General features: G+C 56.3%; 59 protein-coding genes and 4 pseudogenes (2 of these 63 running past the window's edge). 30 read left to right on the top strand and 33 right to left on the bottom strand.

Translation table 11 applies throughout. From position 1 onward, the window contains the following. The 4 genes in view from zur to ACYZTL_RS15205 are tightly spaced (at most 37 nt apart) and all read left to right on the top strand, a layout consistent with a single transcriptional unit that may run on beyond the window. A protein-coding gene (gene zur, locus ACYZTL_RS15220; RefSeq protein WP_461952480.1) for a zinc uptake transcriptional repressor Zur crosses the window boundary here: on the top strand, nt 1-158 show its end. Its footprint begins 325 nt before the window's first position; the window shows 158 of its 483 coding nt (coding positions 326-483); its start codon lies off the left edge, out of view; it ends in the stop codon at nt 156-158. Continuing rightward, a complete protein-coding gene (znuC, locus tag ACYZTL_RS15215; protein WP_461952479.1) occupies nt 158-943 on the top strand; it encodes a zinc ABC transporter ATP-binding protein ZnuC in 786 nt (261 codons plus the stop codon). The genes zur and znuC overlap by 1 nt, the downstream gene beginning before the upstream one ends. Next, nucleotides 936-1,724, top strand: a complete 789-nt coding sequence (gene znuB, locus ACYZTL_RS15210) for a zinc ABC transporter permease subunit ZnuB (protein WP_461952478.1) — start codon at nt 936-938, stop codon at nt 1,722-1,724. The genes znuC and znuB overlap by 8 nt, the downstream gene beginning before the upstream one ends. A 37-nt stretch (nt 1,725-1,761) precedes the next feature. Beyond that, nucleotides 1,762-2,478: a PA5502 family lipoprotein gene (locus ACYZTL_RS15205; protein WP_461952477.1), complete on the top strand. Its 717-nt coding sequence runs from the start codon at nt 1,762-1,764 to the stop codon at nt 2,476-2,478. Nucleotides 2,479-2,612: 134 nt separating this feature from the next. Here the strand turns inward: ACYZTL_RS15205 and katE are convergent. Further along, nucleotides 2,613-4,778 (bottom strand): annotated as a pseudogene (gene katE, locus ACYZTL_RS15200) (catalase HPII); the annotation flags it as partial. A 235-nt stretch (nt 4,779-5,013) separates the two neighbouring features. On the opposite strand from katE, the gene ACYZTL_RS15195 reads away from it, so the two are divergent. The 6 genes and pseudogenes from ACYZTL_RS15195 to ACYZTL_RS15170 all read left to right on the top strand — a co-directional run. Continuing rightward, nucleotides 5,014-6,021, top strand: a complete 1,008-nt coding sequence (locus tag ACYZTL_RS15195) for a methionine ABC transporter ATP-binding protein (RefSeq protein ID WP_461952476.1) — start codon at nt 5,014-5,016, stop codon at nt 6,019-6,021. Beyond that, nucleotides 6,021-6,695, top strand: coding sequence for a methionine ABC transporter permease (locus ACYZTL_RS15190; RefSeq protein WP_008027679.1), 675 nt, complete (start codon nt 6,021-6,023; stop codon nt 6,693-6,695). Before ACYZTL_RS15195 ends, ACYZTL_RS15190 begins: the two co-directional genes overlap by 1 nt. A gap of 77 nt (nt 6,696-6,772) precedes the next feature. After that, on the top strand, nt 6,773-7,543 hold the full coding sequence (locus ACYZTL_RS15185) for a MetQ/NlpA family ABC transporter substrate-binding protein (protein ID WP_461952475.1): 771 nt from the start codon (nt 6,773-6,775) through the stop codon (nt 7,541-7,543). 242 nt (nt 7,544-7,785) lie between these two features. Continuing rightward, on the top strand, nt 7,786-8,457 hold the full coding sequence (locus ACYZTL_RS15180; protein ID WP_461952474.1) for an RHS repeat-associated core domain-containing protein: 672 nt from the start codon (nt 7,786-7,788) through the stop codon (nt 8,455-8,457). Then, nucleotides 8,364-8,849 (top strand): hypothetical protein, encoded by a 486-nt coding sequence (locus ACYZTL_RS15175; protein WP_461954392.1) that lies wholly within the window; start codon nt 8,364-8,366, stop codon nt 8,847-8,849. Before ACYZTL_RS15180 ends, ACYZTL_RS15175 begins: the two co-directional genes overlap by 94 nt. A gap of 23 nt (nt 8,850-8,872) precedes the next feature. Continuing rightward, nucleotides 8,873-8,968 (top strand): annotated as a pseudogene (locus ACYZTL_RS15170) (MetQ/NlpA family ABC transporter substrate-binding protein); the annotation flags it as partial. Nucleotides 8,969-9,054: 86 nt separating this feature from the next. Here ACYZTL_RS15170 and ACYZTL_RS15165 read toward each other — a convergent pair. From ACYZTL_RS15165 to ACYZTL_RS15145, 5 genes are read right to left on the bottom strand one after another with little or no spacing between them, the layout of a single operon-like run. Next, nucleotides 9,055-9,690: an SCO family protein gene (locus ACYZTL_RS15165; protein ID WP_461952473.1), complete on the bottom strand. Its 636-nt coding sequence runs from the start codon at nt 9,688-9,690 to the stop codon at nt 9,055-9,057. Next, nucleotides 9,687-10,586, bottom strand: a complete 900-nt coding sequence (gene cyoE, locus ACYZTL_RS15160) for a heme o synthase (protein ID WP_461952472.1) — start codon at nt 10,584-10,586, stop codon at nt 9,687-9,689. Before cyoE ends, ACYZTL_RS15165 begins: the two co-directional genes overlap by 4 nt. Next, nucleotides 10,574-11,647, bottom strand: a complete 1,074-nt coding sequence (locus ACYZTL_RS15155) for a COX15/CtaA family protein (RefSeq protein ID WP_461952471.1) — start codon at nt 11,645-11,647, stop codon at nt 10,574-10,576. Before ACYZTL_RS15155 ends, cyoE begins: the two co-directional genes overlap by 13 nt. A gap of 10 nt (nt 11,648-11,657) precedes the next feature. Continuing rightward, complete coding sequence (locus ACYZTL_RS15150; protein WP_461952470.1) at nt 11,658-12,251, bottom strand: hypothetical protein; 594 nt, start codon at nt 12,249-12,251, stop codon at nt 11,658-11,660. Beyond that, nucleotides 12,217-12,957 (bottom strand): SURF1 family protein, encoded by a 741-nt coding sequence (locus tag ACYZTL_RS15145; protein WP_461952469.1) that lies wholly within the window; start codon nt 12,955-12,957, stop codon nt 12,217-12,219. Before ACYZTL_RS15145 ends, ACYZTL_RS15150 begins: the two co-directional genes overlap by 35 nt. Before the next feature lie 70 nt (nt 12,958-13,027). Here ACYZTL_RS15145 and ACYZTL_RS15140 point away from each other — a divergent pair, with 70 nt between their 5' ends. Next, the gene (locus ACYZTL_RS15140) at nt 13,028-13,231 is read left to right on the top strand and encodes a twin transmembrane helix small protein (protein WP_461952468.1); all 204 of its coding nucleotides are present in this window, start codon (nt 13,028-13,030) and stop codon (nt 13,229-13,231) included. 3 nt (nt 13,232-13,234) lie between these two features. On the opposite strand, the gene ACYZTL_RS15135 is transcribed toward ACYZTL_RS15140, so the two are convergent. The 4 genes from ACYZTL_RS15135 to coxB all read right to left on the bottom strand — a co-directional run bounded on the left by ACYZTL_RS15135 (nt 13,235) and on the right by coxB (nt 17,667). Further along, nucleotides 13,235-14,122 carry a cytochrome c oxidase subunit 3 gene (locus ACYZTL_RS15135; RefSeq protein WP_461952467.1) on the bottom strand — a complete coding sequence of 296 codons (888 nt, stop codon included), beginning with the start codon at nt 14,120-14,122 and terminating at the stop codon, nt 13,235-13,237. A gap of 25 nt (nt 14,123-14,147) precedes the next feature. Then, nucleotides 14,148-14,699, bottom strand: a complete 552-nt coding sequence (locus ACYZTL_RS15130; RefSeq protein ID WP_461952466.1) for a cytochrome c oxidase assembly protein — start codon at nt 14,697-14,699, stop codon at nt 14,148-14,150. A gap of 165 nt (nt 14,700-14,864) precedes the next feature. Beyond that, nucleotides 14,865-16,457 carry a cytochrome c oxidase subunit I gene (gene ctaD / locus ACYZTL_RS15125; protein WP_461952465.1) on the bottom strand — a complete coding sequence of 531 codons (1,593 nt, stop codon included), beginning with the start codon at nt 16,455-16,457 and terminating at the stop codon, nt 14,865-14,867. Between the two features lie 82 nt (nt 16,458-16,539). Further along, nucleotides 16,540-17,667 carry a cytochrome c oxidase subunit II gene (gene coxB, locus ACYZTL_RS15120; protein ID WP_461952464.1) on the bottom strand — a complete coding sequence of 376 codons (1,128 nt, stop codon included), beginning with the start codon at nt 17,665-17,667 and terminating at the stop codon, nt 16,540-16,542. 371 nt (nt 17,668-18,038) lie between these two features. Between coxB and ACYZTL_RS15115 the strand changes: the two genes are divergently transcribed. Next, nucleotides 18,039-18,689 (top strand): hypothetical protein, encoded by a 651-nt coding sequence (locus ACYZTL_RS15115; protein WP_461952463.1) that lies wholly within the window; start codon nt 18,039-18,041, stop codon nt 18,687-18,689. A gap of 58 nt (nt 18,690-18,747) precedes the next feature. Here the strand turns inward: ACYZTL_RS15115 and ACYZTL_RS15110 are convergent, their stop codons facing one another. From ACYZTL_RS15110 to ACYZTL_RS15100, 3 genes and pseudogenes are all read right to left on the bottom strand, one after another. Continuing rightward, entirely contained in the window at nt 18,748-20,274 is a 1,527-nt protein-coding gene (locus tag ACYZTL_RS15110) for a SulP family inorganic anion transporter (protein WP_461952462.1), read from the bottom strand. A gap of 90 nt (nt 20,275-20,364) precedes the next feature. Continuing rightward, the gene (locus ACYZTL_RS15105) at nt 20,365-21,096 is read right to left on the bottom strand and encodes a carbonic anhydrase (protein ID WP_461952461.1); all 732 of its coding nucleotides are present in this window, start codon (nt 21,094-21,096) and stop codon (nt 20,365-20,367) included. A gap of 244 nt (nt 21,097-21,340) precedes the next feature. Beyond that, a pseudogene (locus ACYZTL_RS15100) lies at nt 21,341-22,177 on the bottom strand (PA0069 family radical SAM protein); the annotation flags it as partial. Between the two features lie 39 nt (nt 22,178-22,216). Between ACYZTL_RS15100 and ACYZTL_RS15095 the strand changes: the two are divergent. The 3 genes from ACYZTL_RS15095 to ACYZTL_RS15085 all read left to right on the top strand — a co-directional run bounded on the left by ACYZTL_RS15095 (nt 22,217) and on the right by ACYZTL_RS15085 (nt 27,966). Beyond that, the gene (locus ACYZTL_RS15095) at nt 22,217-23,998 is read left to right on the top strand and encodes a recombinase family protein (protein WP_461952460.1); all 1,782 of its coding nucleotides are present in this window, start codon (nt 22,217-22,219) and stop codon (nt 23,996-23,998) included. Between the two features lie 1,864 nt (nt 23,999-25,862). Further along, nucleotides 25,863-27,122 carry a primase-helicase family protein gene (locus ACYZTL_RS15090; RefSeq protein WP_461952459.1) on the top strand — a complete coding sequence of 420 codons (1,260 nt, stop codon included), beginning with the start codon at nt 25,863-25,865 and terminating at the stop codon, nt 27,120-27,122. A gap of 322 nt (nt 27,123-27,444) precedes the next feature. Beyond that, complete coding sequence (locus ACYZTL_RS15085) at nt 27,445-27,966, top strand: hypothetical protein (RefSeq protein ID WP_461952458.1); 522 nt, start codon at nt 27,445-27,447, stop codon at nt 27,964-27,966. Nucleotides 27,967-28,730: 764 nt separating this feature from the next. Here the strand turns inward: ACYZTL_RS15085 and ACYZTL_RS15080 are convergent. Then, nucleotides 28,731-29,690 carry a hypothetical protein gene (locus ACYZTL_RS15080; RefSeq protein ID WP_461952457.1) on the bottom strand — a complete coding sequence of 320 codons (960 nt, stop codon included), beginning with the start codon at nt 29,688-29,690 and terminating at the stop codon, nt 28,731-28,733. 22 nt (nt 29,691-29,712) lie between these two features. After that, the gene (locus ACYZTL_RS15075; RefSeq protein WP_097139791.1) at nt 29,713-29,916 is read right to left on the bottom strand and encodes a hypothetical protein; all 204 of its coding nucleotides are present in this window, start codon (nt 29,914-29,916) and stop codon (nt 29,713-29,715) included. Between the two features lie 103 nt (nt 29,917-30,019). Here ACYZTL_RS15075 and ACYZTL_RS15070 point away from each other — a divergent pair, with 103 nt between their 5' ends. The 3 genes from ACYZTL_RS15070 to ACYZTL_RS15060 all read left to right on the top strand — a co-directional run bounded on the left by ACYZTL_RS15070 (nt 30,020) and on the right by ACYZTL_RS15060 (nt 31,340). Next, the gene (locus ACYZTL_RS15070; RefSeq protein WP_461952456.1) at nt 30,020-30,238 is read left to right on the top strand and encodes a helix-turn-helix domain-containing protein; all 219 of its coding nucleotides are present in this window, start codon (nt 30,020-30,022) and stop codon (nt 30,236-30,238) included. Nucleotides 30,239-30,310: 72 nt separating this feature from the next. Beyond that, on the top strand, nt 30,311-30,556 hold the full coding sequence (locus ACYZTL_RS15065; protein ID WP_461952455.1) for a hypothetical protein: 246 nt from the start codon (nt 30,311-30,313) through the stop codon (nt 30,554-30,556). A 76-nt stretch (nt 30,557-30,632) separates the two neighbouring features. Beyond that, nucleotides 30,633-31,340, top strand: a complete 708-nt coding sequence (locus ACYZTL_RS15060) for a recombinase family protein (protein WP_461952454.1) — start codon at nt 30,633-30,635, stop codon at nt 31,338-31,340. A gap of 328 nt (nt 31,341-31,668) precedes the next feature. Here the strand turns inward: ACYZTL_RS15060 and ACYZTL_RS15055 are convergent, their stop codons facing one another. Both ACYZTL_RS15055 and ACYZTL_RS15050 read right to left on the bottom strand, forming a co-directional pair. Next, on the bottom strand, nt 31,669-31,953 hold the full coding sequence (locus ACYZTL_RS15055; RefSeq protein WP_461952453.1) for a DUF2513 domain-containing protein: 285 nt from the start codon (nt 31,951-31,953) through the stop codon (nt 31,669-31,671). A 185-nt stretch (nt 31,954-32,138) separates the two neighbouring features. Beyond that, nucleotides 32,139-32,387 (bottom strand): annotated as a pseudogene (locus tag ACYZTL_RS15050) (PA0069 family radical SAM protein); the annotation flags it as partial. A 231-nt stretch (nt 32,388-32,618) separates the two neighbouring features. Here ACYZTL_RS15050 and ACYZTL_RS15045 point away from each other — a divergent pair. Continuing rightward, entirely contained in the window at nt 32,619-32,921 is a 303-nt protein-coding gene (locus tag ACYZTL_RS15045; RefSeq protein WP_461952452.1) for a hypothetical protein, read from the top strand. 192 nt (nt 32,922-33,113) lie between these two features. Next, nucleotides 33,114-33,755, top strand: a complete 642-nt coding sequence (locus ACYZTL_RS15040) for a phosphatase domain-containing protein (protein WP_461952451.1) — start codon at nt 33,114-33,116, stop codon at nt 33,753-33,755. 45 nt (nt 33,756-33,800) lie between these two features. Here the strand turns inward: ACYZTL_RS15040 and ACYZTL_RS15035 are convergent, their stop codons facing one another. Further along, the gene (locus ACYZTL_RS15035) at nt 33,801-34,088 is read right to left on the bottom strand and encodes a YheV family putative zinc ribbon protein (protein ID WP_461952450.1); all 288 of its coding nucleotides are present in this window, start codon (nt 34,086-34,088) and stop codon (nt 33,801-33,803) included. Then, the gene (prlC, locus tag ACYZTL_RS15030) at nt 34,085-36,163 is read right to left on the bottom strand and encodes an oligopeptidase A (protein ID WP_461952449.1); all 2,079 of its coding nucleotides are present in this window, start codon (nt 36,161-36,163) and stop codon (nt 34,085-34,087) included. The genes ACYZTL_RS15035 and prlC overlap by 4 nt, the downstream gene beginning before the upstream one ends. Before the next feature lie 62 nt (nt 36,164-36,225). Between prlC and ACYZTL_RS15025 the strand changes: the two genes are divergently transcribed. Further along, on the top strand, nt 36,226-36,771 hold the full coding sequence (locus ACYZTL_RS15025; protein WP_461952448.1) for a gamma carbonic anhydrase family protein: 546 nt from the start codon (nt 36,226-36,228) through the stop codon (nt 36,769-36,771). 44 nt (nt 36,772-36,815) lie between these two features. Continuing rightward, the gene (locus ACYZTL_RS15020) at nt 36,816-37,466 is read left to right on the top strand and encodes an HAD family hydrolase (RefSeq protein ID WP_461952447.1); all 651 of its coding nucleotides are present in this window, start codon (nt 36,816-36,818) and stop codon (nt 37,464-37,466) included. Between the two features lie 117 nt (nt 37,467-37,583). Here the strand turns inward: ACYZTL_RS15020 and ACYZTL_RS15015 are convergent, their stop codons facing one another. Continuing rightward, a complete protein-coding gene (locus tag ACYZTL_RS15015; protein WP_461952446.1) occupies nt 37,584-38,660 on the bottom strand; it encodes an aminopeptidase in 1,077 nt (358 codons plus the stop codon). A gap of 60 nt (nt 38,661-38,720) precedes the next feature. Here ACYZTL_RS15015 and ACYZTL_RS15010 point away from each other — a divergent pair, with 60 nt between their 5' ends. Further along, on the top strand, nt 38,721-39,143 hold the full coding sequence (locus ACYZTL_RS15010; RefSeq protein WP_461952445.1) for a PA0061/PA0062 family lipoprotein: 423 nt from the start codon (nt 38,721-38,723) through the stop codon (nt 39,141-39,143). Between the two features lie 41 nt (nt 39,144-39,184). Continuing rightward, the gene (locus ACYZTL_RS15005) at nt 39,185-39,604 is read left to right on the top strand and encodes a PA0061/PA0062 family lipoprotein (protein ID WP_461954314.1); all 420 of its coding nucleotides are present in this window, start codon (nt 39,185-39,187) and stop codon (nt 39,602-39,604) included. 6 nt (nt 39,605-39,610) lie between these two features. On the opposite strand, the gene ACYZTL_RS15000 is transcribed toward ACYZTL_RS15005, so the two are convergent. Together ACYZTL_RS15000 and ACYZTL_RS14995 are read right to left on the bottom strand one after the other, a co-directional pair. After that, nucleotides 39,611-39,844: a DUF1161 domain-containing protein gene (locus ACYZTL_RS15000; RefSeq protein ID WP_461952444.1), complete on the bottom strand. Its 234-nt coding sequence runs from the start codon at nt 39,842-39,844 to the stop codon at nt 39,611-39,613. A 188-nt stretch (nt 39,845-40,032) separates the two neighbouring features. Continuing rightward, nucleotides 40,033-40,464: an OsmC family protein gene (locus tag ACYZTL_RS14995; RefSeq protein WP_008152515.1), complete on the bottom strand. Its 432-nt coding sequence runs from the start codon at nt 40,462-40,464 to the stop codon at nt 40,033-40,035. 243 nt (nt 40,465-40,707) lie between these two features. Between ACYZTL_RS14995 and ACYZTL_RS14990 the strand changes: the two genes are divergently transcribed. Continuing rightward, the gene (locus tag ACYZTL_RS14990) at nt 40,708-41,709 is read left to right on the top strand and encodes an LLM class flavin-dependent oxidoreductase (protein ID WP_461952443.1); all 1,002 of its coding nucleotides are present in this window, start codon (nt 40,708-40,710) and stop codon (nt 41,707-41,709) included. Between the two features lie 171 nt (nt 41,710-41,880). Here the strand turns inward: ACYZTL_RS14990 and ACYZTL_RS14985 are convergent, their stop codons facing one another. Then, on the bottom strand, nt 41,881-42,102 hold the full coding sequence (locus tag ACYZTL_RS14985) for a DUF1161 domain-containing protein (RefSeq protein ID WP_461952442.1): 222 nt from the start codon (nt 42,100-42,102) through the stop codon (nt 41,881-41,883). A gap of 122 nt (nt 42,103-42,224) precedes the next feature. Beyond that, nucleotides 42,225-42,440, bottom strand: coding sequence for a dodecin (locus tag ACYZTL_RS14980; RefSeq protein WP_461952441.1), 216 nt, complete (start codon nt 42,438-42,440; stop codon nt 42,225-42,227). 158 nt (nt 42,441-42,598) lie between these two features. On the opposite strand from ACYZTL_RS14980, the gene ACYZTL_RS14975 reads away from it, so the two are divergent. Next, nucleotides 42,599-42,925 carry an ElaB/YgaM/YqjD family protein gene (locus tag ACYZTL_RS14975; protein ID WP_461952440.1) on the top strand — a complete coding sequence of 109 codons (327 nt, stop codon included), beginning with the start codon at nt 42,599-42,601 and terminating at the stop codon, nt 42,923-42,925. Here ACYZTL_RS14975 and ACYZTL_RS14970 read toward each other — a convergent pair. Further along, nucleotides 42,922-43,815 carry a LysR family transcriptional regulator gene (locus ACYZTL_RS14970; RefSeq protein ID WP_461952439.1) on the bottom strand — a complete coding sequence of 298 codons (894 nt, stop codon included), beginning with the start codon at nt 43,813-43,815 and terminating at the stop codon, nt 42,922-42,924. The two genes, ACYZTL_RS14975 and ACYZTL_RS14970, sit on opposite strands and share 4 nt — an antisense overlap. Before the next feature lie 112 nt (nt 43,816-43,927). Between ACYZTL_RS14970 and trpB the strand changes: the two genes are divergently transcribed. From trpB to ACYZTL_RS14950, 4 genes are all read left to right on the top strand, one after another. After that, nucleotides 43,928-45,163 carry a tryptophan synthase subunit beta gene (trpB, locus tag ACYZTL_RS14965; protein WP_461952438.1) on the top strand — a complete coding sequence of 412 codons (1,236 nt, stop codon included), beginning with the start codon at nt 43,928-43,930 and terminating at the stop codon, nt 45,161-45,163. Then, nucleotides 45,163-45,975, top strand: a complete 813-nt coding sequence (trpA, locus tag ACYZTL_RS14960; protein WP_461952437.1) for a tryptophan synthase subunit alpha — start codon at nt 45,163-45,165, stop codon at nt 45,973-45,975. Before trpB ends, trpA begins: the two co-directional genes overlap by 1 nt. 234 nt (nt 45,976-46,209) lie before the next feature. After that, a complete protein-coding gene (locus ACYZTL_RS14955; protein ID WP_461951414.1) occupies nt 46,210-46,506 on the top strand; it encodes a transposase in 297 nt (98 codons plus the stop codon). 35 nt (nt 46,507-46,541) lie between these two features. Next, nucleotides 46,542-47,336, top strand: coding sequence for an IS3 family transposase (locus ACYZTL_RS14950; protein WP_461950135.1), 795 nt, complete (start codon nt 46,542-46,544; stop codon nt 47,334-47,336). Nucleotides 47,337-47,399: 63 nt separating this feature from the next. Here ACYZTL_RS14950 and ACYZTL_RS14945 read toward each other — a convergent pair whose 3' ends face one another. The 8 genes from ACYZTL_RS14945 to ACYZTL_RS14910 form a co-directional block, all read right to left on the bottom strand. Further along, complete coding sequence (locus ACYZTL_RS14945) at nt 47,400-49,361, bottom strand: DUF7844 domain-containing protein (RefSeq protein ID WP_461952436.1); 1,962 nt, start codon at nt 49,359-49,361, stop codon at nt 47,400-47,402. Beyond that, the gene (locus ACYZTL_RS14940; protein ID WP_461952435.1) at nt 49,358-49,678 is read right to left on the bottom strand and encodes a DUF2388 domain-containing protein; all 321 of its coding nucleotides are present in this window, start codon (nt 49,676-49,678) and stop codon (nt 49,358-49,360) included. Before ACYZTL_RS14940 ends, ACYZTL_RS14945 begins: the two co-directional genes overlap by 4 nt. A gap of 27 nt (nt 49,679-49,705) precedes the next feature. Next, nucleotides 49,706-50,014 (bottom strand): DUF2388 domain-containing protein, encoded by a 309-nt coding sequence (locus ACYZTL_RS14935; protein WP_461952434.1) that lies wholly within the window; start codon nt 50,012-50,014, stop codon nt 49,706-49,708. A gap of 105 nt (nt 50,015-50,119) precedes the next feature. Then, nucleotides 50,120-50,437 (bottom strand): DUF2388 domain-containing protein, encoded by a 318-nt coding sequence (locus ACYZTL_RS14930; RefSeq protein ID WP_461952433.1) that lies wholly within the window; start codon nt 50,435-50,437, stop codon nt 50,120-50,122. A gap of 144 nt (nt 50,438-50,581) precedes the next feature. Then, nucleotides 50,582-50,791 carry a DUF1127 domain-containing protein gene (locus ACYZTL_RS14925; RefSeq protein WP_461952432.1) on the bottom strand — a complete coding sequence of 70 codons (210 nt, stop codon included), beginning with the start codon at nt 50,789-50,791 and terminating at the stop codon, nt 50,582-50,584. 258 nt (nt 50,792-51,049) lie between these two features. After that, a complete protein-coding gene (locus tag ACYZTL_RS14920; protein ID WP_007902752.1) occupies nt 51,050-51,265 on the bottom strand; it encodes a DUF1127 domain-containing protein in 216 nt (71 codons plus the stop codon). A gap of 319 nt (nt 51,266-51,584) precedes the next feature. Continuing rightward, nucleotides 51,585-53,078 (bottom strand): acetyl-CoA hydrolase/transferase family protein, encoded by a 1,494-nt coding sequence (locus tag ACYZTL_RS14915; RefSeq protein WP_461952431.1) that lies wholly within the window; start codon nt 53,076-53,078, stop codon nt 51,585-51,587. A 180-nt stretch (nt 53,079-53,258) separates the two neighbouring features. After that, nucleotides 53,259-54,366, bottom strand: the 3' portion of a protein-coding gene (locus ACYZTL_RS14910) for an NAD(P)(+) transhydrogenase (Re/Si-specific) subunit beta (RefSeq protein WP_461952430.1). It continues 326 nt past the right edge of the window; only the last 1,108 of its 1,434 coding nucleotides appear in the window; its start codon lies off the right edge, out of view — the gene reads right to left on this strand; the stop codon is at nt 53,259-53,261.

The following is a 54,366-nucleotide window of genomic DNA, read 5'->3' as shown; positions in this document are numbered from 1 at the left end:
GCCAGTTCCTGATCTGCCGCGAATGCCATGCCGCCATCGAACTTGAACAGAAATCCATCAGCGACGCGATTATTGCCAGCGCCAGGGACGTCGGGTTCGTCGTCGAAAGCCAGACCGTCGAAGTGGTCGGTGTCTGTTCGGGTTGCCAGGGGGCTTGATGAGCAACGCGCTGATCCGCCTCGAGCAGGTTGCCGTCACCTTTGCCGGGCAAAACGTGCTGGATAACATCGAACTGAGCGTCGAGCCGGGGCAGATCGTCACCCTGATCGGTCCCAACGGTGCCGGCAAAACCACCCTCGTGCGGGCGGTGCTCGGCTTGTTGAAGCCGGACAGCGGCAGCGTGTGGCGCAAGCCGAAACTGCGGGTCGGTTACATGCCGCAAAAACTTCACGTCGATCCGACGCTCCCGCTGTCGGTGCTGCGCTTCTTGCGGCTGGTGCCGGGCGTGGACCGCGCTCGGGCGTTGGCGGCCCTCAAGGAAGTCGGCGCCGAACAGGTGATCGACAGCCCGGTGCAAAGTGTTTCCGGCGGTGAAATGCAGCGGGTGCTGCTGGCCCGGGCGCTGTTGCGCGAGCCTGAATTGCTGGTGCTTGATGAACCGGTGCAAGGCGTCGATGTGGCGGGTCAGGCCGAGTTGTACAGCCTGATCACCCGTCTGCGTGACCGTCACGGCTGCGGCGTGTTGATGGTTTCCCATGATTTGCATCTGGTCATGAGCACCACCGATCAAGTGGTCTGCCTCAACCGCCACGTCTGCTGTTCCGGCCATCCCGAGCAGGTCAGCGGCGATCCGGCTTTCGTCGAGTTGTTCGGAAAGAACGCACAAAGCCTGGCGATTTATCACCACCATCACGACCACGCCCATGATCTGCATGGCTCGGTGGTCACCACGGCCCCGTCGGCCCAACCTCACGTTCATGGAGATAGCTGCAAGCATGGCTGATTTTCTGCTCTACGCCCTGCTTGCAGGCCTGGCCCTGGCGCTGGTCGCAGGTCCGTTGGGATCTTTCGTGGTCTGGCGGCGCATGGCGTATTTCGGCGACACCCTGTCCCACGCCGCCTTGCTCGGCGTGGCCTTGGGCTTCCTGCTGGATGTCAGCCCGACAGTGGCCGTCACCGTAGGCTGTTTGTTATTGGCGGTGTTGCTGGTGACCTTGCAACAGCGTCAGCCGCTGGCATCCGACACGCTTTTGGGAATTCTCGCGCCGAGCACGCTCTCTTTGGGCCTTGTCGTACTAAGCTTCATGCACGAAGTGCGGATCGACCTGATGGCCTATCTGTTTGGCGACTTGCTGGCGATCAGTCCGACCGATCTGGCCTGGATTCTCGGTGGCAGCGCGGCTGTCATGACCTTGCTGGTGACGTTGTGGCGGCCATTGCTGGCGATCACGGTGCATGAAGAGCTGGCCAGAGTGGAAGGTTTGCCGGTGCCGGCGCTGCGCCTGACCCTGATGTTGCTGATCGCCGTAGTGATCGCTGTGGCAATGAAAATTGTCGGTGTGTTGCTGATTACGTCGCTGCTGATCATCCCCGCGGCTGCGGCACAACGTCACGCCCGGTCACCGGAACAGATGGCACTGGGCGCGAGCCTGCTGGGTATGCTCGCGGTGTGTGGCGGTTTGGCTTTGTCCTGGTTCAAGGACACCCCGGCGGGCCCGTCGATTGTGGTGACGGCCGCCGCGCTGTTTCTGCTGAGTTTTGTCCTGCCCCGTCGAGGGGTGTAGACTTGCTCGTTTTTTGCGCAAATAGAGAGTCGCAGGAATGAAGCTGTTAGCCTCCCGTTATCTGCTCCTTGTCGCATTTTCGCTGCTACTGGGCGCATGTCAAAGCACGCCACCGGCGGCCACCGAGGCCACTGATGCGCGGGCCACGGCCATCGCACAGCTCGAGCAAAGCCTCGCCAGCAGTGAGCTGGCCACTGCCGAAGATCAACTGACTGCCTTGCAGGCCGAGTCGCCAAACGACCCATCCCTTGTGCAGTACCAACGGCAACTCGCCGAAGCCTATCTGCAACGCAGCCAGATCGTGCTGCAAAAAGGCGATGTGAATGCCGCCGCCACCGCTCTGAGCCGTGCGCGGTCGTTGATGCCCAAGGCTCCGGCGCTGACGGGCGGGGTCAACAACGCCATCGTTAATGCACGCAAGGCTGAGTTGGATAAGGCAGAAGCCGCGCTGTTGGCTGCTGAGGCTAAACCGCAGGCGAAAGTGATTGATCCTAGCGCCGAAAGCACCACGATTGCGCTGAACCTCACCGATATGACGAAGCTTCGTCGCCAATTGGATGCGATCGCCGCTGATGTGGTGAATTATCAATGTGACGTGAGCATTCAGGCGCCGCGCACCCAGGATTACCCTTGGTTGGCTACGTTGCTGACCAATCGGGTGAAGAAGCTGGATTCGGGGTTTGATCTGCACCTGCAGAAGCAGATTCTGCGTAACGTTCCAGCGCAGATAGTCTTGAGCCCGCGTAAACCCTAAAAGCTTCGCGAGCAAGCCCGCTCCCACAGGGTCCAGTGTCGTTCACATAGCTAGCGAACGACACAAATCCTGTGGGAGCGGGCTTGGTCCGGGCGGCGATCCGACGAAGGCGTCCTATCTAGCAATACAGCACTTTAAGCCGGCACCGCCTTGGCCTTCGGCTCCCGATCCCAAACCCGATGCTGCCCGATCGCCGCAAAGAACGGTTTGATCAACTTGCCATCCGCACCCACGATCAACCCCGCATCAACTTCCAGCTTCAACATATCCAGCAATTGCTTCGCCTCGCCTTGCAGCGCGATCGCTTTCAAGTGTTTGTACGCTTCCAGCACGTAATGCAGCGCCACGCCATCACCGCTCAACGCCTTGATTGACGCCGCACCACCGGGCACGAACACCGCGTCGAACGCAATGGACGGCAACCCTTCCATCGACGCATCCACCGGCAGCGATTTGCCATCGGCCGTTGTCACCGGGGCGGACGTCGGGCCAAGCAGTTTGGCGTGCGCGCCTTCTGCCTTCAGCGCTTTCTTCATCGCATCGATTGCAGCGCCATCGACACCGTTGGCCGCCAGAATCGCGACTTTTCGGGTTTTGATATCACCCGGCAACAAATTGGCCTGACTCAGGGCCGGGGAGCGGTCGAGGGAGATTTTCGGCACGTCGACCGTCCCTGCTTTCGGTACTGGCAAGCCAAGGTTCTGTGCCACACGTTTGGCCAGTTCCAGGTCGATGTTGGCGAGGATCTCATTCACTTCGCGCGCACGGATGAACGCCCGCTCAACCTTGCCCAGCTCAAAGCTATAGGCCGCGATGATGTGTTCCTGCTCGTGTTTGCTCATGCTGTGAAAGAACAGCCGCGCTTGAGAAAAGTGATCGCTGAACGACTCGCTGCGCTGACGGATCTTGTTGGCGTCGATACGTTCCGGGTAACTCTCGAAGCCGCCATCCTGCGCCGATGGCGGCGTTTCTTTCGGCCAGCCACCGTCGATGGAGTTCGGCTCGTAGGAGGCGCGACCCTTGTCGATGATGGTGCGGTGCAACGCATCCCGCTGGCCGTTATGGAACGGTGCAACCGGACGGTTGATCGGGATCTCATGAAAATTCGGCCCGCCGAGTCGGCTAATTTGCGTATCGGTGTAGGAAAACAACCGACCTTGCAGCAACGGATCGTTGGAAAAATCGATCCCCGGCACGATATGCCCAGGGCAGAAAGCGACCTGCTCGGTTTCGGCGAAGAAGTTGTCCGGGTTGCGGTTGAGCACCATCTTGCCCAGTGGCGTGATGGGCACGATTTCCTCGGGAATGATTTTGGTCGGGTCGAGAATGTCGAAATCGAAGGAATGTTCGTTTTCTTCTTCGACCACCTGTACGCCCAGCTCCCATTCTGGGTAATCGCCCATCTCGATGGATTCCCAGAGATCGCGACGGTGGTAGTCGGTGTCTTTACCGGCGAGTTTCTGGGCCTCATCCCAGACCAGCGAGCAAGTCCCGGCAGCAGGGCGCCAGTGGAATTTGACGAAGCGTGATTTGCCCTCGGCGTTGATCAGCCGGAAGGTATGCACGCCGAAGCCCTGCATGCTGCGCAGGCTTTTCGGGATCGCCCGGTCGGACATCGCCCACATCACCATGTGCGCCGATTCCGGCACCAGCGAGACAAAGTCCCAAAAGGTGTCGTGCGCCGAGCCGCCCGTAGGGATCTCGTTATGTGGCTCGGGTTTTACCGCGTGCACGAAGTCAGGAAACTTGATCGCATCCTGTATGAAAAACACCGGCATGTTGTTGCCCACCAGGTCGAAGTTGCCTTCGTCGGTGAAGAACTTCACGGCGAAACCTCGTACGTCGCGCACGGTATCGCCCGACCCACGCGGGCCTTGCACCGTGGAAAATCGTACGAAGACCGGGGTTTTCTTACCCGGGTCCTGTAAGAAACCGGCCTTGGTCAATACGGAATGGTTTTCATAGGTCTGGAAAAAACCATGAGCGCCAGTGCCCCGGGCATGGACGATGCGCTCCGGGATGCGCTCATGGTCAAAGTGCGTGATCTTTTCACGCATGATGAAGTCTTCCAGCAACGACGGCCCGCGGGCGCCGACTTTCAACGTGTTCTGATTATCCGAAACCTTCACGCCCTGATTAGTGCGCAGGGCTTGCTCGGTGGCGTCGGAGCGGAATTTTTCCAGGCTGTCGAGCTTGGCATTGGTGTTGCCGCGGTCCAGGGTGTCGGTCCCGGCCAGTGCGCTTTTGGGGGAGGCAGGCTTCTTGGTACTCATCAGTCGTAAACTCCTCGTTGCGTTCTCGTCCTGACCGGACTTGTGAGCAAGGTTCCAGGCACGGCACCTGGCGGTTTTCGAGTTGCTTACTTAGTGACTGGCGGGGATTTCAGCCGTTCCTTTTTTATGACCTTTGATCGCGTTATTGCCAAATGGAAGGTTGAATGCGGAATAAATGCTAATAACCTCTATACGGACAGGCTAAAATGCGCGCCCGGCTAACCGCTGATCCTTTTCTAACGCGCCCCACAAGGTTCGCTACGTGATCGAGTTTCAAAACGTCCACAAAACCTACCGCGTCGCCGGTAAGGATATCCCCGCCCTGCACCCGACCAGTCTGACGATTGAGAACGGTCAGGTTTTCGGCCTGATCGGTCATTCCGGTGCGGGAAAAAGTACCCTGCTGCGTCTGATCAATCGCCTGGAGAACTCCAGTGGCGGCAAGATCATCGTCGACGGTGAAGAAGTCACGGCGCTCGACGCCAACAGCCTGCGACGTTTCCGTCAGCAGGTCGGGATGATTTTCCAGCACTTCAACCTGCTGGCGTCCAAGACCGTTGCCGACAACGTCGCGTTGCCGCTGACCCTCGCTGGCGAACTGTCCCGCAGCGAGATCGATCAGCGTGTGGCCGAGTTGCTGGCGCGGGTTGGCTTGTCCGACCACGCCAGGAAGTACCCGGCGCAGTTGTCCGGTGGCCAAAAGCAGCGTGTGGGTATTGCCCGCGCCCTGGCGACCAAGCCGAAAATCCTGCTGTGCGATGAAGCCACCAGTGCTCTGGACCCGCAGACCACGGCGTCGGTCCTGCAATTGCTGGCCGAGATCAACCGCGAGCTGAAGCTGACCATTGTCCTGATCACCCACGAGATGGATGTGATCCGTCGCGTCTGCGATCAGGTTGCCGTGATGGACGCTGGCGTGATCGTCGAGCAAGGTTCGGTGGCCGAGGTGTTCCTGCATCCCAAGCACCCGACCACCAAGCGCTTTGTGCAGGAAGACGAGCAGATCGACGAGAGCGAACAGCGCGACGATTTCGCTCACGTGCCGGGCCGTATCGTGCGTCTGACCTTCCAGGGCGAAGCGACCTACGCGCCTTTGCTGGGAACCGTCGCTCGGGAAACGGGCGTGGACTACAGCATCCTGGCCGGTCGTATCGATCGCATCAAAGACATCCCCTACGGGCAATTGACCCTGGCGGTCACCGGCGGCGACATGGAGGCGGCGTTTGCCCGCTTCACCGCGGCTGATGTCCACATGGAGGTGCTGCGTTGATGGAAGCTCTGACTACGTTCTTCGCCAATATCGACTGGTTCGAAATCTGGCTGGCCACTGGCGACACCCTGCTGATGCTCGGCGGTTCGCTGTTGTTCACCGTGCTGCTGGGCCTGCCGCTGGGCGTGCTGTTGTTCCTCTGCAGCCCGCGTCAGTTGCTCGAAGCCAAGGGCGTTTACGCCATGTTGTCGCTGGTGGTGAACATTCTGCGTTCGCTGCCCTTCATCATTTTGCTGATCGTGATGATTCCGTTCACCGTGTTGATCACCGGCACTTCGCTGGGTGTCGCCGGTGCAATTCCACCGCTGGTGGTGGGCGCTACGCCGTTCTTCGCGCGACTGGTTGAAACCGCCTTGCGTGAAGTGGATCGCGGCATCATCGAAGCGACCCAGGCCATGGGCGCGACGACGCGTCAGATCATCACCAATGCCTTGCTGCCGGAAGCCCGCCCGGGCATCTTCGCGGCGATTACGGTGACAGCGATTACACTGGTGTCCTACACGGCGATGGCCGGTGTGGTGGGCGCGGGTGGTCTGGGCGATTTGGCGATCCGTTTCGGTTACCAGCGTTTCCAGACCGATGTAATGGTCGTCACGGTGGTATTGCTGCTGGTACTGGTTCAAGTGTTGCAAACCGTTGGCGATAAGCTGGTCGTACACTTCTCGCGTAAATAAGCTTTTGTCATTTAATGCATGAGCCGGCCATTCGCTGGCAGGCGCCGTCAACAGGCGCCGCACAAGGAGTTAGCTGAATGAAAAAATTACTCGTCGCGTTCGCTGCCGTTGCAGCCTTGTCCGCCCACGCCGACACCCTGACTGTCGCGGCGACCCCGGTCCCGCACGCAGAAATCCTCGAATTCGTGAAACCGGCCTTGGCCAAAGAAGGCGTGGACCTGAAAGTCAAAGTCTTCACCGACTACATCCAGCCGAACGTGCAAGTGGCCGAAAAACGCCTGGACGCCAACTTCTTCCAGCACCAGCCATACCTCGATGAGTTCAACAAGGCCAAGGGCACCAGCCTGGTTTCCGTCGCCGGTGTGCACCTGGAACCGCTGGGGGCTTACTCCAGCAAATACAAAGCGCTGACCGAACTGCCAGGCGGCGCCACCGTGGTGATCCCGAACGACGCTACCAACGGCGGCCGCGCGCTGTTGCTGCTGGCGAAGGCTGGCCTGATCAAGTTGAAGGATTCGAACAACATCCTGTCGACCGTCAAGGACATCACCGAGAACACCAAGGACCTGAAAATCCGCGAACTGGAAGCCGCGACCATCCCGCGCGTGCTGACCCAGGTCGACCTGGCGCTGATCAACACCAACTACGCGCTGGAAGCCAAGCTTGATCCGGCCAAGGATGCTCTGGTCATCGAAGGCAGCGACTCGCCTTACGTGAACATCCTCGTTGCCCGCCCGGACGACAAGGACAGCGAAGACATGAAGAAACTGGTTGCCGCGCTGCACAGCCCGGAAGTGAAAGCCTTCATTCTTAAGAAGTACAAAGGCGCGGTGGTGCCGGCGTTCTGATTTGAAGCTGTAACGAAAAATGGGGCGCATTGAATGCGCCCCATTTTTTATGCCTGAAACACCGACCCTGTAGGAGCACGGCTTGCCGGCGATGGCGATCATCTTGCTGACGCCATCGCCAGCAAGCTGTGCTCCTACAAGTTCTTTGTGCACCTCCAGACTATCAGTTCTGCTAGTAGACGTTCTTGCGCCGTTCACCGACGCTTGGTCACCGGAACCAAAAAACCTTCGGAGTACAGCTCATGCTTGCCAATGCTCAGGACGTAATATGCCGTTATCACTACGATCCGCTGGACCGACTGGTCAGTACGACCCCTAGAAGCGATGCCGAACTTCAGCGCTTTTACTGTAAAAGTCGCTTGGTGACGGAAATTCAAGGCTTGGTGACGCGTTCATTTTTTCAACAAGATGATCAACTTCTCGCTCAACAAAATCGACAGGGTGATTCAGTTGAGGCTTCGCTGTTGGCGACAGATCAAATGCGCTCGGTATTGCAGGCAGTCAAAGCCCATGGGGCCAGTTCTATTGCCTATTCGCCTTACGGACATCGTTCTATAAAAAGCAGTTTGTTAAGTGTGTTTGGCTTCAATGGAGAGCGGGCGGACCCGATCACGGTACATTATTTATTGGGTAACGGTTATCGAGCGTTTAATCCGGTGCTGATGCGATTTAACAGTCCGGATAATTTTTGTCCGTTTGGTAAGGGCGGACTTAATGCATATGCGTATTGTTTGGGTGATCCGGTTAATAGATGTGATGAAAGTGGGCATATTTCTTTATGGAAAAGTTTTAAATCACTCGTAATTACTAAAAAAAACCAGTGTTTTCTTTTTCTCCTCCTCCAACACCAACAGTTTCACGAAAATATAAGTTATACGATCTTCAACTTGATAAAGATGTATCCCCTGGCGTAATCATCAATCAATATAAAGAAGCCAGTAGTAAAGGTTACACCCTTAAAGTGCCGATAGCGAAAATATCTGATGCCAAGCGCTTGGACTCAGTTCCTTACCCAAGTAAGCTTAGTAGATATAAGCGTAAGACATTAGGTGGCAATGAAATTAGTTTTGTTTATACTCAACACGAAGAGCTTTTCGTGGGAAGTTCTGGGCACCTTTCTTTAAGCGCGGCAGTAGGCAGTCCCAGAGTGATTAGTGCTGGCGAAATCACTCGAGCTGGAGTGAGAGATTTTACTATCACGAATAGTTCGGGGCATTTTAAACCGGAATATGATTCTCTTGCTCCCGTAAAAAAACATCTGGAAAAGCTTGGCGCTAATGTTTTATCAATCCGCCATGTTAGTTAGTTTGTTGTCCAGAAGATCACATCGACGCAACGAAGAAACCGGTTGCTGCCCTGCACAGCCCGGAAGTGAAGGAATTCATCATCGAGAAGTACAAAGGCGAGGTAGTGCAGGCGTTCTGATCTGAAGCTGTAACGAAAAATGGGGCGCATTCAAATGCGCCCCATTTTTTTATGCCCGCTCCCACATTGGTTTTGTGTCGTTCAAACTATTTGCGATTGAGCATCACCGGCAACTGCGCCACCAACTTTGCGTTGTTCAACGGCGCCCGAATGAACCCGCGCTGCGTCCCGTCCGGCCCGATCACCGCCAGGTTGCCGCTGTGATCAACCGTGTAATTCGGCTTGTTGGTGTCCGCCGGAATGAACGGAATGCTCACCGCGTTGGCCAGCTTCTGAATGTCTTCCACCGACGACGCAGTCAGCCCTTGGAACTGCGGATCGAAGTAGCCCAGGTATTGCTTGAGCTGCTTGGGTGTATCGCGGTTCGGATCGATGCTCACCAGGATGATCTGCAATTTATCCACAGCCTCCGGCGGCAGTTCGCTCTTGATCTGGCGCAGTTGGGCGAGGGTGGTCGGGCAGATGTCCGGGCAGAAGGTGTAGCCGAAGAACAGCAGACTCCACTTGTCTTTGAGCTCATTGACCGCCACCGGTTTGCCGTCCTGATCGGTCATCGTCACGTTTGGCAGATTGCGGCTTTGTGGCAACAGAATGATGCCGGCGTCGATCAACGCGGTCGGGTCGCCCTGGCCTTTGCCGGACAGCACTTTGTTGATGGTCAGGCCCAGAACCAGCGCGATCAGGGCGACGAGGATGAAGACGGTTTTCTGAGTTCGAGTCATAGGTTCAACAGTAGGTAGTGGTCTACGAGCAGCGCGATAAACAGCAGGAACAAGTAGTAAATAGAGTACTTGAACGTGTCGATCGCCGCGTGCGGCCGAGTGCCACGGTACAGCACCACGGCCCATTGCAGAAACTTCGCGCCCAGTCCCAGCGCACAAATCAGGTAGAGCACACCGCTCATGTGGATGACGTAAGGCATCAGGCTGACGGCCAGCAGCGCGAAGGTATAAAGCAGGATATGAATTTTGGTGTAGTGCTCGCCGTGGGTCACCGGCAGCATCGGAATGTCGGCCTTGGCGTATTCCTCTTTGCGATGGATCGCCAGGGCCCAGAAATGCGGCGGGGTCCAGGCGAAGATAATCAGCACCAGCAGCAGTGGCTCGGCACTGACATGACCGGTGGCGGCGGTCCAGCCGAGCAGCGGCGGGGCGGCACCGGCCAGGCCGCCGATGACGATGTTCTGCGGCGTCGCGCGTTTCAGGAAACCGGTGTAGACCACGGCGTAACCGAGCAGGGAAGCCAGTGTCAGCCACGCCGTCAGTGGATTGGTGAACGCCAGCAACAACGCCTGACCCAACACCGCCAGCACCAATGCGAACGTCAGCGCCGCCGTCGGTGAAACCCGGCCTTCGGCCAGGGGACGTTTATGGGTGCGCGCCATGACTGCATCGATCCGCCGGTCCACCACATGGTTGACCGCCGCCGCACCGCCGGCACACAAGGCGATCCCCAGATTACCGAACACCAGCACCGTCCACGGCACCCCGGCGCGGGTCGCGAGGAACATGCCGACCAGCGAGGTGATGAGCATCAGCACCACCACTTTCGGCTTGGTCAGCTCCAGATAGTCACGCCAGATCGCCTGACTGTGACGTGCGCCGATCAGAGTCGCCATGGCATCTCTCCTTTTATTGTTATGGGCCCGGCTGAGTGTTTGCGTGGGCTGAAGCGCCAGCGTGTCTGTTGCTTGATCCGAACCAGACTGGTTCGCGCGTGGTAATTGACCAGCACCATCGTCAGCAGCAGCGCCGCGCCGCCGGCGTTATGCGCGACGGCCACTGGCAGCGGCAGGTGAAACAGCACGTTGCTGATACCGAGGGTGATTTGTGCGGCGAGGGCGATCAGCACCAGACCGGCGAGTCGCGTCATTCCAACGACTTTCAGTTGCCACGCCAGACCGAGCAGCACCAGTGTCACTAGCAATGCGCCGATACGGTGAGTCAGGTGAATCGCGGTACGGGCATCGCTGTCGAGTTGCCCGCCCAGGTAATTGGGGCCGATGTGTTGCGTCAGGTGAAATCCGTTGGCGAAGTCCGCCGGGGGTAGCCATTGCCCATGACAGGTCGGGAAGTCGATGCAGGCCACCGCTGCGTAGTTGGAACTGACCCAGCCACCGAGGGCGATTTGCAGGATCACCAGCAGCAACCCGGCCGTCGCCCAGTACTGCAAACGCCGGGGCACAGTCAGCGCCGGCAGCACGCCGGACAGGCGCAAGGTCAGCAGAAACAACAGGCTCAGCGTGGCAAAACCACCGAGCAAATGCCCGGTCACCACTTGCGGCCAGAGCTTGAGCGTCACCGTCCACATACCGAACGCCGCTTGGGCAATCACCACCGCCAGCAGAAACAACGGCAACTTCACCGGTTGCCCCGGATGCCGACGATGCACCCAGGCGCGCCCGGCCAGCACCGAAATCAACAAACCCAGCGTGCCGGCGAAGTAGCGGTGGACCATTTCGTTCCAGCCCTTGTGCGCTTCGACGGGCGCATCGGGAAAATGCAGTTCGGCATGGGCCAGTTGGGTTTCGCTTTTCGGCACGCTGATAAAACCGTAGCAGCCCGGCCAGTCCGGGCAGCCGAGGCCGGCATGGGTCAGGCGAGTGTAGGCGCCGAGCAACACCACAATTAGTGCCAGCAGGGTGGCAAACAGCGCGAGGCGAAATCCAGGTTTGGCCATGACGATGCCCTTATCCGATGTTCGACAGTTTCAGCAGGTGGCGCAGGTCGTTGAGCAAGTCCTTGCCCTTCACTGTCGGGTCGTAGCGCAGCACCAGATTGCCGTGCGGGTCGATGATCCACAGCTGCGGCACAGCCTTGTCGCCGGCTGTTTTATGGAAGTCGGTCAGGTTCAGTGGATAGCGCTGCAATTGAGGATACTCGCGCAGAAGTTTGGCGTCGTAATCACTGCTCAGCGGTTGTGCCGCGGCGAGGGCGTGACTGGCGCGACCGGCATCGCGGCCGAGGCCGATCTGGACTTGCCGCGCCAAGTAGACCAATTGTTGGCAGTCGACCGAGCACTCCTTGGGCGCCGTGACCAGCAATTGCCAGCGATCCTCCTGCGCCTGCACGCCGAGGTCGGCGCGGGTCTGGCCGTTGCCGATCAGCTCGCCGTGATAGCTGCGACCTTCCGGCACCCAGAACTGCAATTTGTACATGCCGGTGGCGAGGATCATCGGTCCGATCACCCCAAGCAGGATCAGCAGCAACTGCAAGCGGCCCTTGCGCCGGTTCGCCGGTGTTTTCGCCTCAGACATGCCGGGTGGATTCATGGCCGCTCCCATGGTGTTTCTCCTTTGCGTTGTGCCAGCCGAGGTAGAGATAGAGGCCGAACAGGGCGATCGACATGGCGAACCACTGCACGGCATAGGCGATGTTTTTTTCCGGCCCCATGGCCACCACCGGCCAATCGGCCTGGTAGGAGGCGGGGCCGGTTTCTGCGCGTAATTCGTAGGCAAAACCTTCACGGTCCAGCGCGGTCCAGAGCTTCGAAGGCACGACGGCAGTCACTAACCGAGGCCAGGTTGTAGTGCTCGGATCGGCCTGTAATTGAAAGGTCGCGCCAGGCGAAACATAGACCCAGGCATCAAGGCTCAATGCCTGAGTCGGCGTGGTGAGTTGCGGCGGGGTGCGCCGGTCCGGCCACGGCAGCCAGCCGCGATTGACCAGCAGCCATAGTCCGGTGGCCTGATCCTGAAACGGTTGCAGCAGCTCGACACCAACCTTGCCGTCGCGCTGACGGTTGTCCAGCAACAGGCTGTGCGCCGCATCGAACTGGCCGTGCAGGCGAACCCGGCGAAAGGCCGGATCCTCGGTGTGTTGCAGTTCGGTGCTGGCCATCGGTGCGGCGGCACGGCGCTCGGCGTAGGTGTGCAGCAGCGCGCTTTTCTCCGCGCCCCGGCTCAGTTGCCAGAAGCCGAGCGACACCAGCAACGGCAGCAGGATGGCGACCACCAGCGTCGGCACGATGCCCGGCCGAAAGCGCTTCATGGCGTCGCCAGAAAGTCGTTGGCCGCGATAGCTATACTCAAGTGCATCGCCTTTCCCCCGGAGTTCCACCATGCTCAAAGCAGCTATCGTCCTGATGCTGATTGCCACGGTTGTCAGCCTGTTCAGCGGCCTGTTTTTTTTGGTCAAGGACGACAGCAGCTCGAACCGCCTCGTCATTGCCTTGAGTGTTCGTGTTGCACTGGCAGCCATTACCCTCGGGTTGATCACCTGGGGTCTTTTCAGCGGCCAGCTGGTGTCGAACGTGCCCTGGTAAGCCTCAGAGCACGTAGACGAAAACGAAAAGCCCGATCCACACCACATCCACGAAGTGCCAATACCAACTCGCCGCCTCGAATCCGAATTGGTGCTCGTTATCGAAGTGCCCGCGCAGGATCCGCATCAGCATCACGAACAGAATGATGGTGCCCATGGTGACGTGGGCGCCGTGGAACCCGGTGAGCATGAAAAACGTCGCGCCGTAGATGCCGGAACCCAGGGTCAGGCCCAGTTCCTTGTAGGCATGGATGTACTCTTCGGCCTGGAAGCCAAGGAACGCGCAACCCAGCAATACGGTGATCGCCAGCCAGACTTTCAGCGCGCCGCGATGGCCCTTTTTCAAGGCGTGGTGGGCGATGGTCACGGTCACGCTGGAACTTACCAGCAACACGGTGTTGAGCAGCGGCAGGCCCCACGGGCTGATGACTTCCTTGGGTGGCGGGAACAGTTTCGAGTCAGGGTTGTTCAGCAATGGCCAGACGAATTCGAAGTTCGGCCAGAGCATGTGAGCGAGGCCTTTAGTGCCTTCGCCACCGAGCGCCGGACCGGAGACTTGCCGCACATAAAACAGCGCACCGAAGAACGCGATGAAGAACATCACTTCCGAGAAAATGAACCAGCTCATACCCCAGCGGAACGAGCGATCCATCTGTGCGCTGTACAAGCCCCCGCGACTTTCCTTGATCACCGTGCCGAACCAGCCGAACAGCATGTACGCCAGCAGCAGGCCGCCGACAAAAAAGATCAGCGGGCCATGGGATTCCGGCCGCGCCGCTTTCAGATCGTTGAACCAGGTGGCCAGGCCGAACACGGTGACGAACATCCCGACCGTGGCGATGATCGGCCATTTGCTCTGGGCCGGTACGTAATAGTGCTCATGAGTTGCCATTTATTGTTCTCCTTATCGGGCACGCTCAGCCGCCAGTATTTACAGCCACCGGTGGATGTCGGGCGGTGATATCGAACAGCGTGTAGGACAGCGTCAGGTGCTTCACATCCTTGGGTATGTCACGGTCAACGATGAAACGTACCGGCATCTCGATCCGTTGACCGGGCTGCAGCACTTGCTGGGTAAAGCAGAAGCATTCGGTCTTGTGGAAATACGCTGCCGCGTTGCTCGGCGCGATGCTCGGCACCGCTTGCGCGCTCATCGGCTTATCAGTCGGGTTATGGGCGATGAAAATCATCTCGTTCACCGCTCCCGGGTTGGCCGTCAGCTCGTCGCTCTTGGGGTAGAAATCCCAGGACATGTCGGCGGAGTTGGTCGACAGAAACTGCACCCGCACCTGCCGTGACGTGTCGACGGTTTGCTCGCCTTCATACTGCCCGGCGGTCTTGCCGTTGATGCCGAACGCCTTGCACATCACGTCGTAGATCGGCACCAGGGCAAACCCGAAGACGAACATCGCCACCACCACCAGCAACAGGCGGGTGACCAGTTTCTTCATCGAAATCGAGTCAGCCATGATTTCCAACTCCTACGCATGAACCTGTGGGAGCGAGCATGTGTGGCGAGGGAGCTTGCTCCCGCTCGGCTGCGAAGCAGACGCAAAGCTTTTGGGGCCGCTTCGCGACCCAGCGGGAGCAAGCTCCCTCGCCACACATGCTCGCTCCCACAAAGGTCCGCGTGTTCATTTCACTTCCGGCGGCGTGGTGAAGGTGTGATACGGCGCCGGTGACGGGATGCTCCACTCCAGGCCTTCCGCCCCATCCCACGGTTTGGCCGGTGCTTTCGGGCCGCCGCGAATGGTCTTGATCACGATGAACAGGAAGAAGATCTGCGTGGCGCCGAACATGAACGCGCCGATCGACGACACCATGTTGAAGTCGGCAAATTGCAGGTTGTAATCCGGAATCCGCCGCGGCATACCCGCCAGCCCCACGAAGTGCATCGGGAAGAACGCCATGTTCATGCCGATGAACGACAGCCAGAAGTGCAGCTTGCCGAGGGTTTCGTCGTACATGTGGCCGGTCCATTTCGGCAGCCAGTAGTAAGCCGAGGCGAAGATCCCGAAGATCGCCCCCGGCACCAGCACGTAGTGGAAATGCGCGACCACGAAGTAGGTGTCCTGGTACTGGAAGTCCGCCGGGGCGATGGCCAGCATCAACCCGGAGAAGCCGCCGATGGAGAACAGGATCACGAACGCCACCGCAAACAGCATCGGTGTCTCAAAGGTCAGCGAGCCTTGCCACATGGTGCTGGCCCAGTTGAACACTTTCACCCCGGTCGGCACCGCAATCAGCAACGTCGCGTACATGAAGAACAACTCGCCCACCAGCGGAATGCCGACCACGAACATGTGGTGCGCCCAAACGATGAACGACAGGAACGCGATACTCGCTGTGGCATAGACCATCGAGGTGTAGCCAAACAGCGGCTTGCGCGAAAAGGCCGGAATGATCGAGCTGACGGCGCCGAAGGCCGGCAGGATCATGATGTACACCTCGGGGTGCCCGAAGAACCAGAACACATGCTGGAACAACACCGGATCACCGCCACCGGCGGCACTGAAGAAGCTGGTGCCGAAGTGGATGTCCATCAGCATCATCGTCACGCAACCGGCCAGCACTGGCATCACCGCAATCAGCAGGAACGCGGTGATCAGCCAGGTCCAGACGAACAGCGGCATTTTCATCAACGTCATGCCAGGGGCGCGCAGATTGAGGATGGTGGCGATCACGTTGATCGCGCCCATGATCGAACTGATCCCCATCAGGTGGATGGCAAAGATGAAGAAGGTCACGCTTTCCGGTGCGTAGGTCGTCGACAGCGGGGCGTAGAACGTCCAGCCGAAGTTCGGTCCGCCACTGGGGGAGAACAGGGTCGACACCAGCAAAATGAACGCCGCCGGCAGCAGCCAGAAGCTGAAGTTGTTCATCCGTGGCAGGGCCATGTCCGGCGCGCCGATCATCAGCGGGATCATCCAGTTGGCGAGGCCGACGAAAGCTGGCATCACCGCACCGAACACCATCACTAGACCGTGCATGGTGGTCATCTGGTTGAAGAATTCCGGCTGGACGATCTGCAGCCCCGGTTGGAACAGTTCGGCGCGAATCACCATCGCGAACGTACCGCCCAAGAGGAACATGGAGAACGCAAACCACAGGTACAGCGTGCCGATATCCTTGTGGTTGGTGGTCAGCACCCAGCGCATCAGGCCTTTGGCAGGGCCGTGGGCGTGTTCGGTGTGGGTATGAACAGGGTCATCGATGACAGCAGTCATGTCCGGTCTCCTGCAAACAGATGGGCTGGGCGGGCCGGGGCGTATTGCCCCGACCGGTTCCTGGTGCACGCAATAGACCGGGTCATTTGCTTTCCGCCTGTTTCAGCTCCAGCACTTCTTTAGGAGTGACCATGTCGCCCTTGTTGTTGCCCCAGGCGTTACGTTCGTAGGTCACGACCGCTGCGATATCGACTTCCGAGAGTTGTTTGCCGAACGCCGCCATCGAGGTGCCGGGCTTGCCGTGGAAGACAATGCTCAGGTGATCCTTGATCGGGCCGGTGGCGATTTTCGAGCCCTTGAGCGCCGGGAACATCGGCGGCAGGCCCTGGCCTTCGGCCTGGTGACAGGCCACGCAAGTGGTGTGATAGACCTTGTCGCCGCGCTCCTTGAGCTCGTCGAGGGTCCATTCCTTGCTGGTCAGCTCCTTGAGTTGCGCGGCTTCAGCCTTGCGCTCGCCCAGCCATTTTTCGTAATCGGCCTTTTCCTTGACCTCGACCACGATCGGCATGAAGCCGTGGTCCTTGCCGCACAATTCGGCGCACTGGCCACGGTAGAGGCCGGGCTTGTCGACGCGGGTCCAGGCTTCATTGACGAACCCCGGAATCGCATCGCGTTTGACCGCGAAGGCCGGCACCCACCAAGAGTGGATGACGTCGGCGGAGGTCACCAGGAAACGCACTTTGGCGCCGATCGGCAGCACCAAAGGCTTGTCGACCTCAAGCAAGTAGTGCTCGCCCTTAATTTCCTTGTTGTGGATCTGATCGGCGGGGGTGGCCAGGTTGCTGAAGAACTCGACATCCTGGCCCAGGTATTTGTAGTGCCACTTCCATTGGTAGCCGGTGACCTGGATATCGATATCCGGCTCACTGGCGTCGTACATTTTGATCAGGGTCGCCGTCGCCGGTACTGCCATCGCCACCAGAATGATGAAGGGCACGACGGTCCAGAGGATTTCGACGGTGGTGCTTTCATGAAATTTTGCCGCCACCTGCCCGGTCGAGCGGCGGTGCAGAATCATCGACCAGAACATGGCGCCAAAGACGATGATGCCGATCACTACACAGATCCAGAAAATGGTCATGTGCAGGTCAAACACAGCGTGACTGATTTCAGTCGCTCCCGGCGCCATATTCACAGTCCAGGCCGCTTGGGCCTGACTGAAAATCGACCACAACAGGAGGCCCATCCAGACATGTGGATGTCGCATCATTGCGGGTTCCCCTTATCGTTCTTTTTATCCCGCCGGCTTTCACCTGCGGCAAGGGAGCGGCTGCATCAGACTACGAACTTGAATCGCCGGGTCTTGCTGCATTTGCAGTCGGGCGTCATCAGCTAACTCCATTCCAACCCGAGTATAGACAGCGACTGCTACCTCGCAATGTGAGGGCGTAAATCATCTGAAACAGCTGGGACTTGCGTTCAAGGTCCCGAATGGAGAAGGATGCAGACGAGTGGTGGCAAATGGATATAACTCTACCGTCTCAAGGATGAAATAATTATGACAAATGCGTCTTAGCCTTTTTCATATGCCAGCTAAGTTATGTCTTCCCTATTTCACTGCCTTTGTTTCCTGGAGTTTTCATGAACACCGCCGCATTGCGCGAGCAGATCCAAAAAGCCAAACAACACGAGGCCGAGACCGGCCTGTTGACGCGTCAGCTTGAAAACAAACTGCCACAACTACATCCGTCGATCCAATTGCCGGAGGCGGATGCGAACGGCGTGCTGACGCGTTTTGTCGCCGCCTACATCGAAGAAGTTCCTGATCTGCTGGATGCAGCCAATGAAGTCGCCAGGGAAGCGGGTATCGAGTCACAGATCAAACCGGTGCTGAAAATTGCCGAACAGTACTTCCTCCAGCCGCCGACGATCATGGCGGGTCACATCGGGCTCGATAGCCTATTGGACGAAGCCTATCTGGCGCATCGGTTTGTCGAAGAGGTCAACGACCTGTACATCAAGCACTTGGGCCAGCCACTGATCCCATTGGACATGACTGTCGCCAACCTGATTGCTCACCAACTGATCGGTGAGGAATTTGCCAACCAACTGGATGAAGTGGTGCACCACGCGGTGGACCGCATGCTCGACGACGAAAGCTTTGCGCTGGAGTCGGTGGAAGCCTACCGCGAGAAGCTCAGCAGCCCGGATACCGGCGCTGCGTGGAAGCGCTGGCCGTGCATGTCGCGCCGTTTGGGCGTAGGGCTGGAGCTGGATCAGCCAGCAGCCTGATTCTTGGGAATCAACGCCATCCCCTGTGGGAGCAAGCCCGCTCCCACATGGTTTCTCTTTATGCCGTAGAACCCACTCCGGCTGTGGTCCGCAACCGCCCTTCAAGCCTGCGCTTCAACCCCCGCGCTTCAATCAACAGCGTCGAACCCTTGGCCGCATTGGCTCGTCCCCATTCCTCCAGCAACTCCAGACACGAGTGATCGATGTAGCTCAGGTTATTGAGCGGCACATGCACCGTCGCACCGGCGGGAATGGTCCCCAGCACCTGAGTCAACGCCGGCACCTTGAGAAAGGTCGCTGCCCCAATCAATCGCAACTCCATTTCGCCGTCCTTGGGCAGATCGATCAGGCTGATCTTCAACCGCGAGGCTTTCCACGCAAGCTTGGCCAAGGTCAAACCGAAGCCGATCAACACGCCCGTCAGCAAGTCGGTAAAGATGATCGCCAGCGCCGTTGCGGCGTAGGTGAACATCGGCATCCGGCCGTATCGGCCCAGACCGCGAAAGGCTTTGAGGTCCACCAATTTGAAACCGGTGTAAACCAGCACACCCGCCAGGCTCGCCACGGGAATGCTTTGCAGCACGCTCGACAACAGCAAAACGAACGCCAGCAGCCACAGGCCATGGAATATTGTCGACATTCGTGTGGTGGCGCCGGCCTGCACGTTGGCCGAGCTGCGCACAATCACGCCGGTCATCGGCAGCGCACCGAGCAGGCCGCAGAGCATGTTGCCGACTCCCTGAGCCGACAGTTCCCGATCGAAGTCAGAGCGTTGACCGTTGTGCATGCGGTCCACCGCAGCGGCCGACAGCAAGGTTTCGGCACTGGCGATGAAGGCGACAGCGAAGGCGGCGATCAGCAAAGTCGGGTCAGCAAGATTGAGCAAGTCCGCCGGTTTCAGCCAGTCGATGGCTTCCGCCAGATTGGCCGGGACTTCCACGCGTTTAACCTGCAAGGCGAGCATCAGGCTGGCAACAGTCGCCAGACCTACGCCCAGTAACGCTCCCGGAACAAAGCGCAGGGAATGTGGGCGGAGTTTTTCCCACAGGTACATCACCACTATTGTTGCGAGCCCGAGCAGACCGGCCTGCCAACCAAAAGAAGGCAAGGCTTGCGCCACGGCAGCCGGAAAGGCCGCCAGGTTATCCAGCCCCGACGGTTTGGGTACGGCGTCGAGCATCACATGCACCTGTGACAACACGATCAGCACGCCAATCCCGGCGAGCATGCCGTAAACCACCGCCGGCGCTGTTACCCGAAACCAGCAGCCCAGCTTCAAACGTCCGGCGACCAATTGCAGAAAACCCGCCAGCAGCAGAATCGGCCCGAGCATGGCGATGCCGTGCTGGCGCACCAGTTCGAACACCAGAACGGCCAAACCCGCCGCCGGACCGCTGACTTGCAGTGGCGAACCCGCGAGCCAACCCACGACCAGACCACCGATGATCCCGGTGATCAGGCCTTTGGCAGGCGGTAATCCCGAAGCAATGGCGATGCCCATGCACAAGGGCAGGGCGACCAGAAACACAACCACTGAAGCCAGCAGCTCCCGTGGCAGAACAGCTTTGAGTTGCGCAGCACGCATGGTGTTTCTCCCGAAGTTTTCTTCAGGCATGGCAAGGCCGGACCGCTGAGACAGCGGCCGGCGTCAAACCACACAGATTTTTAGGAAGATTTAGAAGCGCGCTTTGGGCGTCGCCACCGGTATCGGATGGCTGCCATCGAGCGGCAGGAAACAAGCCTGATCCGCGTCGTAAGCTTTGATTTCGCTGGTTTTGATGTCATAGACCCAGCCATGGATGAACAGATGACCGTTCGCCATGCGCGAGGCTACCGAGGGATGAGTACGCAAGTGCTGCAATTGGGCGATGACATTCTCTTCGGTGAGGATGTGCATGCTCTCGTTTTCGTCGGTGCAGTTGCAGTTGTCCTGCACCATGGTTTTCGCGACTTCTGCATGCCGCAGCCAGGCTTTGACCGTGGGCATCTTTTCCAGGCTGGCGGGATTGAGCACCGCACGCATCGCGCCACAATCGGAGTGGCCGCAGATGATGATGTGTTGCACGCCCAGCGCCAGCACCGCGTACTCGATGGCGGTGGAAACGCCACCGTTCATCTGACCGTAAGGCGGCACGACGTTGCCAACGTTGCGGGTCACGAAAAGATCGCCAGGCGAACTGTGGGTGATCAGTTCGGGCACGATGCGCGAGTCGGCGCAGGTAATGAACATCGCCCGTGGCTGTTGGGCCGTGGCGAGCTTTTTGAAGAGTTCTTCCTGCTGCGGAAAGATCTCATGATGAAAATGCAAAAAGCCGTCAACAATATGCTTCAACGCTGCATCGGCGGTTTCCGCCTCGGGTTGGGCTGGAGCCGACGCAGCCAACGGCTGTTTATCCTTATCACTCATGAATTCATCCTCATTGGCGGAGTCAGGGAATTTTCCCGTTTTGTCCGGTGTGAAGCCAGTGGCTGTTTAAAAAACATCCAGGCGAGAAATCTCGACCCGTCAGTCACTCGGTGAACAAGGTAGCTGCCGAAACTTAACTCAAACTGAATCAACCGCTCTAGAACGTGTGTTCAAGGTCATAAAAAACGTGACCAGCCTAAATATACCGCACGTTTCCTACTTCTCAACCATAGGCCAATTGTCCTCAAATCAACGACATCTGGCGACCCGGAGGACAGAAGGCGTCGTTGTCCAGATTGAAACCTTCCCGGCGATTGAGTCCCAGGCGTTTGATAGTTTTGGCAAACCGTTGCGCCAACAGGTCGGCAAATGGACCTTCACCACGCATCCGGCTGCCAAACCGACTGTCGTAGAGCTCACCGCCGCGGCTCTGGCGGATCAGGCTCAACACATGAGCGGCACGTTGAGGATAGTGGGCCGCCAGCCACTCCTCGAACAACGGCGCCACTTCCAGTGGCAGGCGCAACATCATGTAGGCCGCACTTTGCGCGCCGGCCGCCTGCGCCTCGGTCAGCAGGCTTTCGAGCTCGCTATCGTTGATCATCGGAATCATCGGCGAACACAGCACACCCACCGGAATCCCGGCTTCACGCATCACACGGATCGCCCGTAGACGGGCCTTGGGCGCAGCGGCACGCGGTTCGAGGATGCGTTTGAGCTCATCGTCCAGGGTGGTGAGGCTGATCATCACCGCCACCAGCCGTTGTTCGGCGAGTTCGGCCAACAGGTCCAGGTCACGCAGAATCAGCGAGCCCTTGGTGATGATCGTCACCGGGTGACGGTAACGCAGCAGCACTTCCAGGGTTTTGCGAGTGATCTTGTGTTCGCGTTCGATGGGCTGGTACGGATCGGTGTTGGAGCCCAGGTTGATCGGTGCGCATTGATAGCCGCGTCTGGACAACTGTTCCTCCAGCACGTCGGCGGCATTGGTCTTGGCAATCAGTTTTGTTTCGAAATCCAGCCCGGGTGACATGTCCCAATAAGCGTGGCTGGGCCGTGCATAGCAATAGATGCAGCTGTGATAAATTAAACGTACCGATAGGTTACTGAGCTTGCCACCGTGCCTCTATGCTTTCCATACGTTCGCTTTTCCAGCCAGAAACAGAAGGATGGTAACTCCGTCGTTCGCCAATCTGAGCGCATTGAATCCTTTGTCAGTAGGCACAACCTCATGGTTGATACCAGACTTGAGGATCACGGTATCAGTAGCTTCCGTGGAGCGAATGCAAAGAAAGGTCAGCTTTCGGGATTCCTTCAGAAGGTGCGTGATGGGGAGATCCCACCCGGCAGCTACCTTCTAATTGAGAACTGGGACCGGCTATCACGTCAGGTGCTCGACGCCTCCATAGAGATATTTTCTGACCTGATCCGATCCGGTATCAAGATTGCCGTGTTGGACGAAGATACCGTTTATGACGATCTCACCAGCAACAGTTTCATCCGGGCAATTGTCCAGTTTGAAAGGGCTCACTCGGAAAGTTTACGCAAATCGGATATGTCGAAGGCGTCATGGCGGGCTAAACACAAGGCTATGGCTGAAGGCGCGATAGCCACAGAAAAATGCCCTCAATGGTTGGTAGTGAAGGATGGGGCGTGGTGCAAGCTTGATGATATTTGCCTACACATTGAAACCATGTTCTCTCTCGCTCAAACCTACGGTGTGGCAGAAACAGGAAGGCGCCTCAACGCTCAATTTGGCACCAGTTACAAGACGCACCAGATTCAATACCTGTTACGCAATCGCCGCCTGATAGGCGAGCACTCTCCGGTGGAACTCAGCAAGGAGTACGGCAAAAATGTCCCCACCGGGCAAGTGGTGGAACATTACTACCCTCTGGTAATCCCTCCAGCTACGTTTGAAGAAGTACAGACAATCCTCAAGAGTCGAAAGCCGTTTTCAGGCAGGCAGGATGCAACCAACCTCAATATCTTTCGTAACCTTCTCGTCTGTGCAGAATGTGGCGGCAGCACACGGTTCATGCTCAGGAGTGGTAAAGAATTCTACTACTGCACAGCATCAATGACTGGTGGCTGTGTTGACGATCAGATTAGGTCCATCCGTGGGGAATTCCTTCGCCGTGTATTATTTAAATTTGAGCATTGGACTGCGATCCGAGACTACATAGCCTCTGGCTCAGATGTGTTGAAGGCGCTGAAGAAAGAAGAGACCGTTGCCGTCGCAAAACTGAGCAGATTGGAAGCTAAGGCAGAGGGGTTGAAGAATAAATTCGCTGCTGAAGATGACGAGGACAAAGCTGAAACCTACGTCAGCCTGCTTACTGTAACCCGGAAAGGAATTGCCACCGCTAATGCTGACATTGATCGTATCAAGCGCGAGCTTGCCAGCCTGGATGGGGCATTTGCTCTGACAGACAGCAATGCCGACTCCTTTGAATCAATGCTGACATCTCATAGTGAACAAGCTCGCACCGACCGACAGCGGCTGAACAGATACCTGCGGGGGATATTCCTTAAGGTTGAGCTTCATTTCCCAACACGCAAGTTAGAGACACAGCCAATCCCCGCTTTGTCGCACAGAATCCGCCCGGTGGTGGCCTACGTCCAGCAGCCGAAAGATAATCGTACAGGCGACGACTACGGCCATCAAACATGGATCAGCAAGGATCATCAGGTGCTGATAATCAAGAGGATCAAAGCACGCCTGCGTCGGGCTGGCATATCCTCACCTACCTTTGAGCAAGTGAAGCCGATCTACGACGATGTGGCTCTTTCCCTCCTCCCTAAGAGGAAGCCTCAGTGCAACAATCGACCTGAGCGTGCTGACCTTCCGGTAGAACTTGAAGGGTTAGTTTTTATAGCTCCAGACTTATTTCTAAAGTAAAGGGGGTGGTAAGCGCTTGCGAATCGATCAAGAAAGGCTTATTTCGGCATAGTTTTTAGGGTGCCAAGGCCGTTCTCTGAAAATAGCTACCCGTATAGCCCCTGACCCCTACCGCACCTCACAGAGCCTCTAATCGCCTTACAGCTATTCCGAACAAAATGCAACTTATTAGTTGTTATCTAAATTACATGCTGTATAATATTACACTCTTGTAAATTTATGAGATCGGATTGTCCCTAATCAGGCTAAGTGGTCGGCTAGTGTGGTGGTATCAACTTCCCGCATGAACTGGCAGCAACAATCTTAAATAGCGACCTACTGTGAGATGGGACAGGTCGTAGGGTGAGCTTAAAGTCAGCACCCCCCAGCAGCTCTGCTAAAGCTGTGTGAACACTATCTGACTAGGTTAGGCATTAACAGTGTCCTAGCTCCAAAGGCAGCTACCCACCCGTGTAGACTGTAAGAATCTGAATACTCGGATTCAACTCACCTCGTCCCAATTTTGATGGCATCTAATGCTTTACGGGTATGGATTAGGGAGGACTTTCGGATAACGCTCTTACTCGGTCTTAGGCAGATTATTCTGTACGGCTGGGTAAGGGTAGCTTTTTCCAAAGTTCCTTCCTGAACCCATTTTGATAATTAGTAAACACTATAGATAAATGTGGATTTTATCATCAAATCACTACATACAGACTGAATCAAATCATAGTTAGATCAAAATAAATTATGAAGAAGCAAGCAGCATCAAGCATGACCCATAACAAGTAATAAGTTGTTACATATATATAACTAAATAGTCTTAATTATATTCCACAAAACTTGCAATTTGAATATAAAGTTTGCTAAAATCTCTCCATAAGAAAGAATAAGTAGTTAAGAGCTGTCAACTAAGATTCTCCCTAGCTCTACCTCTCACATACCTCTCTTCCCCAGTTCCAAATAGAGTTACTCTAATCGGCGTCTTCCACCAGCGGTGGCCGCATGAGTAATTCGAAAAGTCCGAGCCCACCTCTCTCGGCATTAAAGACTAAATAGCTTTTTACTATTCGGTCTTTTCTCTTAAATACCAACCCACAATTTAAGGTTTTGATTTCGCCTTGAGTTGTGGTTTTTTGTGCATTCGATTCCTTAATCTTGAATATTCCAAACAATAGCGGAGGGCTTTCTAACGCCCATGAAACTAATAAAACAATGTAAATGGTGCAACACCGAGATGATCACAACACGAAGCTCTAAGATTCTTTGTTCTCAGAAATGCCATAACCAGATGCATTATTGGCGACATAAGTATTACCCAGGTGAAGGGCCAGCCTTAGCATTCGCAGTTATTGATAACCTGTTGCGTGAAGGCACACACCCAAACCCCAAGCATCCTATCAACGTAGAGGAGGAACTAAACATTACACCTGACGATTAACAACCAAAACTGTAACCACACAAACAATAATTATACGCCGTGAAATCAATACAGCAAACGAAAGGGAAAATAGAAATGAACGAATGTTTAGTCTGTAACAAAAGCTTTTACCCTACCGACAAACGCCACAAATACTGTAGCAACCTATGCGTTGTCAAAGTTTACTGCTTACGTAAAAAAGTGCGACTACAAATCAATGCGGCTTTGAAGCTTCTGAAGACTCCTGCCGACATCAAGGACTTCGACAACTTACTACAAGCCGCACTAGAAGGAGTTGAACAATGAGGACAAACCTTAATCAGCGTTCAAGTGCTGAACTGATTGAGATTATGAATCTCTATGGTTACACATCAATCAACCACACACTAAATATTATTATCTCTAAATTACACGAATCGCTCTTCAATCCATCCCATAAAAACCCATCAGATGAGGTAAACACCAATGACGAACGCAGCACCAGCAATCAATAAAAAAGCAATCGAAGCTCTTAAGTCTCGCTTTATTCTTGTTCCGTCTAAAAGCCAGTCTGCACAATTCCGCGACCTGATCACAAACACCGATCAGGGGTACGCTGGAATCCTTCGCGATTTCTATAAGAAGAATGGAGGAAGTAGCGATGTCGATCCGGCGTATCTACTAGGTTGCTTAGATTTTGCATATGGTGAGGGCTTTCAACCAAATGGCCCACGCTTTCTACCTGGCTCTCTTGTGAATACTTGGACACCCCACAAGCATCAGTATTCCGGCCAATGTGTACAAGCTGAAGAGGTTGCCCCCTTTCTTGAGTATATGAAAAGGATGTTTCCGATACAGTCTGAACGTGAATATATGTTGTGGTGGATCGCCCATGCCGTTATCAAACCGGAGCAAAAGATAGTATCCACTCCAGTGCTTCGGTCAAAACAGGGCATTGGCAAGACGTTCCTAGTGGGCACGTTGCTCAGGGGGATCATGGGGCCGAGTGCAGACGTTTGTGGCTTGAGCGACATCGTAGGCACCTTCCAAGACGCGTTGATCGGTAAGACAGTCCTACTCCTTGACGAATGTTATGTGGACAAGCGCCGGACTACTAACGTGCTGAAGGTGTATCAGAGCAACGAAACAATCATGGTAAATCGCAAGCATCTGCCGACCATTACCATCGACAACAAGCTGAATTTAATTGTGGCAAGCAATGATTATGATCCTATCTACTTTGAATCGTCGGATCGCCGCTTTTTCTTTCCTCAGTTTATTGAATACAAGATTAGCCAAGCTGAGTCGAAACAATTCATTGGCATGTTCGCGGATTGGTTGAAATACGGCGGCTTTCAGAAGGTCCGTGACTACCTCGAAACGGTAAATCTGAAGACTTTCAGCCCTTATGACCCTGCGATCATGACCGAATCTAAACAAGCTCGATTAGGCTGGTCTTTGGAAGATAAGATTTCTGAGCAGATTGAGAAACTAATAGAATCTGAAACAGTGGTCAATGTGGCATTGATTAAACAGCAGCTAACTGATATTGAAAGTCATCAGCCTATATCAGACCGGAAGATTGCTGCTGTACTTGAGCAGCTGGGATGTGTAAGCAAGCGCATTACCGTTGGAGTGCTTCATATTACTCCTTTTGGAGCGGACCAAGGTTTCTCCAAAGAAACAGCACCAAAGCAGTTAGAAGAAGAGTTGAAAAAAGCTAAGGTTAGGTCTCGGACGTTCTAATCTATGTAGCTTCTATGCATGTTATGTAGGATTGAATGTATGATTTATGAACACCCTACATAGCTGTATGCCGTATATCTAAAGGCGGCTGTAGCTTTATGTAGGCTATGTAGGGTCGCTAAGCGTTATCTAAATAATAGTTTATAGTAAGTCAAAGTACGAAGCGATAGCGTAGTGATTTGACGTAGGCTAAGCGATAGCGCAGCCGCAAGATGCTTCTCCCGCCTTTCTAAAGACAATTTAAAAAACAGTATTCGCTCTTAACCAGAGCAAATCAACGGACGCTATTGTCCAAATAAAACCAAAAGAGGTAATAAAAGTTATGACAACCACTAAAACCAAAGTAACCATCCCATCCTATTTCTCACAAGAAGAGTTGGATTCTCGGCAAGAGAAAGCAAAATACAATTATATCAATGGGTATGTTCGCCGATCAGAATACGGCTCTTCATTTGTTTTGGATAGCTGCTTTACTTTCCATGCTACTACGTTAGAACTGTTCGCAGATGGATTGGTGCAGCTAGCACTCAACGGTCAGGCTCGCCACCAATACAGCAACATTGTCAGTGGCGTAGGCTATCACTCTGCCCACGTATATAAAACAAAGCCAGAGCAAGATGAAGACCTTCAGACAATCCTAAAAGAAGTAGAAGAAAACTATCTTAGTGAGCTTGCGGAGGAGAAGCAGAAACAAATCGAGATACTCACTGAGCAACTGCTGCAAGCAGAACTTAACAAGGAACGTAAAAAGGACGAAGAGAAACTTGAGAAGCTGAAAGCCAAAGTGCAATTGGAAGCACAAGAGTTAATGAACTCAGCAATGGAACCTAAGCAGGAACGCTAATCTTACTTATCTAAATAGATAGCTTATGCACAAATCTGTTACAGGCCTGATTATACGGGCCTGTTAGCAGTACCGGACCAAGCACAGTAGTCCTCCGCCCTTGTATATACAACTAAAATACAACAAGCCAACCTAAAACATTTTCAGCAGGGATTTTTATGCTAACCGATACAAAAAAATGTCGTCTGAGCACAACCCTTTTGACTTTTAATGCAATAGCTCTCGTGGTCATGTGCTTCCTTCTCCATCAGCTTCGTCCCTTGCAAACAGATTCAGCTGCGATTCAAGACAGAATTACAAACATGAATATTTATTCAGAGCAGAGGCACAACAGCCTTTCGGCTAGTCATGATCAGCTCAAAAACGAGTTAGAAAGTCGAATGGCAATACTCGAAAGCCGGGTAAAGCTTCTGCAAGTGAGAGCCCAATGACGTATTTCTATTGGTTCATTTTGCAAGCTTCAGCAGACAACCCAGACAACAACACAAAGCCTTCTATCGACTCGTTCTCACCGCTTAGAAAGCAATGGCAGTATCTAGACAGATCCGGGCGTTGGTCAGTGCAGATAGAATCTGAAGTCACTCCCAGCGAAGCCGTAGGCTTATATTATGGCCTTACGGCAATGTCCCGTAGCTGGATCAACGGTGCAGTTTTCGTTAATGGCGAAGCGATTGGTGGACCGTGGGACGCAGAGGCTTTTCCAGCATTTGTAGACGGATACGCACTCACATACGCTCAAACGTCCCTCACCCCACTGTGAATAATTAAACACGGTAGCAAATCAGATAAACTATGAACAAGGTGCACCAAAGCAAAACATCTGCCACAGCTAGAGCAATTGCTTGACTAAGCCAAGGCTGAGCCGCGATGCGAGCATACGTGGTTATCCCAGCAAGTATTACCAATAAGACAGGACCACCTAATATTGCCAGCCATTGCCAGAAATCGGATAGACATTGCCATCGAAATTTCAAATCCGTGAAGAGCGGTAATCGAGTATTTGTGAACTCTTTTTTTGTTATTTCATAAGCTACGCTTCGCTCATCAGCTTCCTTGGCAGCGATTTGAAGATACGCTTGTTGTTTGGTCAACTTTTCTTGTAAAAGGTTTACGGCAGAAGCTTGTTCAATAAGGGAGTCTTGAATTATCTTGAGAGATGATCCACGAGCGTTAATCAAATCTCTAAGCTCCCGGAATTTGTCCCCATATCCAGAGTGAGCCAAGACGGACCAAGCATAGCCAGGTCCCGCGATTTGCAATTCCACTTGTCGCGTGTCTACCTGCTGGACGTGGGTGCTAACCTTGTTTTTCCGTGTCGCCAATACACCAGCGGCAGCCCCCAATGGCCCGAAAACTAAGCCGCCAACAATGCCGCCACCTAACCCGCTCTTGCTGGTGCTGCTGACGTTGCTGACGTGTTGCAGGCTGCCATGCAAAGTCATTTCAGCTTTTGCCTTCTGAATACTCCCTTGGTAACCGGGAATACTCAGCCAATACTCAAAAACCTCTATGTTAGGTGCTGAAGCGAGCTTTTTTCCTCTACCGGATTTGAGCTCATCTAAGCGATTGGTCGCATGCTTTAGCTCTTCACCTAACGTAGCTATGGTGCTAGTGATTTCACGATGCTTAGCATTGGCTTCCTTGAGGCTAATCCTCTTCGAACGCATATCTGTGCGAAGCAGCATTGCAGAGTCTTGCCGAAGCTCAATCTCTTGACTGTCCATCAATCAATTCCTTGTGTCTTGACTAACGCAATCCCTTCGATGCAGTAATTTTCTTCAGCTCGTCATAAATCCCGCTAAGAACAAGCCAGAACCCAGCCATCACCGCCCCAGCTATAAATCCACCGATTGCTCCCCATTCGCCATAGATTGCATAACCCGCAAACGCAACGGCAACAATGGCAAAATAACAAAGGTAATCGTTAAGTCTAATGATGCCGTCCTTCATCCCTGTTTTTCCTTCATCTAGTGACCGAGTAGCAGGTGATCTATTCAGTCAATGTCACGATTAGTGTGTTCACGATTAGATCACATCAGCACACGATACGGGAATGCCTTCTTCCTCCCTCCGCCATCGCTTCGGCCATCGTATTCGTGAGCTTCGTCTTGCTACCGGCATGACTCAAGAAGCCTTCGCAGATCATTGCGGGTTCGCCAGAACGTACATGAGCCGTATAGAAACCGGTGGCGCCAACCCAAGCTTAGACGCAATCAAGGTTCTCGCTGATGCCCTGGGAATTGAGCTGTCTGAGTTGCTCAAAGGTATTTAACTCTCCCCTCCCGATACTGCCGTCACTGGTCTACGCTTGCCCTTCCATCCATAGGAAGGGAGGTAGATTTAAATGGGTAAATTCGCGGTATTAGATGACCTTGGTGTAAAGGTCGAACAAGGCCACCCCCGCCAGATTGCTGAAGCTATGGCGGGCCTTTCTCTAATTATTCCGCTCAAGGGCATAGACGCCGAGTGGAATGTCTACGCATGCACTGAGCAGCAGGAGTCGGAACTGCTGGGACTACAAACCTATGAAGAGCAATCGACATACTGCAAACAGCAGCTCGAATGGTTGATTGGGTTCTCTCGTCCATAGCCATATCATTACGTTGACGAACGTCAGCGAAATGATATGATAGCCCCATCAACGTAAATTGATGGGGAATCTCAGCATGAAAGTAGTCAGCTATCTTCGAGTCAGTACAGTCAAGCAAGGCGAGTCAGGCTTGGGTCTGGAAGCTCAGCGTGACTACATCGCACTTGCAGCGAAGGCGAAAGGCTGGGAAATCATCGCTGAATTTGTAGATACCGCCTCAGGGACCATTGCACCAACAGATCGCCCTGAATGTATCAAGGCAATGAACGCTGCCAAAGAGACAGGTGCAATCCTCGTAGTGGCCAAACTTGACCGCATCTCTCGTGACGTTGAGCACATTGCCGGTCTGATCAAACGTGCGTCCTTTAAGGTCGCCACAATGCCAGACGCAGATGCTTTCCAGCTTCACATCTACGCCGCGCTCGCACAGCAGGAACGTGAGTTCATCAGCCAACGTACCAAAGACGCTCTAGGCTCGCTGAAGGAACGTGCTGTAAATGGAGATGCATCGGCTCAAGCCAAGATTGAAAGGCGTGATGCTGGTCGTAAGGAGGCGCATAAGATTGGACCAAAGGCAGCAACAGCAGCCAAGGTAGAGAAGGCAGACGTTTACGCTCAAACTGTTAAGAATCACATCAAGGCGGCAAGCTTCGACGGAATCAGAACTCTCGCTGGGGTAGCAGCCTATCTCAACAAACAGTCGATCAAGACCAGTCGTGGCGCTGAGTTCACCCCCATGACAGTGAGTCGATTGGTTCAACGACTCGGCATCACCTTCCCTTAAGTCAAACGGCCTATTACAAGGGCTTTTACACCCTTCTGAGGCGATCTAGCATCTCCCCCGAGACGACGTCAGGGGTAGACCTCAGCGCCCTCACGAGTCACGATATTTCTACATCTACTAAATAGGATTTATTCTTATTTAAGTCCCGGTCTTAGCTACTCAGCCCCCGCGCTGATATTTACCGAATCTCGAATTCTATCTTCCTTGATGAAACATTGCGGGTGATAGAATTTGGCTGCTCACCCAGTATCTGTATTAGCCAACCCGCAGGATGACAGTCCTTTGGTACTGGGTGAGCCTTCCCTTCAGTAGTTGGTTTGTTCGGTTCCTATTGCTTAGTTTTTTCGCTCAAACCGTCCAAGTAATCATGCCCATCCCACGTGAGCCGATCCAACGTCCAGAACGTGGCGTCTTGATTTTGTGACTTGTCGACAACGATAAGGCCACGGTCATCCAAAATTCGCACGTTGTGAACTAGTAACGCCGATTGCTCAGCGTTGAAATTTTGCTTTTTGGCGATTTCACTGAGGGTCATTTTTTCAGGGTTTGGGGCGTGTCCCATCATGTTCGCCAATTCCAAGACATGCTTAATAAATTTCTTATCGCGGTTCATGACAAATCCCTCTGCTTGTTGATAGTGAGCGCGAGATACGCCGCATCGAGCATAGGCAAGATGGATAGGTCCGCCGCATATTTTCTCACGCAAGGAGTATCAGCACTGCAAAGACAGTCAACTGCGTGTCGCAGGGGGCCAGAGAATCCCCGCTGCGCCAACATCATCAGTGGATTTGTATCGGTGCGAATTGTTGAGTACAGCCAGCCGTGCTCGCAGCCGCGGTAGGGATTGATCGAACGATCGAAGGGCAGGTCCGGCGAGTTGTTGCGGGTGATGATGGTTTTCGCGGTCTCGATGCGCACCTCGGTGCCCTGGGTCATCGGCGCTTCCTGATACCAACCATCGTCCTCCGCCACCGAGCGGTTCGGGGCGAAGCGGTTGTGCGGGTTGGTGGCGGTGCCGCGGCCGCGGGGTGGCAAGGGAGTGCTCATCGATCAATACTCGTAGCTGTATGTGCATACAGTATAGAAGGTCGAGCAAGCGGGCCAGTGCCGTTCGGCAGCCCGGCCAGGCAGGAAACTTACTTGCGGTGAAATTGATCGACAAGTGCAACTTGGTGACACTCCGGGAAACATATAGCGAATAGCTTGGAAGCTAACTTAATAAGTAGTATTCGTCTCGCACGAAGTTTCGTGCATTAACTAACTAAATGGAATTTATAAATGTCGTTTTTTAATCGTCGCGGTATTTTTTTACAACTTATGCAGCCAAGTCCTTCGGAGCCAAACACGCTCGTTTCAATGCAGCTTGCCCGTAAGGAGATGGGCTGGGATGCCGCAAACCAAGCGCAGACCGAGGCCCTGGTGGATTCCGTCTATATGACTGCAACTTCGGTTGATGGCGGTCGTTCCTTCAACATCAATGTAGTAAAAAGTGATGTGGACGGTGACGGTGATATCGACAGTGACGACAAGGCAAAACTGTTGGCGCTTGCAAAAGCTTATTCCAGCATCGTCAACCCATAAGCCTGTTTCACTGAGCCTGTGTGAAAATTCATGCAGGCTTAGTTATGAGTAACAAATGGGATTGTCTCTGGTGCTAAATATCGGATCAAAATTGGCCCCATCACGATTCTTTGACAGGCGGCTCACAGGCCTTTGACTGTTGCGGGCTCAATCTGGCGTCGTCACCCCCGCCTCTCAATACGGTCGCCGAGCATGTTCCCACGCCTTATCCCTGCAATGTGTCTGTCGTTGGTTGTACTGTTCAACCTGACGTTCGCTCACGCTGACGAGACGGTCGTGCCACGCCCTGCGCAGTGGGCTCAACCGGTCGAGGTTCAGTACAACCTCTTCCAGATGTCCCCGACCCTCTACCGCAGCGCATTACCCGACCGCGGAGTCGTCCCCCTGCTGGCAAAACTCAAGGTCGCAACGGTGATCAACTTCCTGCCCGAGTCCGATTCAAGCTGGCTGGCCACGCCCGGTATCGAACAGGTTCAACTGCCCTACCGCACCAATCACGTGGATGATGCGCAAGTCCTCACAGCCCTTCGTGCCATTCAGAGTGCCGAGGCCAAAGGCCCGGTGTTGATGCACTGCAAACACGGCTCGGACCGCACCGGCCTGATGGCCGCCATGTACCGGGTGGTTGTGCAGGGATGGAGCAAGGAAGACGCCCTGAGCGAGATGACTCAAGGTGGCTTTGGTGACAGCACCCACTTCAGGGACGGTGTTCTTTACATGATGCAGGCCGATGCCGAGAAGCTGCGCACTGCGCTGGCCAACGGGGAGTGCAGCACGAGCCCGTTCGCCGCGTGCTCGATGAAAAGCTGGTTCAAGTCCGCGCACGTCGAGTAGACATTACCTCCCACGGCATTGCGCCATGGGAGGTGATCACTGAACTCAGTGCTGTTCGTCAGGCTTCTTCTTCAGCTTCGGGTTCGGGAAAAACTGCACGGCCTGAACCTTGGCGTCCGGCACCTTCAGCGCTGAAGTATTGACCCGCGTACCCAATTCCTTGGGTACGGACAGGCCTTGTTCATTCAACGTGTCCGAATACCCGCAGGCCACGCACTCGCGGTGCGGGACTTCGTCTTCGTTCCACATCATCAACTTGTCCGGCTCGCTGCACGCCGGGCAGACCGCCCCGGCGATGAAGCGTTTTTTCGTCTTCACAGGCCTCTCACTCATGCTGCTGCGTCCTCACTCAGGCCGCTGTGGCGCAAGAGTGCGTCAATCGACGGGGCACGGCCACGGAAGTCGACGAACAGCACCATCGGCTCCTGAGAACCGCCGCGCGCCAGGATCGCTTCGCGGAATGCGCGACCGGTTTCCGCATTGAGCACGCCGTCCTCTTCGAACTTCGAGAACGCGTCGGCGGACAGCACTTCTGCCCATTTGTAGCTGTAGTAACCCGCGGCGTAACCACCGGCGAAAATGTGCGCGAAGCTGTTCGGGAAGCGGTTGTAAGCCGGCGGGCGCATGACCGAGACTTCGTCGCGCACGCCTTCGAGCAATTGCAGCACGCTGCGTCCATCGCCGTGGGTGGCATGCAGTTCGAAGTCGAACAACGAGAATTCCAGCTGACGAACCATCATCAGGCCGGACTGGAAGTTCTTCGCCGCGAGCATTTTTTCCAGCAGATCCTGGGGCAGTGGCTCACCGGTTTCGTAATGACCGGAGATCAGCGCCAGACCTTCCGGCTCCCAGCACCAGTTTTCCATGAACTGACTTGGCAGCTCGACCGCATCCCAGGCCACGCCGTTGATGCCGGATACGCCAGCATGTTCGACGCGGGTCAGCAGGTGATGCAGGCCGTGACCGAATTCGTGGAACAGGGTGGTCACTTCGTCGTGAGTCAGCAGCGCTGGTTTGCCGCTGTCGGCCGGGGTGAAGTTGCACACTAGGTTGGCCACCGGGTTTTGCAGCGAGCCTTCAGCGGTGCGGCGCCGGTCGCGGGCGCCGTCCATCCAGGCACCGCCGCGCTTGTTGGCGCGGGCGTAAAGGTCGAAAAAGAAGCGGCCGACATGCTGGCCGTTTTCCCTGATCTCGAACAGGCGAACGTCCGGGTGCCAGGTGTCGAAACCCTTTTGTTCGGCGATCTCGATGCCGTACAGACGTTGAACGATGGCGAACAGACCGCTCAACACTTTATCGATCGGGAAGTAGGCGCGCAGGGCTTCCTGGGCAACGCTGTAACGTTGTTCGCGGAGTTTTTCACCGTAGAAACCGCTGTCCCAGCTTTGCAGGTCCGGGCAGCCTTGTTCGGCGGCGTAGGCCTTGAGCTGTTCCAGATCCTGGGCGGCGAACGGCTTGCTGCGCTTGGCCAGATCGCGCAGGAAACTCAGTACCTGATCGCTGGATTCAGCCATTTTGGTGGCCAGGCTCAGCTCCGAGAAACTGCCGAAGCCGAGCAGCTTGGCCAGCTCCTGACGCAGATCGAGGATGTCTTCCATCACCGGGCCGTTATCGTTCTGGCCGGCATTCGGACCTTGGTCCGACGCGCGGGTGCAGTAGGCGGCGTAGACTTCTTCGCGCAGGGCACGGTCGTGGGCGTAGGTCATCACCGCGTAGTAGCTCGGGAATTCCAGGGTGATCAGGAAGCCTTCCAGGCCCTTGGCCTGCGCGGCGGCGGCCATTTGCGCTCTGGCCGAATCGGTCAGGCCGGCGAGGGCGGCTTCGTCGGTAACGTGCTTGGTCCACGCCTGAGTCGCGTCGAGCAATTGGTTGGAAAAGCGGCTGCCCAGCTCCGACAATTTGCTTTGCACTTCGGCGTAACGCTTTTGCTCGGCTTCAGGCAGGTCGATACCCGACAGACGGAAGTCACGCAGGGAGTGTTCCAGGATAGTTTTCTGCGCCACATCGAAACCGGCAGCTTCCGGGCTATTGGACAGGGCTTCGAAGGCCTCGAACAATTCGCGGTTCTGACCCAGTTCGGTGGAGTAGGCGCTCAAGGCAGGCAAGCAGGACTCGTAGGCTTCACGCAATTCGGCGCTGTTGCACACGGCATTCAGGTGGCTGACCGGGCTCCAGGCAGCGCCCAGACGATCATTGAGTTCGTCCATCGCCAGCACCAGGCCGGCCCAGGTCGGTTGTTTGCCCTGGGTTTTGAGAATCTCGATAATCGCGGCGCGGTTGTCAGCCAGGATCTGTTCAATGGCCGGTTGCACGTGTTCGGCACGGATCGCCGAGAACGGCGGCAGGTCGTAGGACTGCAGAAGAGGGTTGTTCACGCTCACGGTTGGCACCTTGGCTGGAAGAAACATGCGGCCATCTTAATTACAATCGACGCTCACCGCAGCTATCGGCAACAGAGAGAAACCCTATCGTGACCCTTCGCAAGTATCAGAACCACACGCCACTGCTGGGCAAAGGCGCTTTTGTCGACAGCTCGGCGGTGGTGATCGGCGACGTCGAAATCGGCGATGACAGCTCCGTCTGGCCGCTGACGGTGATCCGCGGCGACATGCACCGCATCCGTATTGGCGTGCGAACCAGCGTTCAGGATGGTTGTGTGCTGCACATCACCCATGCCGGGCCGTTCAACCCCGATGGCTTTCCGTTACTGATCGGCGACGATGTGACCATCGCGCATAAAGTCATGCTTCATGGGTGCAGCGTGGGCAGCCGGGTGCTGATTGGCATGGGCAGCATCGTCATGGATGGCGCGGTGGTCGAGGACGATGTGATCATCGGCGCCGGCAGCCTGGTGCCGCCGGGCAAACGCCTGGAAAGCGGCTTTCTGTATGTCGGCAGCCCGGTGAAACAGATCCGCCCGCTGACTGACAAGGAACAAGCCTTTTTCACCTACAGTGCGGCGAATTACGTGAAGCTCAAGGATCTGCATCTGGCTGAAGGCTACGACCGGCTCTAAGCCTTCAGTAACGGAAAGCGTCTTGCACTTGCTCAGGAATTTTCATGCATTACCAAACTGTTTTGTTCGACCTCGATGGCACCCTGACCGACCCGCGCGAGGGCATCACCCGCTCGATCCAGTTCGCCCTGAGCAAACTCGGTATCGAAGAGCCCGACCTGACCAAGCTCGAACACTTCATCGGCCCGCCGTTGTTGCAGGCGTTCATGCAGTTCTACGACTTCGACGAGCCCAAAGCCTGGGAGGCGGTGAACTTCTATCGCGAGCGCTTCAAGGTCACAGGCCTGTATGAAAACCGCGTGTTCGATGGCGTTACGCCGCTGCTGGAAACCCTCGGCGGGCAAGGGCGTCAGCTGTACATCGCGACCTCCAAGCCGTGGATATTCGCCCGGGAAATCGCCCGGCACTTCGACTTCGCCAAACACTTCAATGTCATTTACGGCAGCGAACTGGATGACACACGGACCAACAAGGTCGAATTGATTGCCCACTTGATGGCCGAAGAAGGCCTCGACCCGGCCAACACCCTGATGATTGGCGACCGCAAACACGACCTGATCGGCGCGCGCAGTAACGGACTGGATGCGGCGGCGGTGGGTTATGGTTTTGGCAGCCGGGAAGAGCTGAGCGCGGAAGCGCCGACGTATCACTTTGAAACGCTGGATGAGATGCATCAGGCGTTTTTGCAGCGCTGACACTAAATTGTGGCGAGGGAGCTTGCTCCCGCTGGGGCGCGGAGCGGCCCAAAATCTGTAGGCACCGCACGGCGACGGCTTCGCCGCCGAACGGGAGCAAGCTCCCTCGCCACAGGATTACATATCAGCCAGAGCTTTAAGCGCTGTTTTTCGCTCACTTACCGGCAACGCACCAAGATTCTCCACCGCCGAATAAAACTTCACCCAATCCCCGCCCACCTGTTTGAACAACGCCGCAAACGCCGGCACCCACTGGTCGTACAAACCAAAAGGCAGCAACCGGGCATTGTTCATCGGCGCGTTGATCCACGCGTCATAGCGTTTGTCTCCAGCCCATTGGCTGTCGCGTAACTGTCGGTATTCAACTCGTAGCCGCTCGAACTCAGCGGCTTTGCGTTGCCTCATCTGCCCGGTTGGTAGCGGCTGAACGTAAAGCCGTTCAAGCCGCGTACGGGTGTCCAGAACCAACTGAATAAACTGATCCCGCCACTGCGCCTGAGCGCCATTGTCCGGCGCCAACCCGCGATGCGCACGCCACTGCCGAGTGCCTTCCTGCTCCACGAACGTGGCAAAAGACTCGTTGAACTCGGTGTCGTCCTTCACATAAAAGCGCTGGTGCGCCAGCTCATGGAAGATCAAGGTGGCCAACCGCTCATCTCCCCAACCCATCATCGAACTGATGATCGGATCGTTGAACCAGCCGAGCGTCGAATAAGCCTCGACACCGCCGATCGACACGTCCATACCTTGCAATCGCAGCAATGCTGCTTCGCCACGGGCCGCGCTCTGGCTGTAATAGCCGCGATAGGCCACGCAACCGGCGACGGGGAAACAATGGTTTTGCGGCGTCAGGGAAAATTCCGGCGTGGCGAACACGTTCCAGACTACGAACGGTCGGCCAATGTCAGCGTACAGACGGTAGCTCTGGTTATCCGGCAGATGCAGCTGCTGGCTGGCGAACGTTCGTGCCTTCTGCGACCGGGCCAGATGCGCACGCAGCTTCTGATCGCGAGCAGGATCGGCAATCACGTCGGAAACCGGTTCCCGAGCCCGCAGCAATTGCAGCTGACCACTGGCCAACTGGCCGTAATAGCTGACGCTGGCGCAACCATTGAGCAACAAAAACAACACACCCGGAAACAAAACGCGCAAAACGCGATCAAGTAACCCAAGGCTTGGAAGCGGCCTGATCAAAATAAAATCATCCCTGGAGAGTCTGCCCGCAAGACTATCCCGCCTGACTGGAGCTCCGCTATGCGCAAGATGATGCTGACGGGAGGCCTGTTGATGCTGACAGGCTGTGCAGGATTCGGATTACCCCACCACGACCCGTCTCAAGCGTGGATCGATCTCGATTCGCAGCAGGAAGACACCGCGCTGCAAGCGCTGGAAGTCGATGACAAGGCCTCCACCGACAAACGCTATTTCGAGGTTCCGCCCGGCAGCCATGAGTTGACGGTGCGTTATCAGTTCCCGGTCGAGCCGAGCAACATCGGGCCCGACGCCGAGCCGCTGTGGCGCGATTGCCAACTGAATGTGAAATTCAACAGCTTCAACGCGGGTGAGAAATATCAGCTGCAAGCAGGGAATATCGGTTTTCGGCCGTGGGCCAAGCTCTATGATCAACAGCGCAAAGTGATAGGCCGGGGCACACCGGCAGGCTGCCAACGCTCTTGATCGGCGTTATGCTGAATGACCCAATCCTCGGGACATTCATCATGCGCAGGTTGTTGCTATTGCTCGCGGCAGGCGTCTTCGCCGGTTGCCAGAGCCCGTTACCGGCGGTCAATCCACAGATGGCCTGGGTCGAATTCTCGACGCCCAGCCCCGGTGGCAAACTGCTGATGGCCGAACGCCTGGACAACCAGCGCTTGCGCGACGGGCGTTTCTTCCAGGTCACACCCGGCAGCCATGAGTTGAGGGTGCGTTTCGACTTTGAGGTGTTTGGCGGCGGCGGTAGCATGATGAGTGGCCCGATGGAGCGATTGTGCTACCTGACCATCCGGTTCGACCATTTCGAAGCGGGCCAGCGCTACTTGCTGGAAGCCCGCTCCCTGGCGTTCATCCCCAGCGCCCGGCTGTATAACGCCAAGCGGGAGATCGTTGCCGAAGATCGGGAATACAATTGCATCATCTGAGGAAAGTCAGCGGTCGTTTTTCTGATAGATGATCTTTTTGGTGTTGTTTTCGCACGAGCCCACGACCATGTTCTGATCGTGTACTTCGTCGTTGGTGACGATTTCCAGGGTGTAGGACGAGACGTTATTGGCCTGAATTTTGGCTTCGATCTCGGCCTTGAGTTCTTCACAGGATTTCGGTGCCGCGAGGGCCGATGTGGCCAGCGCACAACAGATAACCGCCAAGGCAAAACGTTTCATGGTTGAAGCTCCGTCGAGGCAGCACGCACGTTGATGCGTTTACGCTGCTGTCATTTATTCGACCACAGTTTTGCCAGTCGGGTTTTGTTTGCGCACAAAAAAGATCGTAGCCTGGGGCAGCTCCTACAAGAGTCGAGTCAATCTGTAGGAGCTGCCGCAGGCTGCGATCTTTTCGTTTCAACACAAATCTAGCTGACCAGTGTGGCATCCAGACTGATCTTCGCATTCAGCACTTTGGACACCGGGCAGCCTTCTTTGGCTTTATTGCTCAGCTCCTCGAACTGCGCCTGAGTCGCACCAGGGATTTTTGCCTTGAGGATCAATTTCACCGCTGTGATCGCGAAACCGCCGTCCACCTGGTCCAGTGTGACTTCGGCATTGGTATCGATGCTGTCAGCCTTGAGACCGGCGTCGCCGAGAATCATCGAAAATGCCATGGAGAAACAGCCAGCGTGGGCCGCGCCGATCAGTTCTTCCGGATTGGTGCCTTTACCGCCTTCGAAACGAGCCTTGAAGCCGTAGGGCGCTTCTCTGAGAACACCGGTTTCCGTGGAAATCGAGCCGATACCGGTTTTCAGATCACCTTCCCAATGCGCCGATGCTTTCTTGGTAATAGCCATGTCTGCCTCCTCAGGATCCGGCGCGAAGCGTCGCGCCTTCGTGGTTTTCGGTTGCCAGGGTTCTGAGGATAGACGGTGGTGCAAAGTTCACCTGATCGGATTAGTCCTACCGTTTTCGTAGGTTTTTTTGCCCTCGCTATTGAAACTCGGGTATATGCCCTCATTGCATGAAACACGCTTATGGATTCGGCAGGTTTTCGTTTACAAGAAAAAACCTGCGCCCTCAATTGGAGAAGCAGGTTTATGAAACGACTGTCCGATATCAAGTTCTCGACCCTTGATCTGGTGCCCGTGCGCGAGAACGGCAGCGCAGCCCAGTCGCTGCGTAACTCTCTGGACCTGGCGCAGCACGTCGAAAAATTCGGCTACAACCGTTTCTGGGTCGCCGAGCACCACAACATGGACGGCATCGCCAGTTCGGCGACCTCGGTGTTGCTCGGCTATCTGGCCGGCGGCACGTCCACCATTCGGGTCGGCTCGGGGGGCGTGATGTTGCCCAACCACGCGCCGCTGGTGATCGCCGAGCAGTTCGGCACCCTCGAAAGCCTTTACCCGGGCCGGATCGACCTGGGCCTGGGACGCGCCCCCGGTTCCGATCAGATGACCGCCCGCGCCCTGCGCCGTGAGCGCTCCGGCAGCGCCGACGATTTCCCTGAAGATGTGGCGGAGCTGGTGCGCTACCTCGGCCCACGCACGCCGGACCAACGGATCATCGCGATGCCGGGCACCGGCACCAATGTCCCGGTCTGGTTGCTGGGTTCGAGCCTGTTCAGTGCGCAATTGGCGGGTGAGCGCGGTTTGCCCTACGCCTTCGCTTCCCATTTCGCACCGCGTTTCATGCATGAGGCGATTCGCGTCTATCGCAATCACTTCAAGCCTTCAGCGGTGTTGGATAAGCCTTACGTGATGCTTGGCGTTCCGCTGGTTGCGGCAGACACCGACGAGGAGGCCGAGTATCTGGCAACGTCGGTCTATCAGCGCATCCTCGCGTTGATGCGTGGACAAAGCCTGGTACAACGTCCGCCGGTGAAAACCATGGATGGCCTGTGGCTGCCCCATGAGAAAGACGCGGTCCATGATTTCCTGGGGTTGGCGATGGTCGGCAGCCCGCAGAAAATCCGCGCCAAGCTGGACGTGTTGATTGAACAGACTCAGGCAGACGAGCTGATTTTTACCTGCGACCTGTATGAACATGCCGATCGCGTGCACTCCTATGAGCTGCTGGCGCAGGTCATGAAAGGCTGACACCTGTAGGAGCGAGCTTGCTCGCGATGGACGTTAACGATAGCGCGTGCTTTCTGAATAAACGCGGCGCTCTACTTTCCATCGCGAGCAAGCTCGCTCCTACAATGTTTTAGCGCGCACAAAAAAGCCGACGCCATGGCGTCGGCTTTTTCATTTAACGACGGAATCAGCCTACCGCTTGTAGACGATTTCCTTGGAGCCTTTTTCACAGGTGCCGACGACTTTCCCGCCGGCAGCGGCGCCTTTATCTACGATCTCCAGCGAATAACCAGCAACGCCCTTGGCATCCAGCTTCGCTGCGATTTCGGCTTTCAGTTCTTCACACGACTTGCCGTCAGCAAACGCTGTGCCCGCAAGGCTCAACAAACCTACCGCCAACATAAACCTCTTCATCGGTCGCATTCCCTGGTCGGATCAAAGGGAGCATCCAGCCATCAGCCGGATGCACTCATCTAGCGCTTTGCCATTCCCTATGGCAATCGGCCAGCGCGCAAGTTCAGAAGACTAGCTCAAACTCAGCTGCTGGCAATCCGGAACCCGACTTTAAGCGTCACCTGGAAGTGTGCAGCCTTGCCGTCCTTGATGTGTCCGCGGGTTTCGGTCACTTCGAACCATTCCATGTACTTGATGCTCTTGTTGGCTTCGGCCAGCGCGTTGTTGATGGCGTCTTCAATGCTGCTGGTGGATGAGCCGACAAGCTCGACTTTTTTGTAAGTGTGATGGTCAGTCATGGGCGTTCTCCTCGGGGTGTGAAATACAGCCTAGCAGTGATTTTTCGTATTACTTCTGTCGGCCTGTCCGACGCAGAAGTTCAGATTTACTGCACTTTCTCGATCCCCTGAAGTCCCAACCAACACACGCCACTCATCACCAATGCAGGAGAGCCACCATGGCCAACACCTCTTTACGTAAAGCCTCATTGCAAAGCATGGAAGCCGAGATCGAGAGTCTGCTGAAGTCTTTGGAGAACCTGAAGGACGACACTTCGGACGAGTCGCGTAAAACCCTCAAGGCCTTGAAAATGAACGCCGAGAGCGCGCTGAAACATTCGCGCCATCTGCTCAGCGATGCGTACGAAGAAGTCAAAGTCAAAACCCGTGAAACCGGGATCGCCACTCGGGACTACGCCCAGGAGCACCCTTGGACTACAGCGGGTGTTGCTGTCGGTGCGCTGGGTCTGCTTGCGGCTTACCTGCTGTTCAAACGCGGCGACTAATCCGTCTGGCGCAGCTCGTTTTTGAGCCACTGCGCCAGTTGCCGAGCGCGCCCGTCTGCGGCGCGCTTGGGGAGCCACAATGCCAGTTGCGCCGGGGTTTCACTGAAGCCCCACGGCGCAACCAGGCGACCGGCCTTCAAGTCCTCGGCCACTAGCGGTTCAGGGGCAATCGCCACACCCAGCCCGGCCACCGCTGCTTCCAGCAAATAATACAAATGTTCGAAACCCTGCCCGTACTTCAACGCATTGGCGTTGAGGCCGCTTTGCTGCGCCCAGCTTGGCCAGGCCTGCGGACGCGAAGTGGTGTGCAGCAGCGGCTCGTTCAACAGTGCATTTTCCCGAGCTGTTTTGAGCCGTTCGTAACCGGCGAATCGGGGGCTCATGACCGGGCCGATTCGTTCGCTGGCCAATTCGTAAACCTGCATGTCCGCTGGCCATGGCGGCTCGGCAAACACCAGTAACGCGTCCAGCCCAGGGCGACGAGGATCGAGATCGCCTTCTCCGGCCGACAGGTGCAGGCGCAGGTCCGGCAAGTCAGCATTCAACCGTCCCAGTCGTGGAATGAACCAGCGCGCCAGCAAACTTCCCGAACAACCGAGCACGAACGGCGCGTCGGCAGTGCTTTGCGTCAATTCGGCGCAGACTGTGCGCAACCGTTCGAACGCTTCACCGCTGGCGTCGCGCAATCGCACGCCGGCATCTGTGAGTTTAAGGCCGCGTCCATCCTTGATGAACAGACTCACGCCCAAGTGTTCTTCAAGCACCTTGAGTTGCCGGCTGACCGCGCCATGAGTGACGTGCAGCTGTTCGGCGGCCTGACTGACGCTATTCAAGCGGGCAGTGGCTTCGAAGGCACGAAGGGCATTCAGGGGAGGAAGATCGTGGCTCATGGGATCTGTGAGTTTTCCTGACAGGTTGCAGCGATCTTATCGGTTTTCAGCTTGGGGCGTCAGGGGTAGAGTTAACCCCATTGTCATCTCACGCATTCAACCGGAGCGACCCATGACCCAGACTAATCTGCGCAACGGCCCCGACGCCAACGGCCTGTTTGGCGCGTTCGGCGGCCGTTACGTCGCCGAAACCCTGATGCCGTTGATCCTCGATCTGGCCCGCGAATACGAAACGGCCAAGGAAGATCCGGCATTCAAAGAGGAATTGGCCTACTTCCAGCGCGACTACGTCGGACGTCCGAGCCCGCTGTATTTCGCCGAACGCCTGACCGAGTACTGCGGCGGCGCGAAGATTTATCTGAAGCGTGAAGAGCTGAACCACACCGGCGCGCACAAGATCAACAACTGCATTGGCCAGATCCTGCTGGCGCGGCGCATGGGCAAGAAACGCATCATCGCCGAGACCGGCGCCGGCATGCACGGCGTGGCGACCGCCACCGTGGCCGCGCGTTTTGGCCTCGACTGCGTGATCTACATGGGCACCACCGACATCGAGCGTCAGCAAGCCAACGTATTCCGCATGAAACTGCTGGGCGCCGAAGTGATCCCGGTGGTCGCCGGCACCGGCACTCTGAAAGATGCGATGAACGAAGCCCTGCGTGACTGGGTGACCAACGTCGACAGCACCTTCTACCTGATTGGCACCGTGGCCGGCCCGCACCCTTATCCGGCGATGGTTCGCGACTTCCAGGCCGTCATCGGCAAGGAAACCCGCGACCAGTTGCAAGCCCAGGAAGGCCGTCTGCCCGACAGCCTGGTGGCGTGCATCGGTGGCGGTTCCAACGCCATGGGCCTGTTCCATCCGTTCCTTGACGACAAAAGCGTCGAGATCATCGGTGTTGAAGCAGCCGGTCACGGCATCGAAACCGGCAAGCACGCCGCCAGCCTGAACGGCGGCGTACCGGGTGTGTTGCACGGTAACCGCACCTTCCTGCTGCAGGATGACGACGGCCAGATCATCGACGCTCACTCGATCTCCGCCGGCCTCGACTATCCGGGCATCGGCCCGGAACACGCCTGGTTGCATGACATCGGTCGCGTTCAATACACCTCGGTGACCGACGACGAAGCCCTTGATGCGTTCCACAAATGCTGCCGTCTCGAAGGGATTATTCCTGCGCTGGAAAGCGCCCATGCCCTGGCCGAAGTGTTCAAGCGCGCACCGACCCTGCCGAAAGATCACCTGATGGTGGTCAACCTGTCCGGCCGTGGCGACAAAGACATGCAAACCGTGATGCACCACATGGAACACTCTCAACAAGAGCACTCCCAGCAGGAGAAACACTGATGAGCCGCCTGCAAACGCGTTTTGCCGAACTCAAGGAACAAAACCGCGCCGCCCTGGTGACCTTCGTCACTGCCGGCGACCCGAGCTATGACACTTCGCTGGCGATCCTCAAAGGTTTGCCCGGTGCTGGCGCCGACGTGATCGAGCTGGGCATGCCGTTTACCGATCCAATGGCCGACGGCCCGGCGATCCAGCTGGCCAACATCCGCGCCTTGGGTGCCAAGCAGAACCTGGTGAAAACCCTGCAAATGGTTCGCGAGTTCCGCGAAGGCAACAGCGATACGCCGCTGGTGCTGATGGGTTACTTCAACCCGATCCACATGTACGGCGTGCCGCGTTTCATCGCCGACGCCAAAGAGGCTGGTGTGGATGGTCTGATCGTGGTCGATCTGCCGCCCGAGCATAACGGTGAGCTGTGCGATCCGGCTCAGGCTGCCGGTCTGGACTTCATCCGTCTGACCACCCCCACAACCGATGATGTGCGCTTGCCGACGGTTCTGAACGGCAGCTCCGGTTTCGTTTACTACGTGTCTGTTGCCGGGGTGACCGGTGCCGGCGCGGCGACGCTGGAGCACGTTGAAGAAGCGGTTGCCCGTCTGCGTCGCCACACCGATCTGCCGATCAGCATCGGTTTCGGTATTCGCACACCGGAGCAAGCGGCGGCCATCGCGCGTCTGGCCGACGGTGTAGTGGTGGGGTCGGCGTTGATCGATCACATCGCCAACGCCTCGACGCCGGATCAGGCGGTTGATGGCGTATTGAGTCTCTGCGCGGCGCTGGCTGACGGCGTGCGCAAGGCCCGCGTCAGCTAAAAAGAGGAATTGGCGCCTCGCGGCACAGACTGAACAGCAAGACCGAGGGCTTCAGGACTACGTTCTGAAGCCCTTCTTGCTGTAGGTGCAGTGAGGAAAGACCCGATGAAAATGCCGAAAAGATCGCAGCCTTCGGCAGCTCCTACATGGGATTGCGATCCTGTGTAGGAGCTGCCGTGTGGTGGTCGAACGTTTTTGGACCATGATGTAGGAGCGTCGATTTAAGGAAGCATCATGGGATATCGGGTTGTTACCTCTGAGGAAAAAGCGGAAGCCATTCGCTTGGTTGTGGAGATGAATTACTCCATACCTAAAGCCTGTGAGGCTACAGGTGTGGGGCCAACAGCGTTACGCCGCTGGGTTTCACGCTGGCGCCGGGAGCAGGAAGGAATTGTGCAAGCTCCTCGCCTACAGGATCAGGAGCTGATTGAGTCGCTCCAGGCGAAACTGGCGCTACTTGAAGCCGAGAACCAAGTGCTAAAAAAGCAATTGCCCTCTCATCTAAAGGTTCTGTTCGGTCGAACCAAGTGATTGATGGCATCAGAGGGGCAATGTCGATTCGGCGTATGTGTGTCTTGTTCGGCTTGGCCCGCAGCAGCTATTACGTGAAACGTAAAGCCGTGCGGCAGCGACCAGTTTTGGGAGATCTGGGGAGTAAACTTCGTGCGTTGCATAAGCAGCATCGAGAAGCATTGGGTACTCGCGGGCTATCCAAGGAGTTGAGGAAAGAGGGAGTTTTTATAGGGCGTTATCGAATGCGTACCTTGATCAAGACCTTTGACCTACAGCGGCGCAGGCCACGTTATGCGCACTATCGCCGGGCCACGAAGCCAGCTGTCGTTGCACCGAACATACTTGATCGTCGTTTCAATCCAGCCCGGTCAGACACGCTTTGGGCAGGTGATATCACCTACATCAGAGTGGGACATGGCTGGCTGTACCTGGCAGTGGTGATGGACCTGTTTTCGCGCAGGATTGTGGGATGGGCTTGCTCACGAACAGCGGATGCCGAGCTGTCTATGAAGGCACTGAAGCTTGCGGTAGCACTACGCCGTCCGATGCCTGAACTGCTATTTCACTCTGATCAGGGCTGCCAATACACCGCCGATCGCTTTGTTGAGTGCTTGGCAGAAAACCGGATCGTTCAGAGCATGAGTCGTCGAGGTAACTGCTGGGATAACGCAGTAGTCGAGCGCTACTTCAGGACGTTGAAGCACGATTGGATGCCGGAAAACGGATACCAGAATCATTTCGAAGCGGAGAAGGATGTGATGGATTTCATCTCGCACTACAACCATCGCCGTTGCCACTCAGCCTCGAACAACTTGCCGCCTGCGCTGTTTGAGCAGCAGGCGGCTTAATGCTCCTACGGAGTGGTGCAAAAAAACTGAACCACTACACCGAAGGCTGCGATCTTCTGATGTTCAGGGCAATTCCAACCCGCCCGCCGCTTTATGCAATTTGCGCAAATGCTCGCCAACCTGCTTCAGGTTTGCTTCGTTGGCGGCCATCTCCGCTGCACGACTCGGCTCGAGCAACGCTCTCACTTCCTTGTCCAGATCACCGGTCAATGCCTGAAGCTGCTTCTGCCGCAGGCTGCTTTCCGATTCCAGTCGTTGCCATTCGCTGGGCTGCGGCAATCCATAACCGCCGGTACCGAGCAGCTCTGCCGGCCGGCTGAGGAAGCCGCTGTTGGCGAGGATCTCCTGCAACGTCGCGTTGGCCTTGTCCATGCCGCCGTTCTTCAATTCCCGAGCGCCGAGATAGCGTTGCTTCACTTCGTCCTGAGCCAGCACTAATTGCTGGCGGAAGGCTGCCTGCTCCAGTAGCAGTAATGCAGCACTGGTACGCAAATCCGCCTGATCAATCCATTTGCGGCGCTCTTCAGCCTTCAATGCCAGCCAGTCTTCGACCTTGTCCTGTTTGATGGGCAGGTGCTTCTTCAGCACTTCGAACATCGCTTGATAGCGATCGCGGAAAGAGTCGAAGCGATAGCCCAGACGCAGTGCTTCGCGAGGATCGTCCAGCACGCTGGTATCCGCCAGTCCGCGTCCCTTGAGTACTTCCAGCAAGCCGTTGGGCATGATGTTGTCCAGCCCGACCAGTTTCGCGTTGTTGGTGCCGCTGCGCAGCAACTTCAGACCTTCTACCGCGCAGTTGTTGGACAGGAAGAAGTAATTGCCGTCGTAGCTCCAGTGCATCTCGGCGGCGTGTTCCACCACGTCTTCAATCTCGTTGCGCGACAAATTCAGCGGCACCGAGGCGAGGCTGCGCAGTTCGGTCTTGGTGTACTCGTCGATCACTTGGGCCAGTGGCAGGACGAACAGGCGCGACGGGTATTTGCCGACCAGTCCGTCCCAGCTCGACAGCTGTACATCACCGACGAAGGCGCGATAAGACAACACCAGGTGCTGATCCAGATCCAGCCGACAATCCGGCCCGCGTGGTCGGCCGGGAGCACAAATTACCAGGCGCAACATGCTGTGGCCCCAGCGGCTGACCCAGTTCTGGTTGGCTTCGGCCAGCAGATAGTCCACGGCATACACCCGTTCGGGATCGACCTGACCCAAGGGCTGTTTGGCGAAGTCATTGCCGGCGTTGAGGAAGGCGAAGGATTTGCCGCAGGTGTCTTTGGCGGCGGGTGCCCAGCCGAAATGTTCTTTGTAGTAGCGGTACAGCGCAGGGCGGCGACAGGCGTAGCTCGGGTCGAGGAGGAAATACTCCATGTTGACCGCGACGAACTCTTTGGGGCTGCTCGTTTCGTAGATGTCCGGGCTGCGGGCGATCTGTCGGTTGTGCTGTTCGCGTTCGCCGCGCCGGCCGACGTATTGCGGCCAGCCAGCGAGGTCGAGCAGGCGCGGGTCATCACTGAGGGTAAAGCGTCGGGAGGATTGGCCACGGCATTCGTCTGGAATGCCGATCAACCCGGAACTGTCGTTACGCTGGGTGCAGCGCTGGATCAGCGTGCGCTCGGTGGTTGGCCAGAGACGCGAGCGGTCATAAATGTGGGTGAGTTCGTGCAGCACCGTGGCCAGCATTTCACGGCGGACGGTGCCGTGTGGGCGATAAGTCTTTTTGGTTGCAGCGCTGCCGTCGGTGAGGCTGGCGAGCAGGTTGCGATTGAGATCGAGCTCGGACACCAGCGACGCCTGGCCGTAGGCGTTGCTCGGCATGTCATCGGTCCAGCCGACGTCGATGCGCCGGTCGAGTTGCTCGATGAACCGCGGCGGCAACGCCTGCATGGCTTCATCAAGCAGCGCCTGGCTGGCTTGCTGTTGCGCGGGGTTAAGACCTTCGGTCTTGAGCCGTAATTGCAGGCCGGCCTGGGCCGTATTGCCGAACAGCAACACGACCCCGGCCAGAAGCCAGGCATTTAGCGACCTCACAGTGCGAGGATGGCTTCGGCGAGTACCTGATCACTGGCGTCCCGAGCTTCCGGCACGCGGGTGCGCAATAGGTTGAGCGCTGCTTCCAGATGCGCGCCCCGGATATCGCCATCACTGGCGACGAAACTGGCGGCATCGTCGTGGGCTTCTCGAACGATTTTCGAGTCGCGGATGGACGTCGTGGTATCGGAAGTGAAATCAAGGGTGCGCCGAGTGGCATTGATGAGGATGTTACTGGTGGCAACCAAGGTGTGCGCCTGGGCTACATCGGCCAATAACAGCAGGCCAAGGGTGGCGATAATCAGCGGGCTACGCATGGAACGACTCCGGACGAACGAGGATAACTATTGGACGAGAATAGCCTGTGCCAGTTCAAGGTCGCTTGCATGAAGTTTTGGCTGGGCTCGCCGCAGGTAGATCAGGGCGGATTCCAGTTGCGCTCCGCGCAGTTGGCCGTCACTGGCAATGAATGACGCGGCGTCATCCCGGGCGGCGAGCAGCAGCTTACGGTCGAAGGGGGCGGAGGTCACCATGCTTGTGGCGTAGCCAGTGGCCACGAGACCCTGTGTCGTCAGGTCAAAGGCATGGGCCGAGCCAGCCAAGCAGGCCGCCATGAAAACCGGTGCAATCAATAGATGTGTAGGAAAACGCATGAGGCTCGACAGTTGAAGGCGAGTCCCAAGGCTAGCGCAACGCCCGGTCTAGAGCCAGCGCGAAACATTGGGACACGTTGGGCGTGTCCCGGGAAGACATAATACTTAGATCGTCAGAATGGCTTGAGCCAGTTGTGCGTCAGTTGCGTTCAGCCCCGGTGCCTGGTGGCGAATGTGGTCGAGTGCGCTTTCCAGTTTCACGCCACGGATGGTGCCTTCGCTGGCGACGAAGCTGGCGGCATCGTCACGGGCGGCGCGGACGATCTTGTCATCGCGAAAGGACGACGTGACGTCGGAAGTCGCGTCGGACGTTGCCTTGAGTGCACCGACGACGGCGTCGGTGGTTACGATGAAGCTGGAGGCGTGGGAATTGGCAGCCACGGCAAGCAGGGCTGCAGCGCTGAGCAGACGAAGACGGGACATGGTGTAACTCCTTTTGGTGAACCGTTTGAGAGGTGGCGCGGTATCTGTTAAGTCAGACGCCGGTCGCGCAGTCATCGCCACGTTCTGACTTGATATTAGGCCTGTAGGTCTCGGTTCGCACAGTCCCGACCGTTCAAGTGGGCGTCAGCGCCAGAACGGTTTATCCAGTTCCCTGACACGATCGGAATGGCTGATGCCCAGGTCCGATAGCTGCCTGCCGTCGAGTTGCGCCAGTAAACGCCGGGTTCTGGCCCTTTCGAGGCTGCTGGCGAGGCCTCTGAGCAATCTTCGAAGCCAGGTAAACCGAGGCCTGGATTGCGGGGTTGTAGCGGCAAGATCCAGTAGGTGATCCATGGTGCAGTCCTTTTGCTGGCAGGTCGGGATTTCATGATGATCCCGCCCGACACCCCCGGGACAGACACACTCCATTGAAATTGTACTGGTTCAGTTTGGTTTATTTATTAACTGTACCTGTTTCTGGCTGTGCCTATTGTTTAGAGGATTTCACAACCCGAAAACGACAAAACCCGTCGTGGTTTCCCACGACGGGTTTTGTTTGTTCAATTCGGGTGCTGGCGGTTGACCCTGCAGGTCAGAGCCAGCGACGCTAACTTAGCGCCAGAACGGCTTGCTCAGCTCTTCGTAGCGTTGTGCTTCGCTAATCCCGGCGTCAGCCAGCAGACGCGAATCCAGACGAGCCAGTTGATGGCGGCTGGAGATGCGGCGCTGCCACAGCATCAGGTTGGCGATAACGCGAAGAGGCATGGAAGCCTGGGTTTTTGCAGCGGTATCTTCGAAGAACAGTTCGGAACTGAGTGTACGTTCCATGGTTGACATCCTTCCGCTTGTGGCGGGATTAGGTAGTGGTTTAACTGATGCCAATGATCCTCTCGTTTGGCCAGTCTCTCTAGATACAGTTCACCTGTATTGTGAGGGACCAGTTAACTGTTAAAGGGTGGTGTACTGGTCTAAATTGAGGCAACTGTACCTATCGGCACTGATATGGTGCATTTATTGGGGTTCAGGTCGGAAAGGTAGGCAATTACGGTAGGAAATGACCGGTACAGAAGTACAGTTTTAAACACATTCCTGTCTGGCAACAGCGAGCTGACGAAACTGTGTTTGCGTCAGCTGCTATCTGTACCAATTACACCGTCAGCATTCGCCCGGTTTCTTCCAGCTTTATGTGCCAGCTCAGGGCGTCGCGCAGGATATGCGGCGTGTGCCCGCCGAGTGCGCAGGCGGCGGTGAAGTAGTCATCCAGGGCTTGGCGATAGTCCGGGTGCACGCAGTTATCGATGATGACGCGAGCCCGTTCTCGAGGGGCCAAACCACGCAAGTCCGCCAGACCGATCTCGGTCACGAGGATGTCGACGTCGTGTTCCGTGTGATCGACGTGGCTGACCATCGGCACCACGCTGGAAATCGCGCCGCCCTTGGCGATCGACTTGGTCACGAAGATGGCCACGTGCGCGTTGCGCGCGAAGTCGCCCGAACCGCCGATACCGTTCATCATCCGCGTGCCGCAGACATGGGTGGAGTTGACGTTGCCGTACAGGTCAAACTCCAGCGCAGTGTTAATGCCAATGATGCCGAGCCGGCGCACCACTTCCGGATGGTTTGAAATTTCCTGCGGACGCAGGATCAGCTTGTCCTTGTAGCGTTCCAGGTTGCCGAACACATCGGCGTTACGACGGCTCGACAAGGTAATCGAGCTGCCCGACGCAAAACTCAATTTACCGGCGTCGATCAGGTCGAAGGTCGAGTCCTGCAACACTTCGGAGTACATGGTCAGGTCTTCGAACGGCGAGTCGATCAGGCCGCACATCACCGAGTTGGCAATGGTGCCGATACCGGCCTGAAGCGGGCCGAGCTTGTTGGTCATGCGCCCGGCCGCCACTTCCTGCTTGAAGAAGTCGATCAGGTGGTCGGCAATGGCCTGAGTATCAACGTCTGGCGGCAGTACGGTCGAAGGCGAGTCGGACTGGTTGGTGATCACAATCGCGACGATCTTTTCCGGCGGGATCGGGATGGCGGTGCTGCCAATGCGATCATCGACTTTCACCAGCGGAATCGGCGTGCGGGTCGGGCGATACGTCGGGATGTAGATGTCATGCAGGCCTTCGAGATTCGGGTTGTGCGCCAGGTTGATCTCGACGATCACCTGCTTTGCGAAAATCGCGAAGCTGGCCGAGTTGCCCACCGAAGTGGTCGGCACGATGTGGCCTTGCTCGGTGATCGCCACGGCCTCGATGACGGCGATGTCCGGCAGTTTCAGCTGCTGGTTGCGCAGCGACTCAACGGTTTCTGAAAGATGCTGATCAATGAACATCACTTCGCCGGCGTTGATCGCTTTGCGCAAAGTGCTATCGACCTGGAACGGCATGCGACGCGAAAGAACGCCGGCTTCGGTGAGCTGTTTGTCGAGGTCGTTGCCCAGGCTCGCGCCGGTCATCAACGTGATTTTCAGCGGGTTGACTTTGGCGCGTTCGGCCAATGCGTGAGGCACGGCTTTGGCTTCGCCAGCGCGAGTGAAACCACTCATGCCGACGGTCATGCCGTCCTCAATCAGAGCGGCAGCGTCAGCGGCGCTCATCACCTTATCCAACAACGAAGGCAAGCGAATACGATCACGGTACATGGGATGTCATCTCGGGCAACGGAAGCTAGGTGTGCAGTCTAGTGATTTGAAAAAAATCCGTCCCGCTACCATGGTCGAATGCCGAGCCCTGATTTAGAGCCTTTGGTCGGGTTTTACGGGGAATAAAAAAACCCCAGCCTACTAAAGGCTGAGGTTTTGGGTATTGCGCTGGAGCAGGTTTTACTCGACGGCTTTGACCATGTCTTCGATGACCTTCTTGGCGTCGCCGAAGACCATCATGGTTTTATCGAGGTAGAACAGTTCGTTGTCCAGGCCGGCATAACCGCTGGCCATCGAACGCTTGTTGACGATGATGGTCTTGGCTTTGAACGCTTCGAGAATCGGCATGCCGGCAATCGGCGATTTCGGGTCGTTCTTCGCGGCCGGGTTGACCACGTCGTTGGCACCAAGCACCAGCACCACGTCGGCCTGACCGAACTCGGAGTTGATGTCTTCCATCTCGAACACCTGGTCGTAAGGCACTTCGGCCTCGGCAAGCAAGACGTTCATGTGGCCAGGCATCCGACCGGCGACCGGATGGATCGCGTACTTCACGGTCACGCCACGATGGGTCAGTTTCTCGGTCAGCTCTTTCAGCGCGTGCTGCGCCCGTGCTACCGCCAGGCCGTAACCCGGAACGATGATCACGGTGTCGGCGTTGGTCAGCAGGAAAGTCGCGTCGTCAGCCGAACCGGATTTCACCGGGCGGGCTTCCTTGGCGCCAGCCGGGCCTGCATCGGCTGTATTGCCGAAACCGCCAAGCAGTACGTTGAAGAACGAACGGTTCATCGCCTTGCACATGATGTACGAGAGGATCGCACCGGACGAACCCACCAGCGAGCCCGCGATAATCAGCATCGAGTTGTTCAGCGAGAAGCCGATACCCGCCGCTGCCCAGCCGGAGTAACTGTTGAGCATCGATACCACCACCGGCATGTCCGCGCCGCCGATCGGGATGATGATCAGCACGCCCATCACGAAGGCCAGGGCCAGCATCAACGCGAAAGCGCTGAGGTTGCCGGTCAGCATGAAGGTGACGCCCAGCGCCAGTGTCGCCAGACCCAGCAGCAGGTTCAGCTTGTGTTGGCCGCCAAACTGTACTGGTGCGCCTTGAAACAGACGGAACTTGTACTTGCCCGAAAGTTTGCCAAACGCGATCACCGAACCGGAGAAGGTGATTGCGCCAATGGCAGCACCAAGGAACAGCTCCAGACGGTTGCCCGCCGGGATCGAATCACCCAGTTGTTTGACGATGCCCAGCGATTGCGGCTCGACCACCGCCGCAATG

It is taken from the genome of Pseudomonas sp. LB3P81, from assembly GCF_054897965.1.
This window is presented reverse-complemented; position numbering and strand designations above follow the sequence as displayed.

Excerpts from the sequence above, each read along its gene's own strand:
- znuC (WP_461952479.1), top strand. The coding sequence starts at position 158 with ATGAGCAACGCGCTGATCCGCCTCGAGCAGGTTGCCGTCACCTTTGCC.
- znuB (WP_461952478.1), top strand. The coding sequence starts at position 936 with ATGGCTGATTTTCTGCTCTACGCCCTGCTTGCAGGCCTGGCCCTGGCG.
- ACYZTL_RS15205 (WP_461952477.1), top strand. The coding sequence starts at position 1,762 with ATGAAGCTGTTAGCCTCCCGTTATCTGCTCCTTGTCGCATTTTCGCTG.
- ACYZTL_RS15190 (WP_008027679.1), top strand. The coding sequence starts at position 6,021 with ATGGAAGCTCTGACTACGTTCTTCGCCAATATCGACTGGTTCGAAATC.
- ACYZTL_RS15185 (WP_461952475.1), top strand. The coding sequence starts at position 6,773 with ATGAAAAAATTACTCGTCGCGTTCGCTGCCGTTGCAGCCTTGTCCGCC.
- ACYZTL_RS15180 (WP_461952474.1), top strand. The coding sequence starts at position 7,786 with ATGCTTGCCAATGCTCAGGACGTAATATGCCGTTATCACTACGATCCG.
- ACYZTL_RS15165 (WP_461952473.1), bottom strand. The coding sequence starts at position 9,690 with ATGACTCGAACTCAGAAAACCGTCTTCATCCTCGTCGCCCTGATCGCG.
- cyoE (WP_461952472.1), bottom strand. The coding sequence starts at position 10,586 with ATGGCGACTCTGATCGGCGCACGTCACAGTCAGGCGATCTGGCGTGAC.
- ACYZTL_RS15155 (WP_461952471.1), bottom strand. The coding sequence starts at position 11,647 with ATGGCCAAACCTGGATTTCGCCTCGCGCTGTTTGCCACCCTGCTGGCA.
- ACYZTL_RS15150 (WP_461952470.1), bottom strand. The coding sequence starts at position 12,251 with ATGGGAGCGGCCATGAATCCACCCGGCATGTCTGAGGCGAAAACACCG.
- ACYZTL_RS15145 (WP_461952469.1), bottom strand. The coding sequence starts at position 12,957 with ATGAAGCGCTTTCGGCCGGGCATCGTGCCGACGCTGGTGGTCGCCATC.
- ACYZTL_RS15140 (WP_461952468.1), top strand. The coding sequence starts at position 13,028 with ATGCTCAAAGCAGCTATCGTCCTGATGCTGATTGCCACGGTTGTCAGC.
- ACYZTL_RS15135 (WP_461952467.1), bottom strand. The coding sequence starts at position 14,122 with ATGGCAACTCATGAGCACTATTACGTACCGGCCCAGAGCAAATGGCCG.
- ACYZTL_RS15130 (WP_461952466.1), bottom strand. The coding sequence starts at position 14,699 with ATGGCTGACTCGATTTCGATGAAGAAACTGGTCACCCGCCTGTTGCTG.
- ctaD (WP_461952465.1), bottom strand. The coding sequence starts at position 16,457 with ATGACTGCTGTCATCGATGACCCTGTTCATACCCACACCGAACACGCC.
- coxB (WP_461952464.1), bottom strand. The coding sequence starts at position 17,667 with ATGATGCGACATCCACATGTCTGGATGGGCCTCCTGTTGTGGTCGATT.
- ACYZTL_RS15115 (WP_461952463.1), top strand. The coding sequence starts at position 18,039 with ATGAACACCGCCGCATTGCGCGAGCAGATCCAAAAAGCCAAACAACAC.
- ACYZTL_RS15110 (WP_461952462.1), bottom strand. The coding sequence starts at position 20,274 with ATGCGTGCTGCGCAACTCAAAGCTGTTCTGCCACGGGAGCTGCTGGCT.
- ACYZTL_RS15105 (WP_461952461.1), bottom strand. The coding sequence starts at position 21,096 with ATGAGTGATAAGGATAAACAGCCGTTGGCTGCGTCGGCTCCAGCCCAA.
- ACYZTL_RS15090 (WP_461952459.1), top strand. The coding sequence starts at position 25,863 with ATGACGAACGCAGCACCAGCAATCAATAAAAAAGCAATCGAAGCTCTT.
- ACYZTL_RS15085 (WP_461952458.1), top strand. The coding sequence starts at position 27,445 with ATGACAACCACTAAAACCAAAGTAACCATCCCATCCTATTTCTCACAA.
- ACYZTL_RS15080 (WP_461952457.1), bottom strand. The coding sequence starts at position 29,690 with ATGGACAGTCAAGAGATTGAGCTTCGGCAAGACTCTGCAATGCTGCTT.
- ACYZTL_RS15075 (WP_097139791.1), bottom strand. The coding sequence starts at position 29,916 with ATGAAGGACGGCATCATTAGACTTAACGATTACCTTTGTTATTTTGCC.
- ACYZTL_RS15070 (WP_461952456.1), top strand. The coding sequence starts at position 30,020 with ATGCCTTCTTCCTCCCTCCGCCATCGCTTCGGCCATCGTATTCGTGAG.
- ACYZTL_RS15065 (WP_461952455.1), top strand. The coding sequence starts at position 30,311 with ATGGGTAAATTCGCGGTATTAGATGACCTTGGTGTAAAGGTCGAACAA.
- ACYZTL_RS15060 (WP_461952454.1), top strand. The coding sequence starts at position 30,633 with ATGAAAGTAGTCAGCTATCTTCGAGTCAGTACAGTCAAGCAAGGCGAG.
- ACYZTL_RS15055 (WP_461952453.1), bottom strand. The coding sequence starts at position 31,953 with ATGAACCGCGATAAGAAATTTATTAAGCATGTCTTGGAATTGGCGAAC.
- ACYZTL_RS15045 (WP_461952452.1), top strand. The coding sequence starts at position 32,619 with ATGTCGTTTTTTAATCGTCGCGGTATTTTTTTACAACTTATGCAGCCA.
- ACYZTL_RS15040 (WP_461952451.1), top strand. The coding sequence starts at position 33,114 with ATGTTCCCACGCCTTATCCCTGCAATGTGTCTGTCGTTGGTTGTACTG.
- ACYZTL_RS15035 (WP_461952450.1), bottom strand. The coding sequence starts at position 34,088 with ATGAGTGAGAGGCCTGTGAAGACGAAAAAACGCTTCATCGCCGGGGCG.
- prlC (WP_461952449.1), bottom strand. The coding sequence starts at position 36,163 with ATGTTTCTTCCAGCCAAGGTGCCAACCGTGAGCGTGAACAACCCTCTT.
- ACYZTL_RS15020 (WP_461952447.1), top strand. The coding sequence starts at position 36,816 with ATGCATTACCAAACTGTTTTGTTCGACCTCGATGGCACCCTGACCGAC.
- ACYZTL_RS15010 (WP_461952445.1), top strand. The coding sequence starts at position 38,721 with ATGCGCAAGATGATGCTGACGGGAGGCCTGTTGATGCTGACAGGCTGT.
- ACYZTL_RS15005 (WP_461954314.1), top strand. The coding sequence starts at position 39,185 with ATGCGCAGGTTGTTGCTATTGCTCGCGGCAGGCGTCTTCGCCGGTTGC.
- ACYZTL_RS15000 (WP_461952444.1), bottom strand. The coding sequence starts at position 39,844 with ATGAAACGTTTTGCCTTGGCGGTTATCTGTTGTGCGCTGGCCACATCG.
- ACYZTL_RS14995 (WP_008152515.1), bottom strand. The coding sequence starts at position 40,464 with ATGGCTATTACCAAGAAAGCATCGGCGCATTGGGAAGGTGATCTGAAA.
- ACYZTL_RS14990 (WP_461952443.1), top strand. The coding sequence starts at position 40,708 with ATGAAACGACTGTCCGATATCAAGTTCTCGACCCTTGATCTGGTGCCC.
- ACYZTL_RS14985 (WP_461952442.1), bottom strand. The coding sequence starts at position 42,102 with ATGAAGAGGTTTATGTTGGCGGTAGGTTTGTTGAGCCTTGCGGGCACA.
- ACYZTL_RS14980 (WP_461952441.1), bottom strand. The coding sequence starts at position 42,440 with ATGACTGACCATCACACTTACAAAAAAGTCGAGCTTGTCGGCTCATCC.
- ACYZTL_RS14975 (WP_461952440.1), top strand. The coding sequence starts at position 42,599 with ATGGCCAACACCTCTTTACGTAAAGCCTCATTGCAAAGCATGGAAGCC.
- ACYZTL_RS14970 (WP_461952439.1), bottom strand. The coding sequence starts at position 43,815 with ATGAGCCACGATCTTCCTCCCCTGAATGCCCTTCGTGCCTTCGAAGCC.
- trpB (WP_461952438.1), top strand. The coding sequence starts at position 43,928 with ATGACCCAGACTAATCTGCGCAACGGCCCCGACGCCAACGGCCTGTTT.
- trpA (WP_461952437.1), top strand. The coding sequence starts at position 45,163 with ATGAGCCGCCTGCAAACGCGTTTTGCCGAACTCAAGGAACAAAACCGC.
- ACYZTL_RS14955 (WP_461951414.1), top strand. The coding sequence starts at position 46,210 with ATGGGATATCGGGTTGTTACCTCTGAGGAAAAAGCGGAAGCCATTCGC.
- ACYZTL_RS14950 (WP_461950135.1), top strand. The coding sequence starts at position 46,542 with ATGTGTGTCTTGTTCGGCTTGGCCCGCAGCAGCTATTACGTGAAACGT.
- ACYZTL_RS14940 (WP_461952435.1), bottom strand. The coding sequence starts at position 49,678 with ATGCGTAGCCCGCTGATTATCGCCACCCTTGGCCTGCTGTTATTGGCC.
- ACYZTL_RS14935 (WP_461952434.1), bottom strand. The coding sequence starts at position 50,014 with ATGCGTTTTCCTACACATCTATTGATTGCACCGGTTTTCATGGCGGCC.
- ACYZTL_RS14930 (WP_461952433.1), bottom strand. The coding sequence starts at position 50,437 with ATGTCCCGTCTTCGTCTGCTCAGCGCTGCAGCCCTGCTTGCCGTGGCT.
- ACYZTL_RS14925 (WP_461952432.1), bottom strand. The coding sequence starts at position 50,791 with ATGGATCACCTACTGGATCTTGCCGCTACAACCCCGCAATCCAGGCCT.
- ACYZTL_RS14920 (WP_007902752.1), bottom strand. The coding sequence starts at position 51,265 with ATGGAACGTACACTCAGTTCCGAACTGTTCTTCGAAGATACCGCTGCA.
- ACYZTL_RS14915 (WP_461952431.1), bottom strand. The coding sequence starts at position 53,078 with ATGTACCGTGATCGTATTCGCTTGCCTTCGTTGTTGGATAAGGTGATG.